Source organism: Streptomyces sp. NPDC107765, assembly GCF_055657085.1.
In genome coordinates this window covers 114139-171809 of record NZ_JBVKBL010000007.1, presented here as the reverse complement: position 1 = coordinate 171809, position 57671 = coordinate 114139, and the positions used below count along the sequence as shown (strand labels likewise).

The window sequence follows — 57671 nt, the reverse complement described above, 5'->3', positions numbered from 1 at the left end:
GCGGTGCGGTGCGGGCCGCTACCGGTCGTCGGGGGCCGGGCGCGGACCGTGGCGCGGCGCGGGTCCCATGGTGATCCGCCGCCCCCTCGCCCGCGGCCGCGCCCGCCGTCCGCACACCGTCACCCTGCCCGGCTCGATCCGTCACCCCGCCCGGCTCACGTCGTCAGCCCGCCCAGCAGCTCCGTGACCTCCTCCGCGGCCAACGGCAGTTCGGCCTCCTCGTACGCCGTCCGGGCCCGCTCCCAGTAACTGCGGGCCTCCGCCGCCCGGTTGGCGGCCGCGGCGAGGTGGCCGAGGTGCTGCAGGGTGCGGGCCCACCCGACCGTGTGGCCGAGCCGGTGGTAAAGGTCGAGTGCCGACCGGTAGTGGTCGTGGGCCGCCGCGTGGCTGCCTTGCAGGCGGGCCGTGAACGCCAGGTTGAAGAGGGTGTGGGCGGCGGCCCGGTGGTCGTCGAGGGCCCGGAAGAGCGGTAAGGCGGCGGCGTAATGGCCTTCCGCTTCCGCGTACCGGCCGAGGCGGCGGGCGACCGTACCCATGCTGTGCAGCGTACGGGCCTCGCCGGTACGGTCGCCGAGCGCGCGGTAGCGGTCGAGGGCCTCGGCGAAGAGGGGCAGCGCCTGGTCGAAGTCCTGCTTGTGCTTGAGGAAGTCGCCCTTGTCGTACAGGGCCAGGGCCTGCTGGGCGCGGTCGGCGACGGTGCCGGCGAACTCCACGGCCATGTCGCACACCTCCAGGCCGGCGTCCCAGTCCTGCTGACGGCGCAGGAACCAGCTGACGTCGTGCGCCAGCGGCAGCACCACGGCGGGCCGGCCGTGCCGCTGCGCCAGATGGAGGGCCGACCGCAGGTTCAGGCGCTCGGTGTCGAGCCAGTCCTCCGCGGCGTCGTCCCGGCCGCGCGCGCGGGCCGCCGCCACGATGCGCTCGGTGGCGTCCCGGGCGGCATCGCGGTAGTGGGCCAGCAGCCGGTCGACGGCGGCCTCGACGCCCGCCGGGTCCTCCTCCTCGTGGCGGCGCCGCTCGGCGAACAGCCGCAGCAGGTCGTGGAAGCGGACCCAGCCGCGGGGTTTGCCGGGCTCGACCATGTGGACGTCGCGGAGCGCGCGCAGCAGCTTCCTGGCCCGGGGGACGGGTTCCCCGGCGAGCGCGGCGGCCGCCTCGACGCTCACCTGCTGGCCCGGGTTGAGCGACAGCAGCCGGAACATCCGGGCCTCGTCGGTGGTGAGCCGGGCGTACGACAGGTCGAAGGCGGCGGTCACCGAAGGGCGGTCACCGTAGGAGAGCTCCTCCAGGCGGGTGGCGCGGTCGCGCAGGGCCAGGGTGAGTTCGCCGACGGACTGCTCCGGGTCACCGGCCAGTATCGAGGCCACGACGGCGAGCGCCAGGGGCAGGTGGCCGCACAGTGCGGCGAGGTCGCACACCGCCCCGGGTTCGTCCAGGGCGCGGGTGTCGTCGGGGCGGCGCATGCGAAGTGTGCGGCTGATCAGGGCGGCGGCCTCGGCCGGCGCCAGGACGCCGAGGTCGAGGATCCGGGAGCCGGGGAGGTCCCCGAGGGTGCGGCGGCTGGTGACGACGACCCGGTGGGCCGGGGAGCCGGGCAGCAGCGGGCCGACCTGGTCCGTCGAGGAGGCGTTGTCGAGCACGACGAGCGCGGCGCCGTGCCGGGCGGCGCGTTCGGCCAGCTTGGAGCGGTACAGCGACAGCCGGCCCTCGAAGGTGGGCGGGAAGAGTTCGTCGGGGACGCCGAGCGCGCTCAGGAAGACGGAGACCGCGATGTCCGGCCGGACGTAGCGGTTCTCGTCGTAGCCCTGGAGGTTGATGAAGAGCACCCCGCCGGGGAACCAGCCCGCCGCCACGGCGTCGTGCGCGGCGCGCAGGGCGAGTGCGGTCTTGCCGACGCCGGCGGTGCCGACGAGCGTGGACACGGCCAGGGGGGCCGCGACCTGCGGGGTCGGCGCGGCCTGCGGGGTGGGCGCCGTCGGCGCCGGGGAGCCGGGGCCGGGGCGCAGTGCGGCGGTCAGGGTGCGCAGCGCCTCCTCCCGGCCGGTGAACTCCGGCGGCGCCGGTGGCAGTCCCGCCAGGGCGGTGGGCACCGGGTGTGTGAGGTGCAACTGCCCCACGTGGCCCGCCTGGACGACCGGCCCGGTGACGTTCCCGCTCAAGTCGTTGGATGACTGGTTCACGGTCCCTTTTCTAGCCGACCGCCGCGTCGCCCAAGCGGGTTTTCCGGCGACGGCCGCCGACGGCCGGCCGTACTCCGGCGGTGTCCGTGCCGATCGGCCCGCGTGGCATGCGGTGACATCTCTTGGGACCGTGGTAGCACCGTTCCCCGTCCGTCCCGCGAGGTGCAAGGTGAGCGACAAGGTCAGGCGGTCCAGCCCTCCGGCCCGCCGCGGGGAGCCGTTGCAGCGGTTCCTGTTCGGCGGGGTCTACGGATCGGTCCTCGCCAGTGCGCTGGCGGCCGCCCTCGGGGGCGAGCACGGGCCCCTGGACCCCGGGTACGACGCGGCGTGGGTGCTGGTGGCCTGCATCGCGTCGGCCGCGGCCCACGGTTACGCGCACGCCATCGCCCACCGCACGGCCGACGCGGCCCCGGTCACCACGAGCGCGGTGCGGTCGATGCTCACCGAGTGGCCGCTGGTGGTCGCGGCGCTGCCGACGGTCGCCGCGCTGTTCGGCTCCTACCTGCAGTGGTGGGGCGAGGAGGGCGCGATCGACGTGGCCCTGACGATCAATACGGTGGCGCTGTTCGGCTGGGGCCTGTGGAGCGCCCGGGCGGCGGGGCGGAGTTGGCCGGCGTCGTGCCGGGTCGGGTGCGTGGACGCGCTGCTGGGGCTGTTCATCATCGCCGCGAACGTGCTGACCAAGTGACCCGCCGGGCCGCGGACCGGCCGGGGAGGAGACACGGGCGAGGATCCGCTGTGAGCCGGCAAAAGATGCGTGCCGGTCACCCGTTCGCGACACTGAAGAGGACGGAAGCGCCTTCGTGGACGGTGTGACGTCCCTGCCCGCGAAGCTTCCGTGCGCACGCTCCGACGTCTCGGAAGGCGCCTCCCATGACCGCCGAACCCTTCTCCCTGCTGCGGGTCGAGGACCTGCTGCAGCTCCGGGTCGAGGTGATCAACCTCCGGCGGGACGGGACCCACTTGGTGCGGGAGGACCCGGCCGCGGAGGCGCTGCTGATGTTCAGCCTGCCGGCGCAGCACATCAGCGAGACCGTGGTGCACCCGGCGCCGGGCAACTTCCCCGAGACCGTGCCCTCGTTCGTGTCCGGCGGCACGACGCTGGTGTTCCGGCTCCCCGACGGTGAGGACTCCGTCGAACTCTCCGCCGAGGCCCTCCTGGACTGGAACCACCTCCGGTCCACGACCGTGCCCGACGACCCTCCCGACCCGTCCACCGTCAACGTCTTCGGCGGTGTGCCGCGCACGGCCATCGAATTCCCCACCCGGGTGCTGCTCGGGCACGAAGGCGCCGTCGAGTGGGCGACGCCGCGTCAGGCCGTGACGCTCGACGGCCGGTGCGAGCTGTTCCACGCCGAGTTGCACGGGGAGAACGGCGGCGACGCGCTGCTGCGCGCCTTCGCGGCACCGGGCGACCGGCCGCCGCGCACCGATCTCCCGCTCACCGACGACAACCGCACCGATCTCGTCGCCTTCACCCATGACGTGGACCTGGTCGGCCCGGACGGTGCCCCGGTGCGCAGACCGCTGCGCGCCGAGCGGTTCGTCCTCACCCCGCTCGGTGCGTCGGTGCGGATGGCCGGTGCCTGGGAGCCGGTGCCGGGGACGGATCTGGCGTCCTATCACCATGTCGCCGAACTGGGCCGCGACCAGGTGGTGCAGGTCGCGCAGCGCGGTTACCTCAGCACCGGGCACCGGGCCCTGCTGATCCGTACCAGTGAGCGCAAGTTCTCGGACCCGGGTGACGGCAACTCCGTGGCCTATCTGCAGCAGGAGACGCGCATCAGCGTCAGCGAGCCCGAGGTCTTCTACGGGGACGTGGGATTTCCGCACGGGGGACGGGAGATGCCGTTCCGGTCGCTGCGCATCCTCGACACCACCACGCCGCCGGTCGTCGACCACGGCGAAGAGCAGTTCTGGGTGACTTTGGAAGGGAGCGAGGAGCCCTACCGGTTCACGGTCGTCGGGACCGACAGCGAGGGCCGGGCCCTCAGCTTCACGATGCCGTTGCTGTTCGTCGACGCGCGGGCGGTGGGCAGCCTGCGGATCTTCGACTACAACGACCCGCTGTTCGAGGACCGCCGGACGATCGCGCTGAACGGCCGGACGGCGGCCCTGGCCCGGCCGCCCGACGGTGCGCCCGGGACCACCGCGCTTCCGGTGAGTGCGCTCAAGCTGGTCATGTCGCACGCGCCGGGCCATCCGCTGGGCGCCCTGCCGATCCTGCAGACGGCGCAGGTACGGGTCCCCGCCGTGGAGCAGCTGACCGGGCTCGCCACCGAGTCCGAGGTCGCCCTCCACGACGCCTACCTGAACGACGGCATGGCCGGGCAGGCGACCGGCGCCTTCCTCACCCTGGCCGAGGAGGTGCCGGTCCGCTTCGGTGCGGGCAAGGGCGGCGGTGTCGCGAGCCCGGACTCCGCGGTCAGGGCGGTCACCGCGCGGGCGGGCCTGCTCCCGGCCGCTTTCGCCGAGGCCGGGGCGGCCGCGTCCGGGCTGGGCACGGACCAGCTCCGGCAGATCTTCGGCGGGGCCAGACTGCTCGGTGTCATCAACCTGTTCGACCTGCTCGGCCCGGTCGACGGCTCCGCCGTCCGGGAGCTGGCCGGGCTGGACGACGACGAGATCCGCCGCAGGCTGGCGGGCGGCGCCGACCAGCTGCTGCCCGTACCGATCATGCGGGCCCGCGAGTTGGCGGCGGGCCGGGAGGTCCGCTACCTCTGGAAGCCCCGTCTGCGGCGCGAGCAGGTGGACATCGTGGCCGGCGTCTTCTCCCTCGATCTCAGGGGTGCCGCGCTGGCCATGGAGGCCACCACCGTCTGCTCACCCCGGGCGCTGCAGCAGTCGACGGTGCAGGGCGAGCTCAAGGGTTTCGCGCTCGACTTCGCCCACATCGTGCGGGTCGACATCGGACGGCTCGCCTTCACCGCCCGGCCGGGAAGCCGTCCCGACCTGACCGCCGAGGGCCTGAAGGTCCATCTCGTCGACGCCCTGGAATTCGTCAACGCGCTCAAGGACCTGCTGCCGGCCGACGGATTCGGCAGGGGCGCCTTTGTGAAGCCCTCACCGACGGGCATCACCGCGGGCTACACGCTCGCCGTTCCGGCCGTTCAGCTCGGCGTCTTCTCGCTGAGCAACGTCACCCTCACCGCCGAGCTGACGGTCCCCTTCGACGACCGGCCGGTTTCGTTCCGCTTCGCCGTCTCCGAGCGGCACCAGCCGTTCAACCTGAGCGTCTCGCTCTTCGGCGGCGGCGGATTCTTCTCCATGATCGTCAGCACCCGCGGGGTGGAACTGGTCGAAGGATCACTGGAGTTCGGGGGCAACGCCTCCCTCGACCTCGGTGTCGCCAGCGGCGGCGTCCATCTCATGGGCGGGGTCTATTTCGCCCTCACCGGACAGTCCGTCACCCTCACCGGCTATCTGCGCTGCGGGGGCTACCTCTCCGTCCTCGGGGTGGTCAGCGTCTCCGTGGAGTTCTACCTGCAACTGACCTACGTCAAGGACAGCAACAAGCACACCACGGAGGTGTTCGGTGCGGGGAGTCTCTGCGTCAGTGTGCGGGTGGCCGTCTTCACCAAGTCCGTCACGCTCAGCCTCCAGCGCCGGTTCGGCGGTTCGCCCGCCGATCCCGGCTTCGCCGATTGCGTCGAGCCGGCCGACTGGGACCGGTACTGCCTGGCCTTCGCCCCGTGAGGCGGCCGGGCGGAAGCTGCGGAAGGGCGGGACCGGACCGTGACCATCGACCAGCGCATCCAGTGGGTCCTGCTGCCGGCCGGTCTGAGCCCGGACGGCAGCCAGGCCCGGTTCTCGCTCTTCGTGGCCCCCAGGCTGGCGGCCGACCGCGAGGTCACCCTCGCCGACTTCCCGGACTTCCAGGACTGGCCCGCACGGCTGGCCACCGCGAGCTTCTTCGTCGTCACCACCGATGGCAACGGTACGGCGTCCGACGGCGAGGCCGGCCCGCTCACCGTCTCCGGCCCGGCGGCCGACTCGGCCCTGTGGCAGCGCCTCTTCCCGCCGCACACCCCCGTGACGCCCTTCGAGTTCGACGACTTCCGCAAGCCGGTCAAGGTGTCGTACCCGGCCAAGGGCCTCGCGGACACCACGCGCGGGGCGTTCGCCGCCGCCGCGGCGGGCTCGCCGGAGGAGCTCCCCACGGCCGGCGGCATGAGCGAGTTCGCCGGCTTCGCCCCGGCCCAGGACATGCCGACCCGGCTGCAGGAGATCGCGGCCACCCTCACCGCCGCCGACCAGCTCGCCGCCGACCGGCCCGACGGACCGGCCGAGCCCGAACTCGGCCCGCAGGACGCCTTCCTCGCCTTCCACCAGCAGGAGAAGCAGCTCGCCACGTTCGCCGGGCCCCCGCCCCCCGAGGAACCGCCACCCGAGCCCCCGCCCCGCCCGGTGCCGCCGGCCATCGACTTCCACCAGATGCTCTCCGCCCTGGGCGACCATCCCGCGCTGCTGCGCAGGCTCGGCCTGGTCGTGGACCTCACCCTGCCGGTCGAGCGGCTGACGCCCGCCCGCGGGGAGCGGGGCCTGGCGATGGCCCCGCGGTTCGCGTCCCTGGTGCCCGACGCGGCCTCCCAGGACCTGACACCGGCGACGCGGTACGCGCTGGTCCCCGGCGAGGACTTCTGCGCCGCCGCCTCCGGCGGGGATCCGCTGGGGCCGCCGGCCCGCGGCCTGTTGGCGCTGCCCGATTCCGAGTACGCCATCGAGCAGGCCGACATCGACGGGGTGAACCTCAAGCTGCTCGCCGCATCCGCCGCCGCGTCGGTGCCGGACGACGTGTCACCGGACGGGCGGACGCCGGAACGCTCGGCGCCGCCGAGCCTGCGGACGGCCGGCCTCGCCGTCGTCCAGGGCGGGCGCGCCCAGGCCCTGCAGTCCGGGTTCCGGCGGGCCGCGGCGCACCAGGACACCCTCGGCAACGGCGGCTCCCCCGTCCTGACCGCCGAGGACCTGGTGCGCGGCCATCGGGTCGACGTCTTCGACGAGAGCCGGCAGCAGTGGTTCTCGCTCCACCAGCGCATCGTCCACTACAACCCGCCGGACGGGGACGGCGGCGGGCCGATCGCCACGGTGACGGACGAGGGCTTCTTCCAGCCCGGCATGACCCGGCCGGAGGGGGCCGCCGAGCGGCTCCACGTCCACGAACACCTCGTCTGCTGGGACGGCTGGGCACTGTCCGCGCCCCGCCCCGGCATGGCGCTGGTCGACGAGGGACCGGCCGGCGAGGACGGCGCGGACGAACCGCCCGGGCCGCGGCGCATCACCAACCGGGCCACCACGACCCTGCCGCTGCAGATCGAGGCGGAGGCCCAGCCGGGGACGCTGCCCCGGCTGCGGTTCGGCCGCTCCTACCGCCTGCGCATCCGCACGGTCGACCTCGCCGGCAACGGCCCCTCCCTGGACGAGGCCGAGCGGCTCATGGACCAGGACGTGCTGGCCCTGCCCTCCACCGGGGGTGAGGTCTTCCGCCGCTACGAGGCCGTGGCCGCGCCCACGCTGCTGCCGCGTGCGCCGTTCACCGAGGGCGATTCGGCACACCGGCTGGTGATCCGCAGCACCGCCGGGCAGTCCCCCCAGCAGTACGCGGACGACTTCAACGCCCGGCCGCCGGTCGCCGACGGCACGCATCCGCCGTACCGGGCGGTCGACGAACGGCACCTGGTCGCCCCCAAGGCCTCGCTGGAGGCCGTCGAGCGGCACGGTCTGCTCGACGCGGCGATCGGCTCCGCCGACCCCGCGGCCCGTCGGTCCGGGTACGAACTGGCCGTACGGGAGAGCGGCCGGCTGGACGACCCGTCGCTGGACGGCGTCGCATTCGTCGACTTCCCCGGTCCGGAGCCCAGCCCCTCGTCGGACGGCCCGCCGGAGGACGGCCCGCCGTCGGACGGCTCACCGGAAGGCGGCCCGCCGGACGAAGGCCCGCCGCAGCGGTACGTCGTGCACACCGGTGAGCAGATCCAGCTGCCGTACCTGCCCGATCCGCTGTCGCTCGGCGTGGTCTTCCGCGGTCTGCCGGGCATGCCGGACCAGGACCCCTTCGAGGTGCCCTGGGCCGGGCCGGACTGGTCCACGCCGAAGTCCCTGCGGCTGCGCCTCGTCGAGGGCACCGGCCCGCCCCAACTGGACGCGGCGGCCCGGGTCCTGACCGTCGCGCTTCCGAAGGCCGCGGTCCGCACCGTGCGGGTCTGCTCCAAGGCAGTGGCCAACGAGAAGATCCTGGGCATGCTCCACTGGTGCCGGGAGGCGCTCGGTGACGGCGAGCAGTTCGAGAAGGTGATGGGCGCCGCCCGGGCGAACCGGCACTGGATGACGACCCCCTGGCACGAACTGACCCTCACCCACGCCGTCCAGCGGCCGCTGCTCGCCCCGGCCCTGACCCTGTTCGACATCACCGGTCGCGGCCTGGGCGACACCGGTGAGCACCTGGCCGGGTTCTTCGAACTGGACGCGCCCAGCACCGAGCGGATCGACCTCGTCGCGGACTGGACGGAGGAGGTCGACGACCTCTCCGAGCCGGGGCCGAGGACGCGGGACCTCACCGCGCCGGTCTTCCGCCTGCCGCTGGCCCTGGCCGTTCCGTTCGGCCCGGACGTCGACGTCAACAACGTTCCCAGCACCCTGGACGGGAACCAGCTCTTCTTCAGCACCGGCGCCGCCGCGGCGGCGGTGAACGAGCCGGGAGGCGTCCCGCCCCCGCCGGAGATGCAGGAGTTCGGCGACACCAAGCACCGGCAGGTGACGTACCGGCCCGTCGCCACCACGCCGTTCGGTGACTGCTTCCCGCCCGAGTTCGCCGCCGACCCGGAGCAGAAACTGCTGGCGCAGTGGGGCGAGCCGGTGCCGCACACCGTCCTGAGCAGCAGCAAACCCGCCGCGCCCCAGGTCCTCGACTGCCTCCCCACCATGGCCTTCGAGACGTCCGGCAGTCTGCCCGGGACCCTCACCCGGCACCGCCGCGGGGGCGGGCTGCGCCTCTACCTCGCGCGGCCGTGGTTCACCTCCGGCAGCGGCGAACTGCTCGCGGTGCTCGTGCCGGAGGAGGGCGAGGAGCCGAGCGAGGGCGCGTACCCCTTCATCACGCTGATGGGCCGCGACCCCGCGCACCGGTCCGCGCCCGTCACCTTGCCCACCCCGGCCCACTTCCCCGGTGCCGAACAGGTCAGGTCCGGCCTGGTGCTGCCGGACCCGGCCGCCTTCTTCCCGGGCTTCACGGTCACGGCCGTGGGATTCCGCCCGCAGTTCGCCGAGGAGAGCGGCCGCTGGGTCTGCGACCTGGACGTCGCCATGGGGGACGCCTACCTCCCGTTCGTCCGGCTGGCCCTCGCCCGCTTCCAGCCGGACTCCCTGGAAGGCGAGCACCTGTCCCCGATCGTGCACACGCCAGTGCTGCGGACCCTGCCCGACCGGGTGCTGACCGTCGAGGGGACGGACCCGCTGACCGTCCGGCTCTCCGGGCCGAACTACCTCACCGACTTCACCCTCGGCGGAGGCGTCAGCCCCGAGGTGAGCGTGTCCCTGCTGCAGCGGGACCCGGAGATCCCGGACGACGCGGTCGCCTGGCGAAAGCTCGACGACACCGAGATCCTGCTCGACCCGGAGGACACCTCCCGCCCCGACCAGACCTATTCCGGCGAGTTCTCCCTGCCCTCACCGCTGCCCCCGGGCCCGCTGCGGCTGCTGGTGACCGAAAGTGCCGTCTCCGGTTCGGACTTCGCCGTGAGCGAGCTCTTCGGCCCGATCGGGACCCAGGTGATCTACGCCGACACGGTGCCGCTCTAGGGGACCGGCAAGCCCCTCGCCCGCGGCCGGTCCGCGGTCAGTGCCGCCGGTTCGCCCACGCGCCGGCGCCCTCCCCCGTCCGCCACTCCGACGCCAGCACCGACCAGATCTCCTCGTCGTGCCGCTGCCCCCGGTACCGGTAGCTCTCGCGCAGTACGCCGTCCCGTGTCATCCCCAGTCGCCGGGCCACGGCGATGCTGGGCGCGTTCGTCGACGAGACCCACCACTCCACACGGTGGATGCCGCGCTCCTCGACGGCCCAGTCGATGAGGACCCGCGCGGCCCGGGTCACCAACCCCTTGCCGGCCGCGGACGGTTCCAGCCAGCAGCCCGCCTCGGCGTTGCCCTGCGCGACGTCCATCGTCCGCAGGATGACCGCGCCGACCAGCGTGCCGTCCGTCCGGATGCCGTGGATCCGCCCGGTGTCGGCGGCGGCCTTCTCGGCGTACCCCTGGAGGAACGCCCGGCTCGACGCCAGGTCCGTCACGATGTCGGGCAGCCCGTTGTGCTGCCCGATGAACTCCCGGCCCCGGTCGATGTGGGCCAGGAACTCGTCGGCCCGCCACGGCTCCAGCGGGCACAGCTCGGCGCCGTCGTCTCCGAGGGATATCGCGTACATGGTCACCTTCCGTGGTCGGGAGCATCGGGGGTCCTGGGTGAGGTGGCGTTCCGCCGCAACGCATGGGTACGCAGGGCGAGTTGGGCCTCGGACCGGAAGTGCGGGTCGCCGAGCCGGTCGCCGAACCACCCCTCAAGATCATCAGGTACGGAACGACCCGTACGTACCTGAGATCCCCGGCCGGGCCCCGGACGCCCCTCTCAGCCGGTAGCCGGGTCGGCCGACTGCGCGGTGGCCCTCCGGCCCGGCAGGACGGCGAGGACGAGGACGGTGCCGACGGCCATGATGATGCCGCCGGTCAGGCTGGTCGTGGCGACGCCGTGGGCGAAGGCCCGGTGCACGGCGTCGACCAGGGCCTGGGCCCGAAGGGGGCCGCCGGACGGGTCGTGGGCGATCCGTTCGGCGACCGCCAGGCCGCCGCCCACCGAGTCCTTGGCGGCGTCCATGGCCGCGGCCGGGAGGCGGCCGCCGGCCAGGTCGGCCAGTTGGTCCCGGTAGGCCGTGCCCAGCAGCGAGCCCAGCACCGCGATGCCGAGCGAGCCACCGAGTTCCAGGGCGGTGTCGTTGGCGCCGCCGCCCACCCCCAGCTCGTCCTCCGGGAAGGAGCCCATGATGGTGTCCGTGGCCGGGGACACGCTCAGGCCGATCGCGAAGCCCAGCATCATCATCGGCGCCAGGAAGTCGGCGTAGGCCGAGCCCTGGTCGATCCGGGTGAGCAGGAAGACCCCCGCGGTCCCGATCGCCATACCGGCCACCACCATCGCCTTCATCCCCAGCCGCGGGGTCAGCCGGCCGGTCACCGCCGCGCCGGCGAACACCGCACCGGCCAGCGGCAGCAGCCGTACGCCGGTCTCCAGCGCGTCGTAGCCGAGGACGAACTGCAGGAACTGCGTGGAGTAGTAGAGCGCGCCGAAGGTGCCGAAGAAGAAGAACAGCACCGCGAGCAGGGAGCCGCTGAAGGGGCGCAGCGTGAACTTCCGTACGTTCAGCATGGGGTGCGGGTGCCGCAACTCCCAGGCCACGAAGGCCGGCAGGCCCAGGCCCGCGACCACGGCGGCGGTGATCGGGCCGGCACCCCAGCCGAAGTGCGGGCCCTCGATCGCCGCGTAGACCAGGCTGCCGACGGAGACGATCGACAGCAGGCCGCCCACGTAGTCGATCCGCCCCATGCCCTGCGCCTTCGACGACGGCACCAGGACCAGCGCGCCGATGACGGCTACGACCGCGACGGGGACGTTGATCAGGAAGGTGGAGCCCCAGGCGTGGTCCTCCAGCAGCCATCCGGCGACCAGCGGGCCGACGGCGATGGCGAGACCGGAGGTGGCGGTCCAGGCCGTGATGGCGCGGGCGCGCTCGGCCTTCGGGAAGACCGCGACGAGCAGGGAGAGCGTGGCCGGCATGACGACGGCGGCGCCGACGCCCATGATCGCCCGGGCCGCGATGACCAGTTCGGTCCGGTCGACCAGGCTGCCCATGACCGAACCGCCGGCGAAGACCACCAGACCCGTGAGAAGCGCGCCGCGGCGGCTGTATTTGTCGCCGATCGCGCCCAGCACCAGCATCAGCGCGGCGTACGGGACGGTGTAGCCGTCGACGACCCACTGCAGGTCGCTGCTGCTCAGCCCCAGGTCCCTGGTCATGTCCGGCGCGGCCACGATCAGCGAGGTGTTCGCCATGACCACGATCAGCAGGCTCAGACAGAGCACGAGCAGAGCCCACCACCTGCGCGGATACGGGGCTTCCCGAGGCTGACCGGGCGCGGGAGCGGCTGTGGACGCGCGGCGACCGGCTGCGGGTGCTGCCGGCGGGGATATGGATGCGGGATCGACGGGCGACACGGAACCTCCACGGCGAGGGGAACGGAAAGGGGACGGGAAGGGAGAGAGGGCGGGAACGGGAGCGGCAGCAGGACACGACGAAAGCCGAACTTGCACAGCCGTGTGCAACCATAAGAACATGCACAGCACTGTGCAAGTAATACGATGAGGGGGCATCGCCGACACAGGAGCCGCCCGCCCATGACCAGCCGCCCAGGGCCCGCCCCGCAGCGCAGCCACGCCCGCTCCAACCGCGCCCGCATCCTGGCCACCGCCCGCGAGGAGCTCAGCCGCAACCCGGAGGCGAACCTGGAGGAGATCGCCCGCGCGGCCGGTGTCGTCCGCCGCACGCTCTACGGCCACTTCCCCAACCGCCAGGCCCTGATCGCCGCACTCGCGGACGAGGCCGCACAGTCGTTGGAGGAGGCGTTCACCTCGGTGCGGCAGTCCGACGCCGAGCCCGCGACGGCCCTGGCCCGCAAGACCCTGGCCGTCTGGGCCGTCGGCGACCGCTACCGCATGCTCATCGCCCTCGGCCGCCGCGACCTGGGCGAGGAGGGCATCCGCGCCGCGCTCGCCCCGGTCCGCGCGGAGGCGACCTCGATCCTGGAACGCGGCCAGCGGGACGGCGTCTTCTCCGACCACCTCCCCGCCCCGGTCCTCGCCCAGGCCCTGGAATCCCTCACCCTGACCCTCATCGAGGCGCAGGACCCGTCCGCCTGGCACGACCCGGCCGGTGAGGCGACCGCCCTGGCCGTCCTCATCGCCGCCGGCCTCACCCCGGCCTCGGCGCGTACGTGCCTGCGGTCCGCCCGCGCGGAGCCGGGCCCCGGCCCTGCCGACTAGACCCGACCCGCCTTGCGGCTACAGCTGTTGCTGGATCCACCAGAAGGCGAGGCCGACCGCACCCGTGCCCAGGCCGTAGCAGGTGCCGCGGAGCAGATGGGCGGCCGCGTCGTGGCGGTGGCGACGCGCCCACCGCCTCAGGCGGACGGCCCGGGTCACCCGCACCGGATCCGGGTCCTGCGGCGGGCGCTTGCGTTTCCTCATGCGATGCCCTTCGTCTCAGCGGTGCTGCGCACAGTCCTGCAGGCGGCGGGCGATCTCGCGATCCGGCCGGCACACCAGCACGTCGTCCGTTTCCTCGCGGGTCGCCAGCCGCTCGACCTCGGCGGTGAGCCCGGGCTCCCGGACCCGTACCGGCGGGCAGTTGCGCCGCACGTACGTCGCGAAGAGGCCCATCCCCTCCATGAAGGCGTCGTCGGGGCCGTCCAGGCAGTTCTGCAGCAGGTCGATCCAGTGCTCGGCCTCGGCGACCTCGCCCCGGCCGAGGTGGTGCAGGTGCAGGCAGTAGGCCGCGGCTCTGTTACCGGCACCGGCGGCGAACTGCCACCAGAACTGGGCGCTTTCCGGATGGTCCGCGAGGGACAGCATGCAGGCGAAGACCTGTGCACCGTCGACGTCGAGGTCCTCCAGGTCGTCCTCGTCCACCAACAGCGCGGTGCAGTCCTCGGTGCCGCCGCCCGCGCCCTCCTCACCACCGCCCTTCCGGCCGATCGCCTCCGCCAACCGCTCGACGTGCACGGCGGCACCGGGCTGGTCGAGCACCCAGCGGACGACCACGGACAACTGCTGCCGGGCCAGCGAGACCGGCGGCACGTCACCGGCCGGCGGCACATAGCCGGCATCCTCCGCCAGCCGCCGCAGCCCCGCCCCGACATCGAAGGCGCGCCGCCTGACGTGCAGCCTTCCTCCGGCCTCCGCGAGGAGGCGTTCCACACTGCTCACTTCGGGTCCCCCTCTCCCCTGATGTACGACGCCATGGCCCGCTCCAGGCGCTCCTTCGCCTTGCGGCAGTGGTAGTCGACGGTGCTGTGGGTCACGCCCAGGTACCAGCCGATCTCGCAGGTCTCGCACCGCAGCACGTACCGCAGCACGATGACGTCGAACTGGCGCGGCGGCAGACTGCACAGCGCGCGGTACAACCCGGTCTCACCGCGCAGCAGCGCCAACTGCCTGCGGAAGCCGCCCAGTTGCTCCGATATGACGACCCGGCGCAGGATGGCCCAGGTCTGCTGCTGGAGGTTGCTCTCCTCCAGGAGCGCGTCCCAGTGGCGCAGAATCTCCAGGAACGCCCGGTGCACCGCCTCCTCGGCGGCGTCGTTGCCGTCGAGGTGGAGCAGCGCGTACCGGTGGAACGCGTCCTGGTTCGCCAGGTAGAGCGCCTCGAACTCCAGCGGGAGGGGGAGTACCGCCTCCGCCACCGGACTGCCGTCCTCCGCATAGACATCTTCGGTCATGGGTCCTCTTCATTGAGGCTGGAACGTAAGGGCGAACGTCAACTCCGGTCGCGCCACCTACTGATGACGCCCACTCAACCCGACCGACCGGCCGAACACGCATGCCTGCGCGGCCGAATATCACCCATTGATCACCCAGCGCTGCGCAGCGTGATGGCCTACCCGGTGGTAGCGGACCGTGAGCTGCCGCTTCACGACAGGCGCCCCGCAAGGGTCTACGCCCTTTCCCCTAACCCAGTGACACAACTCACAAGCCCACGCCGCCCTTCCGGCACTGTCCGCCCGCGCGCCACCACCTCACCCACCTGACGTGTCAGCACCTTCACCCGCTGTAGGCGAACGGTCCGAATAGTGGGCGTTCACGCCGTACGGGCAGGTCGGGCCCCCAGACTTTTCCGGCTCACCGACGTCTCACCCAATGAACAGGCACGACCATGAGCCGGACAAACACCCGGTCCCCCGAGGACCCCCCGCAGACCGCACCGGACGGCGAGTCCGTGTTGTCGCACGGCCTCAAGCAGCGTCATCTGTCGATGATCGCGCTCGGCGGCGTCATCGGCGCGGGGCTCTTCGTCGGCTCCGGGGCCGGGATCGCCGCGGCCGGGCCGGCCATCGTGCTGCTCTTCGTCGGGGCCGGCGCCCTGGTCATGCTGATCATGCGGATGCTCGGCGAGATGTCCGCCGCCCGGCCCTCCACCGGCTCGTTCTCGGTGCACGCGGAGCAGGAGCTCGGCTCGTGGGCCGGGGTCACCTCGGGCTGGATGTACTGGCTGATGCTCTGCGCCGGCGTGGCCGCCGAGGCCACCGCGGCCGGCACGATCATGCACACCTGGGTGCCGTTCCTCCCCGGCTACGGCTGGGTGGCGGTCTTCATGGCGTTCTTCTGCGCCAGCAATCTGACCGCCGTCAAGAACTTCGGGGAGTTCGAGTTCTGGTTCGCCGCGATCAAGGTCGCGACGATCGTGGCCTTCCTGGTGCTGGGTGTGCTGGGCATCCTCGGGGTCTTCGGCAACCCGCCCGGCACCCGCCACCTCACCGGCCACGGCGGCTTCTTCCCCACCGGCGCCGCCGGACTCGCCGCCGGGCTGCTCACCACCATCTCCGGCTTCGCCGGCCTGGAGACCGTCACCATCGCGGCGGCGGAGTCCGACCATCCGAGCCGGAACGTGGCCCGCGCCGTCAAAACCGCCGTCTGGCGCATCGCCGTCTTCTACATCGGCTCCATGGCCGTGGTCGTCACCCTGGTGCCGTGGAACGACCCGAAGGTCGCCACGGAGGGCCCGTACGTCACCGTGCTCGACCGCCTCGGCATCCCGGCCGCCGGCACGATCATGCAGATCGTGGTGCTGGTCGCGCTGCTCTCCGCGATGAACGCCAACATCTACGGCTCGTCGCGCATGGCGTACTCCCTCGTCAACCGCGGCCAGGGGCCGCGCTTCCTGAGCCGGGTCACCCGGGGCGTGCCGGCCGCGGCGGTGCTGGCGTCCTGCGCCTTCGGCTTCGCCGCCGTGATCGCCGGGATCGTCTGGCCGACCACCGTATTCGCCTGGCTGCTGAACATCGCGGGCTGCGCGGTGCTGGTCGTCTGGTCCATCGTCTGCCTCACCCAGCTGCGGATGCGCCGCCGCCTGGAGCACGAGGCACCCGAACTGCTCTCCGTGCGGATGTGGGGCTTCCCGTACCTGACCTGGCTGGCGTTCGCCGCCATCCTCGGCATCTTCGCCGTGATGGCCGCCTCGGCAGACGGCCGCCACCAGCTCGCCGGAACGGCCCTCGTGGTAGCAGCCCTGGCCGCCACCGGCCACCTCAAGCAGCGGCGCGATCGGCGGGAGACCAGCGGGGGGTGAGGCGGGGGGGCCGGGCCGGTCCCCCGGCGCTACCCACCCACCTCCGCGATCAGGGCGCGTACGCCCTCCGCCTCGGGCGAGCCCAGCTCGGTGTAGTGGTGCAGCGCCCGCTCCCAGTGGTGGAGGGCGAGCCGCGGCGCGCGGGCCCGGCAGACCGAGCCCAGACCGCGCCGCGCCCGGGCTTCCTCGTACCTGCTGCCGCAGGAGCGGCTCAGGCGCAGCGCCCGCAGCAGGTGCCGCCGGGCCGACGTCGGGTCACCGGCCTTGGCGTACGCCTCGCCCAGCCCGTTGAGCGTCATCGCGGCGTCGAGGTGCATGTTCCGTTCGTCGAAGATCCGCCCGGCCTCCTGGAGGTGGCCGATGGCATCCGTGGTGCGGCCGAGTTCCAGCTCCGCAAGCGACATCCCCCGCAGGGTGATGGCACGGTTCCGCTCGGCCCCCAGCCGTTCGTACTGCCGCAGGGCACGCAGGTGGTCGTCCAGCGCCCCGGCGAAGTCGCCGGAGTAGTGCCGCACCCAGGCGTGGTTCTCGACCGCGTTCGCGCTGCCGTGTGCGTCCCCCGCCGCCTCGAAATGACCGGCGGCGGCCGTGTAGTGGGCCGACGCACCGGGCAGGTCACGCTGTTCCAGCAGCGCCAGGCCGAGGCTGTTGTGCAGGATGCCCTGCTCGCGGCGGGCGCCGGCCCGCTCCGCGGCATTGAGCGCCACCTCATGCGTGGCTTGCCACGGCGTCCAGGTCTTGGCGAGGAAGAAGTAGCCTCGCAGCGCATCCGCGAGGAGCCAGCTGCGGGCCGGCGCGGCGGACTCCGCAGCGGCCCGGCAGATGTCCACCAGGTTGTCCAGTTCCGCGGCCAGCAAGGCCAGGGCGTCGGCACGGGAGGAGATGTCCGGGGCGGTGCCGGGCGGGTGCCCGTGTTCGTCCCGGAGGCGGTAGCGGTGCGGTGCCAGCACCCGGTCGGCGCGGTCGGCGGTGGCCAGGTAGTGATCGACCAGCCGGTCGACGGCGGCCTCCCGCACCGCCGCCGGAAGGTCCTCCTGCGCCCTCTCCCGGGCGTAGTCGTGGACCAGACCGTGCAGCCGATAGCGTCCCCGGTCCTCCTCCTGCACCATGTGGGCGGCGCACAGGCCCTCCAGCAGGCGACGGGTCCGGGAGAGCGGCAGATCGACGAGCGCGGCGGCGGCACGAACGCCCAGCCGCGGCCCGGGGTGGACACCGCACAGCGCGAACAGCCGCCGCTGGTCGTCGTCGAGATCGCGGTAGGAGACCGCCAGCACCGAGGTCATCCGCCGTTCTCCGTCGTCGAGTTCGTGCAGTCTGCTCTGCTCGTCCGCCAGCCACCCGGCCAGGTCGGCGAAGGCGGCCGGCGGCCTGCCGCGGACCCGGGCCGCCGCGATGCGCAGCGCAAGCGGAAGTCCTCCGCACCGCTCGGCGATCCGCGCCGCGTGGCGGGCCACCTCGTCGCCGGCCGGTCCGCCCGTCCCGGCGCCGGGGCGGGTGGCCACCTCCAGCAGCAGCCGGACGGCGGCGTCGTGCGGCAGCACGTCGAGGCCGATGCGATGGGCCTCGTCCACCGCGGGGAGCCGCCGTCTGCTGGAGACCAGCACCCTGCTCCCGCCGGGCGGGGGCAGCATCGTGTGCACCTGAGCGCTGTCGTGTGCGTTGTCCAGCACGACGAGCACGGGCCGCTCCGCCAGGTGCCGGCGGTAGACGGCGGCGCGGTCCTCGGCATGTACCGGAACTGCCGCTTCCGGGATGCCCAGTTGGTGCAACAGGCGTCCGAGTGCCTCCCCGGGTGTCAGCGGGGGCACGCCCGGCTCATGTCCCCGCAGATCGACGTAGAGCAGGCCGCCGGAGAACCGCCGTAGCCGTAGCGCGGCATGGGCGGCCTGGATCAGGAGCTCGCTCTTGCCCACGCCGCCCGGGCCCGTCACCAGGCAGACGGCCTGGCCTGCCGAGCCGTCCCCGGCCTCCAGCGCCGCCACCAAGGAGGCCAGTTCCGCCTCGTGGCCGATGTGGACCGACGACGGCGGCGGCAGCGCGCTGGACGGCGTGCCCACGGGCTGCTGCGCGACCCTGACGGTCACCTGCCCGCCCTGGATCACCGGACCGTGAAAGACGCCTCCCGAGACGGCGTTGTGCACTCCGCCCGGTGCCCGCGGGACATCGGGCGCGGCCCCCGGCCGTCCTCCGAGGACATCCCTTCCGGCACCGTCCGCCTCGCTCGCGCTCATCTGCCCGCCCCCTCCGGTCGCCCGCTCGCCGTGGAAAGGATCACAGGGTCCCGCCCAGCCACCGCACACAGGCCAGGGCGCCCCGGAGGAACTCGTCCGCCTCCGGCGATCCGGGCGCGGGCGGCGGCCGGTGCTCCCGGCCCACGGCGAAGGCGTGGCGGACAACCGATGCGTTCGGCAACCCGAACTCCGGCGCGCGGTCCAGGACTTCGCGGGCCGCTGTCACGCGCACACCCTCGGACAGCAGCCGGTAGCGCAGCGCGTCGAGGCAGAAGCGGGAGGCGAGCCAGGCATCCCGCACCGGGTCGGTGCGCTGTCGGTCGGCCGCCGTCAGCCGGGTCCACAGCACGCTCTCCGCGTTCTGCGCCCAGAACCGGGCCTCGGCCACCACCTCCCGGACGGCCGGCCAGGCGAGTCCGGCCTCCTCCAGCGTGCCCAGGATCGGGTGGCGTTCCGCCAGCAGACGGCAGGCGACCAGCGGGGCGCGGGCCGGCCCGGCCGCCTCGGTGACGTTCACCCGCAGGGTGGCCAGGTGCCGGTTCATGGCCGCGGCCAGCGCGTACCAGCGCTCCTGGCACGGGTCGTCGTCGATGACGACGGTGATGTCGATGTCGCTGAAGCGGCTGACGGCGGCCGGGTCGAGCGCCGACCCGGTGAGGACGGCGGCCAGGACACCCGGCCGGCCGTGCAGGACGTCGCGTGCCCAGGCCGCGATGTCCGCCGGAGGCAGGACCGCGGGGCGGACGGGGGCAGGATCGGCCATCGGCCGCGCGACGCCCGAGGCTGCGCCCTCCGCCCGGCGCAGCCGTACGGTCCGGCCGGCACCCAGCATCGAGCGCAACGCCGCGGCGATCGTGGTCCGTTGCAGGGGCGTGGCGGGACAGGGGTCATCGTGCTCCACAACGATCTCGTCCCCGTCCCGGGTGACCCGGGTGACGCCGAGGTCCAGTTGCCGGCAGAGCTTCGCCAGATCGATGCTCCGCACGCCGCGGCCGTCGGGCTCGGCCAGCAGCGCGTGCTGGGTACGCGCGGCGAGCAGCTGCAGTCGCGGGCCGGGCCGCCGGCACCCGCATGTGCCGTCCAGCCAGCGGCCTTTGTCGCCGTTCACATAGCGCAGCAGCGGCATGGCACGGTTGACCAGCGGCGTCACCGCGATGTCACCGGCCACACCGGGCGGCAGCGGGTCCCCCGCCGCTCCCACCACCTCCAGGAACGCCCCCGTCTCCTCGACGTGGTAGGTGCCGGTCTCCCCGCACTCGTGCGCGACGATGCCGGCCTCGGCGAGCGTGTAGAGGGCGGTGACCGGGCAGTCGAAGGTCTCCCGGATCCGCTCCCGCAGGCCCGGGGTGAACTGCTCACCGGACAGCACGACCAGCCGCGGTCCGGCCCCGCACGACGGGCCGAGGCGATCGCACAGCGCCGCCATCACACTCGGCATCACGGTGATCACCTGGCCGCGCAAGTCCTCGATCGCGGAGCGGAATTCCTCGTCCGGCAGCTGCCAGGCACGGCTGAGGTTCCACTTGACCAGCCGGGCACCGGGCGGGTCCGCCGCGACCGAGGCCCGGGAGGCCGACGCCAGGTGGAGGGTCAGATGCGTGATCGACGGCTCGGTGTGCGCGCCGAGATGGCGCCGTACGTGCCGGATCAGCGCGGCGAGTTCCGCTTGCTGCGCCGCCTCGTCGACGACGATCTCCAGGGGTGTTCCGGTCGTCCCGGTGGTGTGCACCCGCCGCCACCGGCGGGCGTCCCCCTCGGCCGACCACAGGCGCGGCCGCTCGGTCCTGACGTCCGTACGGCGCAGCAGCGGCAGGCGGCGCAGGGTGGCGACCGCGTTCTCGGCGGTGACCGGTTCCGGTGGGATCAGCGTCTGGTAGTGGGGAACGTGCCGGCGGGCGTGGTCGAGCAGTGCGGCGAGCGCCGTCGGCGCGGGTGGACGGGTCATCCCGGAAGCCAATCGGCGGCTTCCTGGTCGACCTCGGCCAGGAAGCCGGACAGTTCCTGGATGTCGTGGCCGCCGGCGGCCCAGAACTCGGCGAGCGCGGCGGGACCGCTCTCCTCCCCGGGTTCTCCGGCCACGGGCGCGTGCAGCGCGTGGGCCCGGTAGTTGACCATGTTGACCAGCCGCAGCAGGTCCGCGGTGTTCCCGCCCTCGGCGGCCCAGCGGCTGCGCAGTTCGGCGAAGCCCTCCGCGCCGTCCGGCACCGCTTCGGCCGACCGTGAGGCGTGCACCAGCAGGCGCAGATGGCCGCGCAGCAGCACCCCGGTCCGTTTGCTCATCCGGGCGGGGACGTTCTGGAGGAACGCCTCGTGCAGATAGTCCGGCAGTTCGGCGGCGCGCAGCGTCGACCGCATCACCCGTACCGGCGTCTTGCGTCGAATCACCGGGTCTCGCCCTCTGCCCGATGGACACCGCCGGAGAAGCGGGCGGCCTGCTGGAGGTTCTCCAGCCGCCAGAGCATCCGGTCGACCGCCTTGCGCACCGCGGGGTCCCGGGCCGGTTCCGAGGCGGCCTGCCGGGCCAGCTCCAGCGCCCGGGCCGGCAGGCGCAACCGCTCGTAGACGAGGGCGAGTCCGTGCAGGGCGCGGGGCAGGTCGATGGTCAGCGACAGGGCGCGCATCTCGCTCACCGTGCGCTCCAGGCTCCGCGCCGCAGCTTCGGGTGACCCGAGGCGTGCCTCGCACATCGCCAGGCTCGCCTCCGTGTCGAGCCGGTGCCGGGCATCGGCGCGCTCGCCGCCGGCCGCCAGCGCGGTGCGGTAGGCCGCGGCGGCCTCCTCGTACCGACCGCGCCGCAGATGGACATTGCCTTCCAGCTTGTGCGCGATCAGCAGGCCCGCGGCATCGCCCTCGCGGCCGCGCAGTGCGATGCAGATCCCCAGCTCGTGCAGCGTCGACCGGTCGTCCTCCTGCAGGTACGACAGGAACGCGCGCTGCCCCGCCAGTTCGGCGCGCAGGGCCGTTGCGTCGCCCGCTCCGGGGACCGCCTCGCATTCCCGCGCCAGTTGCCAGGCGGACCGGGTGTCGCCGAGCTGAGCGATCTTGCGGGACAGGCGGACCCGGAGGCGCACCCGGTCCGCGGTGTCCCCGAGGCGGTCGGACGCCTCGATCAGTGCCTTGGTGAGCAGGACGTACTCCTTCCAGAAGCCACGCGCGTTCAGCCGGTCCAGCAGCCGGTCCGGGACCGCCTCGCGCAGGGCCCGCCACTCGCCGGTTTCCAGGGAGACGAGGGCCACCGGGGCCAGCACCCCCGCGAGCGACGCCAGCGCGTCACGCTCCGCTTCGGCCGCCAGACCGGCCAGTTCGGCGAGGATCTCGTGCAGCGCGGTCCGGCGTGCCGTGGGCTCCACGTCGTCCAGGGCCTGGACGACGAGCTGGGGCACCTCGACCCCGCCAGCCACCTGGACGACGAGGCAGCGCGGCACCAGATCGGACAGGGCGAGGGTGAACCAGGGCGGCAGGGTCATCCCGGCCGAGAGCAGATCCGCCAGTGCCACCCGGTCGAGCACCGCGGCGTATGCGAGGGCCTTGCGGTGCACGGGCGGCAGCCGGACGACGGCCGTGGACACGAGCTTCCGGGCGGAGAGGACGTCCGGCGGGAGACCGGGGCGGACGAGCAGGGCCGCCGGAACGTAGGCGGTGTGCGCGAGGAAGGTGCGCAGGGCGAGCGGATGGGAGAGCACGTCGGCCGGCAGCTGTTCCGCCAACTCCTGGGGCTCGACGGGGAGGTTCATGCGCTCCGCCATGTGCGCGATGAAGTCGGTTCCTTCAGCTCGGGACATCGGCGGCACCAGGACGTGGCGGACTTCGGCGGTGTCGACCAGGTGCTCGGCGGCCGTGGCCAGGACCAGGCAGTCCGGATGGCCGGCGAAGGCGCGCAGCACGGTGCCCCCGGCGCGGTCCGTGCCGAGGTCGTCCAGCAGCACGAGGAGCGGTTCCTCCGCGACGCGGGCCAGCAGCGCGGCCAGCGCCTCCGGCCAGTCGTGGAGGTACAGCTCCTCGCCGGTCAGCCCGCGGCCGAACGTCCGGTCCAGCCAGGCGTTGACCTCCTCCACGAGGTAGCGCGGCTCGGCGGCCGTGGTGCCGCCCGCGGACAGGGCGAGCACGGTCCGGCCGGCCCGTAGGCCGTCCGCGGTGTCGCAGAGCACATGGGTCTTTCCGATGCCGGGGAGTCCGCACAGCACGACGGGTGCCCCGCCCGCGGTCACCGCGGCGCGGGCGGCCGCCACGGCGGAGCTCCGCTGCCAGCCGCCGGCCGGGGCGTGGAAGGCCGACCGGTAGTCCGCCGCGGGCGGTGGCTGTCCGGCCCGTAACGCCGACGCCGCGGGCTGCGGCGGCCCGGGCGCCTCACCGCGGATTCCGGCACACAGCCGGGTGAACGACCGGGGCTGGTCCAGTCCGCCCCGGAAGTCGCAGTAGGTGAACCGGTCCAGGAAGTCCAGATGTTCCAGTGCCGCGTCCGATGCGCCCGGGAGCAGTACGGGAATCACCCGCATCGAGCGGCCGCTGACCCGGGCCGCGACCGCGAGCCGTACCTCCTCGTTCTGCCACGGCCCGAGGCCGTGTGCGCCGCACATCGCCAGACAGCACGGGCTGTTGGCCAACGCCTCGTTCTGACGCTCCTGCCAGGGCTCGCCCGCCACCAGGCGCCAGTCGTCGAGGAAGACGTGGAAGCCCTCCGCATCCAGCATCTCGGCGAGTCGGTGCACGACCGCCCGATCCTTGCTGGCGTTGTAGCTGATGAACGCGTCATAGGCCGGCCCCGCCGGACGGGCTTCGCTCCCCACCACTCCCCCATCGCACCGCGCAGCTCCCACTACCGGCTTCCGGGACACCACGCATACGAACAGCGGCGCCCGGCACGGTGACCCGATTATGCCCGGCGGCGGCGAGGCGGGTCATCGGTCACGGCGCGGACACGGGCGCGGAGCGAGCGCCGGGCCCACCCCGCCGGCCAGCAAACCCCTCACACACCCCAAATCTTCCGGTACGCCTGCCGGTACCCCTCCGAGTCCCAGGACAGGGCGCCGCCGCTGTTGGTGGCGGTGGCGATGTGGACGGGGGCGACGTACCCGCTGTCCGGGGCGCCGGCGAAGGCGCGGTTGAACTCGTCGATGATCTGCCAGCCCTGTTCGGAGAGCGGCTCGGGGACGGTGGCGGCCTGGAACTGCTTGCCGTTGACGCGCTGGAAGGCCGACGGGTCGCCGTCGCCGGCACCGATGTTGTAGGGAGCGCCGGCGCCGTCCTTGCCCGCGGCGCGCAGGGCGGGGGCGGCGTGCTGGAAGTACAGGTCGTTGATGGCCGCGGAATACGTCCACCTGCGGCCGAAACGGGACAGCAGCGAGCGGACTTCCCCGATGGAGCGGCTACTGGCCTGCGGGATGGGGAGGTTGGTGTAGCTCAGCAGCTGCACGCCGGAGCAGGTGGCGAGTTCCTTCTTGATCAGGTCGGACTTGTGCTTCGCGAACGGCACCGTGGCGTCGGTGAACAGGACGACCCCGGCACGGCCGTGGGAGCGGTCGATGATCCAGTCGGCGCTGATCTTCGCGACGTCCTCGACCCGGGAGGTGATGTTGCTGAAGAGCTGCAGGTCCTTGCTGGGGCCGGGGGCCGCGGTCGCGTGCCAGCCGATCAGCGAAATCCCCGCCTTCCGGGCCTTTTTGACGTCCTCCGGGGCGATGCCGGGGTCGAACCCGCTGAGCACGATGCCGTCCGGCTTGAGGTCGAGGGCCTGCCGGAAGGCGGCCCGCTGGCCGTCGGGCGTGCCCTGGCCGTTGAGCGTGCGGGCGTGCCAGCCGAGGATCTTGGCGGCTTCCTGGAAGCCCTGGGCGACTCCGGCGACGCCCGGGTTGGTCAGGGTCTGGGCTATGTAGACGACGGTCTTGCCGTGCACGGCCTTGGGTCCGGTGGTGGGGCCCTTCCAGGGGGCGTTGACCTCCTCGGCCTTCTTGACGGCCTGCTCGGCCCGGGAGCGGACGGTGGGACAGCCGGGCTTGGCGGAGCTCTTGTGGGAGGCGGCACCGGCGCCGGCATCGCAGCCGGCGGTGGCCATGACCAGGAGTGCGGCGGCGGTCACGACCGCCTTGCGGGTGGGGTGCACGGGTGTCCTCGCAGCGCAGGATGGGGGTACGGGTGGGGAAGTGGGGGGAGACAGGTTACGGGTGGCGGTGGTCCGTCGGGCAGCCGCCTGCGGGAGATGCCCCCACCGTCGGAGATGCCGTGTATGCCGCCCGTGCCGGACCCGGTGGAATCGCGCCAGTTCGTGCTCGCTTTCTCTCCCCCTTCGCACGGTTTCCCTCCCCTTCCCTCCTCTTCGTTCCGCTTCCCGGCGGTCATCGGAGCGTGGGCGACCAGGCATATCGGAGGGCCTTAACAGACCAAAAGTGACGAAGAGTTGAATAGTGCGGGGCCTCAACGAGCCATGTGTTGCATGCCCGTGCACAAGCGGTAGTGTTCACGGCCGGTTGACCGTGTGGCGGAAACCTTTCGCTCGCATTGAGGTGCAAACCTCGCAATCTTCATGTTTCGCCGTCGTCACATTGCCCGTCGTCGGCGGTCGGCACCACCACCTCGGTCACCGCTCAGCAGCACGTCGTAAGGAGGCCCGGGTGTCCGTGGACGCAGTGGACCCGCCGCAACACGAACCCGGTCCGGCCCGGCGTTCACCGTTGCGACCGCGGTTCCGTCAGCAGGCGGACGCCCTCCTCGACCGCTGGCCGTTCCGGCGGAAGCTCAACGTCCTGGTGATCGCGCCCGTCGCGGTCGTCGGCGTGCTGCTGGGCGTCGGCGTCACCACGCAGGTGCAGAAGGCCCAGGACGCCGGCCGCAGCGCGGAGCTGGTGCGGGACAGCGAGCAGGTCACCAGGCTGATCAACGACGTGCAGGCCGAACACAGGCAGGCGCTCCTGCTGTCCGTGAAGCAGGAGTCGGTCCGGCCCGGCGCCGCACTGCCGTCCACCGCCGCCTACCGCCGGACCCAGCAGGACACCGACGAGCAGGTCACCGCCGTGCATTCCGCGTTCGGCCCGGGCCTGCCGAAGGACGAGGCCCGCGCCCTGGAGTACATCCGCGGTCTGGCCGTACTGCGCGACAAGGTCGAACGCGGATCGGTGCCGGCCGCCACCATCGACCCCGCCTACGCGGCCGCCGTCGGCTACCTGATCGACGGCATCGGCCTGGACCGCTACGCCGGCACCTCGTCGTCCTCGGTCACCAACCTCCTCGACACGGTGCTGCGTGCCGACGCCGCCCACGCGGCCTTCGAGAGCGGGGTGTTCTCCGCCCAGACCCGGGACGCCAACGCGCTCACCGAATACACCCGCGCGGTCGGCGCCCACAAGCTCTACGAGGAGCAGACCGCACGGTTCGGCCGGATCGCCGACCCGCAGCAGGTCCTGGCGCTCGGCGCGATCGAGCGGGACGCCGAACAGAACGGCATCGAGGCGCAGTTCGCGGAGCTCCAGATCGACCCCGGCTCCCTGCAGGGCCAGACACCGCACCAGCTGCGCAAGGCGATGGCCGCCGGAACCCGGCAGGCCGAGGCCCGCCTTTCCGTCACCCGGTCCCTGATCGAGCAGATCGCCGCCCGGGCCGACGGGCTCTCGCACAGCGCCCTCGACAACGCGCTGGCGATGCTCGGCCTCGCCCTGCTCGGCTTCGCCGCCTGGCTGACCTTCTCCGTCCTGGTCCGGCGCTCGGTCGTCCGTCCCCTGGCGGCCCTCACCGGCGCCGCCCAGGAGGTCGTCGACGTCGCCGGCGAGGAACTGGCCAGGGTCGAGGACGACGACGCAACGGACCGCACCCCGCTGCGGCCGCACCCGATCCCCGTTCCGGTCCGCGACGAGATCGGCCACCTGGCCGAGGCGTTCAACCAGGTACAGGTCACCGCCGCGGCGCTGCTGGAGCGGCAGGTGCTCAGCCGCCGCAACGTCGCGGAGATGTTCGGCAACGTCGGACGCCGGGTCAGCAACCTCACCTCGCGCCAGCTCATGCTGATCGACGCGGTGGAACGCGAGGAGACCGACCCCGACGTCCTGGAGCGGATGTACCGCATCGACCACATCGCCGTCCGCCTCCAGCGCAACGCCGACAGCCTGATGCTGCTCGCCGGCATCCGGGACCCCGAGGTGGAGGCCCGGCCGACCGGTCTGGCCAACGTCATCCGGGCGGGGCTCGGCCAGATCGAGGGCTACCAGCGGGTGTCGCTGCGGGCCGAGACGGAGGTCGTGGTCGCGCCCGACATCGTCGACGACCTGACGCTGATGCTCGCCGAACTGCTGGAGAACGCGGTCTCGTTCTCCCCGTCCGACACGCCCGTCGAGGTGGTCGTCCGGCCCGGCACCGACGTCACCTCGGACGGCGGGGCCCTGATCGAGGTCATCGACCACGGCCTCGGCATGAGCGCGGAACGCCTGGCCGAGGAGAACTCCCGCCTGGTCCGCCGGGAACGGCTCGACCTCGTACCGACCAAGGTGCTCGGCCTGTTCGTGGTCGGCAACCTCGCCCGGCGCTCCGGCATCCGGGTCACCCTGAGCCGCACCCCGGGCGGCGGGGTCACCGGCACCGTCTGGCTCCCCTCCGCGCTGCTGCTGGCCGTGCACCCCGCCCCGACACCGTCACCGGCCACCCCGCCGCCGGCTTCGGAACCGGCCGGAGCGGCGGAAACGGCGCAGCCCGAGCCCTCGCCCACGAACGAGCCCGAGACCGCACCCGAGCCCGCACCCGAGCCCGAGTTCGCGCCGAAGGCAGCCGAGCCCCCGTCCGCCTCCGCCGCCGCTTCCGCCGCCACGCCCCTGCCCGTACGGGCCCTCGCCACCGCGCCCGAACGGCAGCCGGACGGGCCCTCCCGGGAGGGCGAGCTCCCTCGGCGCCTGCCGCGCCGCGGCACGGACGACGCGGAGCAGAACACCGCGGCGTCCGCACCCCGGACGGACCGGTCCGTCCGGCCGCTGCGACGGCGGGTACGGGGCGCGACGCTCGACATGACCACCCCGACGGCCGACCGAGCGGCCCAGGCCGTGCGCCGGCCCGTCGACGCCGACGCGGTCCGATCGGAACTCGACGAATTCGAGGCCGCCGTACGCAGGGCGGAGCAAGAGAGTGCGCCCGCCACGAGCGAACCGGCGCCCTCGCCACACCAGCAACCCCGGAAGGAGTCGGGCAGTGAGCACGCCGACAGGTAACAGCGGTTCCGAGCGGGAGGAACCCACCGATCTGACAGCCGCCGCGGCTGACTTCACCTGGCTGCTGGACCGGTTCGCCACCCAGACCGCCGGCGTCGTCGACGCCATCGCGGTGTCGTCGGACGGCCTGCTGATCGCCGTCTCCCAACTGCGCGAACAGGCCGACTCCGAGCGCCTCGCGGCGATCGTGTCCGGCGTCACGAGCCTGGCCGCCGGCGCCTCCGGCAACTACGGCCTGGGCGGCCTCAACAAGGTCATCATCGACCTGGAGGGCGGCCATGTGCTGGTCTCGGCCATCGGCTGCGGTGCCGTCCTCGGCGTGGTCACCTCGAAGGAGGCGAAGCTCGGCAACATCGCCTACGAGATGACCCTCTTCGCCAACCGTGCCGGGAGCGCGCTCACCCCCCAACTGGTCCTGGAACTCAAGAAGACGGCCGGCGCGGCCCCGGCCCGCTGACCCGTCCGCCGCCCACGGCCACGGAAGGCGCGGGGGCGGGCGCCGAGCAGCAGGGCAGTGCCGGCACCGAACAGCGGGTCGGGGCGGGTGCTGAACAGCAGGCCACGGCCGGCACTGAGAACAGAATCATTGCCGGCACGGGAAGAGAATCTTTGCGGGCGCCGAGAAGAGGATCATGATGGTGGCCGGTGAACCAGAACCGAACGCGTCACCGAACGAGTCAGCCGGCGAGCGAACGGGCGAGCCGACGGACGAGCACGCGGCCGAGTCGGCGGACGAGCGAGCGGGCGAGCGTACGGACAAGTCCGCGGACACGTCAGCGGGCGAGGCCGCGGGCGACGCCCCGGGCCCGTCGGTACCGGTCGGCCGCGCTCCCGCGATCCGGCCCTTCCTGCTGACGGCCGGCCGGGTGGCGGGGGGCGGCACCGGCCCACCGCTCCCGGTCGAGACCCAGATCGTCGCGACCTCGTCCGGGCTCTCCGTCCTGGATTCCCTCGCCTTCGAACAACACGACATCGTCGCCGCCTGCCGACAGCCGCAGTCGGTGGCCGAACTGGCCGCGCGGCTGCGCCTCCACCTCAACGTGGTCCGGGTGCTGGCGGAGGACCTGCGCACCGCCGGGCATCTGGCGGTCCACGTCCCGCACGCCGGCACCACCCAGGACATCTCCGTACTGCGAAGGGTTATCGATGGTCTCCGTGCCGTCCCCGACTCACGGGACACACTCCGTGACAGCGGTTGAACCGCCGCCGGTTCCGGTCAAGTTGGTCATCGCCGGCGGCTTCGGCGTCGGCAAGACCACGGCCGTGGGCGCCATCTCCGAGATCCGGCCGCTGACCACGGAGGCAGCCATCACCGAGGTCGCTGCGGGGGTGGACGACCTCTCCCACACCCCCGGCAAAACGACGACCACCGTCGCCATGGACTTCGGCTGCCTCACCATCGACCCGACGCTGAAGCTCTACCTGTTCGGCACCCCGGGCCAGGACCGGTTCGGCTTCATGTGGGACGACGTGGTCGAGGGCGCCCTCGGCGGCCTGGTGATCGTGGACACCCGCCGGCTCGACGACTGCTACGCCGCGGTCGACTACTTCGAGCACAAGAACATCCCGTTCGCCGTCGCCGTCAACGCCTTCGACGGCGAGATCCACCACGACCTCGACGAGGTGCGCTGGGCCCTGGACGTCTCCGACCACGTCCCCCTCACTGTCTTCGACGCCCGCAAAACAGGCTCGGTCCGCGACGCCCTCCTGGTCGTCCTCCAGGTCGCCCTGTCGCGGGCGGAGGGCGCTACGGGAGAGGAAAGCCCAGCAGCAACGGGGCTGTGACCGCGCCCGACAGTGCAGGAGACCCTTCGCGCCGCGACCGCAATAAGCCGTAAGAGACCGTAATAGGCCGTCCGGGTGATGCCGGTCGACTGTCGTCTCGCATGACGGCCGGCAGCTTGGCGGCCGTCGGTACGCGCGGCGCCCTCGCGTCGCTCGCCCGCACCGTGCTCACCGTCGACGCACCGGCGAGCAAGCGGGCAGCCTCGCATCCGGCCGTACGGGTCGTCAGGCGCGCGGGCCGGTCATGTCGTGCCGCGGACGACGGTGACGGAGCAGTGCGCGTGGTGCAGCAGCGCCTGGCTCACCGATCCCAGGAGCAACCCGGCGAAGCCACCGCGCCCCCTGGCTCCGACGACCAGGAGCTGGGCGGTCCGGCTCGCCTCGATCAGCACCTCGCGGGTTTCGCCGCTCAGCACTTCACGTCTGACCGTGACGTCCGGATAGTGCTCCGCGCGGCCGGCGATCGCCTGGGCCAGCAGACGCTCCGCGCTTTCGACGCCCGTACCGGGCGGGGCATAATCCGGCAACCACGCATGCGCGGCGACGACCTCGGCTCCGCGCAGCGCTGCCTCCGCGAAGGCGAACTCGACCGCTTCCTCACCGACCTGCGAGCCGTCGACGCCCAGCACGATCGGCCCGGCTCCCGCCGGCTCCTCGCGGGCCACCATCACCGGACACCGGGCATGGGCGGCCAGCGACGCCGCCGTTGATCCCAGCAGCAAGCCGATGAAGCCACCCGTACCCCGGGGACCGACGACCACCAGGTCCGCGGCGCGCGACTCGGCCTCCAGCACCGCCACCGGTTCACCCGTCACCACGGCCGCGGTGACCTGCAGCCCAGGCGCCACGCTCCGGGCCCGGTCCGCGGCGTCGTTCACCAAACGATCGAGCGGCGACGCGTCCAACGGCGTGTGCATGGGCCTGACCGGCCAGCTCAGGGCGTTCACCACCCGCAGATCCGCACGACGCCGCTGAGCTTCCCGGGCAGCCTGCTCCACCGCGGCAAGGCTCGACGACGAGCCATCCGCTCCCACGACGACCAGGTTGCCCACCGCTCCTCCATCGCTCGGTTCAGCTTCCCAGCCTCACCCCGGTCACGCCTTGCTGCAATCCGGCCGAACGACTGGCGTCGGCGGCGCGTGTGGGCACTGACAGGCGCAGCTGCGCCCCGCGGGTTCGACGCCCCCTCGGAGGCGCACGGCTCGCTCCTCTCGCGGGCGGGACTGAGCCGTCCGGAACGTGAGGACGGGGCCCTCGGTACTGCTGGCCTGCTCCTCCGGCTCGGATCCATAGCTGTAGTGATCACGGCGACGAATGGTGTGCAACGGCGAGTCCTACGATCATGCGACCTGCGTGAGCACTCCCCGGCACACCTTCGGCTCCTGCTCCGACTCCTCAGCCGCCCTCGCCGTACTGCACACCCGGGTCCCGCAAAGATCTCGTGGCTGGGGTCATCCAGTGAGGCCCACATGCCGGTGCAGGGAACCGGCACGCCACGGCCTTCCCCGCCGCATCGCCCCCCTTCTGCACGGAGTTGCCTCAACAGGTCGCCCGAACCCGAACCTGGTACGGCTCCTGATTTCCGGCTCCAGTCCCCTTGGCATCGATCACCTAGGAACACCAGAAGAGGAAGCAGGTCCGCGACCGTGTGGCGCGTGGTGCGGGCGTCCGGTTCGCCCCCGCGTTGGTGGGTGACGGCTTTGGTTGAGGCGGTTCCTTGGCAGTGGGTCGGGTAGCGACGGGCGGTGCCGTGGTCGCGGATGCGGGAACCGCAGACCGGGAGACGGCGATGTCCGATGCCGATGCCGACGGCTTCGCGGCGTGCGACGGACGAGCCGGCTCTCCCGCAGTCCGGCTTGGTGCTGGCTCCGCGGTGGCGGACGTGGCGGCGGGTGTGGGCGACGCCTGCGATTCCGTGTGCCTTCCGTGTGTCGGACCAGTGGGCAGTAGTTCCCCCGACAGGCCTGTCGCGACGACGCCGACCAGTACGACCCCACCCGCGACGCCGAGGGCCATCTTGGTCTTGCCGCCCTTGCGGCGTCGTGCCCGGCGTGGGCCCCTGCCGCGGCGGCGCATCGCCGACGACCGGTGGGAGGCATACGCCTCGTTGCCGTCACCGGGACCGGCAGCCGCAGCCGCAACCGCAACCGCAACCGCGTCAACGCCGGTGGCCGTGCCGGGGTCGAAGTCGCCGTCGGCCAGGCCGGGTCCGTTGGGCGCGCAGCCCTGTTCGGGAACGGGCCCCGGCTCGTACGACTCCGGGGGCTCGTACGCCTGCGTCTGCTCATAGGTGCGCAGGGCCTCGACGCCCCCGTCGTACCCGTACGTTCCCGTGGGCTCGTAGACCGGTGGCTCGGGCATCAGCGGGACGCCGCTCCGGTAGAGGGGGTGCGGCCGTGATGGCGGGTACCCGGTGGCTACGCCACCGTGGGCATGGCCACACGCCGGGCACGGCTCCGCCCCATCGAGATCGCTCCCGCATCCAACGCAGTAGGCCATGCGGTTGTCCGTTTCCTCCGGTCGCCGCCCCCAGATGGCGGCACCCTACTGGCGTGGCGATGTCCGGCCCATCCCGCCCCCTCGCCAGGTCCGAGGTATACCGATGCGCCGCTGGTGCGGCACTACGCCCTGCCGACCACCGGCTTGCCCGATTGGTCAACAGGGAACGCGTCCCTTCGTGGCGGCGGGCCGGTCGATCGGAGAGCAGGGCTTGATCAAGTTCCGTAGGTGTCCGGGTTGTTGGTGATGCCCAGGATGGGGAGTGCTCGTTCGGGTTCATCGCGGATCGCGCGGGTGGTCTTGGCGATGTTGTCGGCTCCGAGGGTTTTCAGCACGCCGATGGCGAGGTTGCGGAGGGTCGCCATGGCCCGTGGTGCGGTCCCGGTGTGAACGGTGGAGGCGTCCTCGGCGAAGGTGACGTCCCTGATGTGGTGCGAGGAGTTCTCCACTCCCCAGTGCCCGCGAACCGCGGAGGCCGGATCGGCCGGACCGGTCTGGTGGGCGTCGAGGCTGGTGACGGCGTAGACGCTCTCGCGGGTCTCGCGTTCGCCGGTGGGCTTGCGGCGGCGGTGGACACGGATGGCCAGGCGAGCGTGGGGGAAGGCGATTCCGCCGAGTTGGTCCGCGATCCCGCAGGTCTTGATCGAGCGGGACTCCCGCCTGCCGCGCCCGGACGCGGAGGGCGACGGCGCCTGGGCGGGTTCGGTGACGGTGCGGTGCCGGTCGGCCAGGTAGGCGCCCACCGCCCGGTCCAGGGCGTCACCGTCAACAGCCCCCAGTACGCGGCCGATCGTGGTCGGCGCCGGAGTGCGCCGCCATCTGAGCAGGTGGCGGCGGATCCCGATCACTGCCAGGAGTGCGTTCGGGGCACGCTGGCCCCACTCGGCGAGTTCGTCGATGCTCCTCGCTCCCGAGACGACCGCGCAGGCACACACCAGCAGGATCGCTGTCAGCGAGTACCACCGGCCCCTCCGTGCGCGCGGGTCGGGCACCGAGTCGAAGTAGGGGCGCAGATCAGCGACCCGGTCAGCGTCCAGCGACCGAGCTTCACCAGCACAGCGTGATCATTGGGCTTTCAGTCACCACAATGATCACGAAGCCCGTGCCTGCTCTGCTATGCACCCCAACCGGTCGCTACCCGACCAGCCGCACGACCCCGGGAATTGCCACCGCCCTGTCGACAAGCCACACGATCAAGGAAGCCATGCCCGCCCACCCGCGAAGGACGACCTACGCTACGACGTTTCCGGAGCCTCGGGCAGCACGTCGGGGATCTCCCACAGCTGGCCGGACATATTGCTGACGTAGATCTTGCCGGTGCGGCTGTGCAGCCCGACGCCGCAAGCATCGCCAAGCCCGGTGGCGACCACGCGCTGCAGGCCCTTAGTCTTCTCATTCAGGTCGACCTCGTGCAGGCAATCGCCCGCATGGTCGGAGACGTATGCGTGACCCTTGCCGTCCAGCGCGATGCGGGTGCTTGCGGAGAAGGTGGCGGCTTCGCTCTTGGTGGCGCCGGAAGGGGGATTGAGGTCGACCTCGTACAGAGGGCCGCTGCCGTACCGGCCGACGTACGCCCTCCTGCCGTCCCTGTCCAGCGCTACTCCGGAGGCATACGCCATGCCCCCGATGACCGGCTTCGTCCTTGCCTCTCCGCTCTCCAGTTCGTCCTTCAGATTGACCGCGATCAACTGCCCGTTGTTGTAGTCGGCGACATAGGCCCTGTCCGACCCGTCCAGCGCGAGGCCGTACGCGTAGGGGACCTTGACGACCTCGACGACTTCGACGGCCTTGGAGTCATCGAACAGGTTCTTCACCTTGCACAGGCGGCCACCTGAGTAGTCGGTGACGTACGCGACCTTCTTCGACAGGTCCAACGCCACATCCACGATGTCGCCCAGGCCGCTCGCGACCTCACGCCAGTTACCGGAGCGGAGATCCGAGGTGAGATCCACCTCGTACAACCTGCCGTTCCGGTCGGCGACGTACGCCTTGTTGTTCGGCTCGTCCAGCGCGAGGCCGTACGACCTGCCCAGCCCGGTGGCGCGCACCGAGGGAGCCTTTTTCGGGCGCTCCTGCTCCTTGCCCTTTCCCTTGTGAAGGGGGTGCTTCTCCACATCGAAATTGAGTTTTTCAAGCTCGAAGATCTCGTGCACCCCGGCAAGGGTGGAAACGACCTCAGCCTCCCCTTTTTGCAGGAACGGCTTGCCTTCATCGGTCAAGTCGAAAGCATCCGCGGCCGTGCCGGTCTCGCCGAGTTTCCATGCAAGCACCCTGGAATATTCCGGCTCCTTGGCCTGTGGGCCGCTCGGGCGGGTCTCTTTGACCTCCACTGGCTCGGGGTAATACAGAGCGACCCACCCACCGAAGGAGATGGGGTATTCGTAGTCGAACCTCCGCACCTGACGTCGCTGCGTGGCCAGGACGTCCACGCGGCTGCCGACTTTGCCGCTCAGCGTGGAAGAAGTCTTGAACGAAGTGGTCAGCGAACCACTGACAGAACCCGTGATGCCGAGCATCAGCTGTGCCGACAATTCGCCAGTACCCGTCGCGGTGCTCGTGGCCGTTGACGTGCTCGTCGTCTGCGACTGAGACTCCGTGTCAACGCCTTGATTGTCTTTGCTGTTCTTCAGGGTGGTCTTCTGAGATTGATTCAAAGCCATGCTCTTCTGCAGCTGTTGCTGCAGTGACGCAGTGACTTTTGCCCCGAACGTGAGCTGCACCTGTCCCTGGAGCGACCAGCTGATCGTGTTCGAGATCGAGAATTCGACCGTGTGCGACCAGTCGGTGGGGGTGGGGTCGGTCCGATTGACGTACGTCTGCTTGGCAATCACGTCGGGAGGGGGCTGCGCAATGTCGCCTCGCTCTTCGACGAGCGGCACACCCACCGTCATGTAGGCGAGCCACCCGAGGTCGTGCGCAGTGTCCTCCTCGGGAAAGTCGAATCGCCCCTTGTTCAAAGAAAATCCGGTAGGGGAGACATACCGGTCACTCCCATCCTTCGCCTTCTTCTCGGCCTTCCGCTTCAGCTTTTCCTTGTCCCGCTCCAGGATGGCAGCGGCCCTTCCGGCGATGCCGAGTTCCTCCAGGTTTCGCTTTGTCAGCGGGTGGCGCACAAATCGTTCGCCGAGATGAGTCGTGCTCACATTGTTCTTGGTGGGACCGCCCATGGCCTTCAGCCTCCTTGCATACCAGAACTGAACGATTTGTCAGGGATTACTTGTGAGCTGCTGCCGGCCCGGCGCGCCCCAGTGCGGAGTCGTCAGGCTGCCGAGCGGGGACGTTGCTGCTGCTCAAGGGCGGTGGACTCATAAAGCTGAGGCCTTCGATCAGCCCTCGCACCCCTCGAGCCGGCTCCGAGCTCAACCTCACCCATTGGTTGACCCGTCGTCGGTCCTTTTAATATCTTTGGCTGATTGGCGGTTATCCTTCCTCGATTCTTCCAGCTGCTCGTCGCTGATCTTTGGACGGTCTTCCTCCCCGATCTTCGGCCGATCTTCTTCCTTGATCTCCACTTTCACCTTCTTGAATGCCTCATTATTGGCCGAAGACGCCATACCGGATGTGGACCCGGGGTTCTCACTGGCTTCTTTCTGCTTTGCCGCTGCCCTCTGGGTGTTCTCGAACAGGGGGGTGATGAAGTTTTCCATGATGCTGAGCGCCTCAGGCGACGTGTCGCGCACAATCTTCGGGTCGCGCACAGTTTCAGGAATGCCGTCGTAGAGCTCGGGATCGACCCCTTCCCTTTCGGGCCGAGCCCCGGGAATCTTTTCATGGACCTTCCGAGCGGACTCTTCGGCGGACTTGGCTTCACTTCCGCCACTGTCGAAGATGTTCTTAAAAGTCACGCGACTTTCCTCCGAATTCTCTCGATGGACACGAAACCAACCCTTGCGAAGAGGCTGTTTCCCCTCGCCGCGACGCCGCGATGCCGGGATCAAAACCTTGATATTCAAGAGGCAAGATCTCGCACACCCCGACGGGGGCCGCTGACAAATGGGCTCACAAAGACAGTGGCACATTTCGCCGACGCAGGCTGTGCACGCGTCGCTCTTGCTGTCCGTACCTTTCTGCCCTTGCGTCATTCTCCGCGTACATCAGGATCTTCGTGCTGCTGCCTACCCCCTCATTGATCAACCTACGCGGCGCGGCCCTGCGGCTTCTCGCCCATCACCTGGCCGCAGGCTGACTGCGACGTTCTTATCCGGCCCCCACGACGGCTGGAACTGCTCCCCCAGTTGTTTTTCCATTGAACGACACTCTGAAATGCCCCGCCTGCGACCTGCAACGACCAGCTCGGAGGGGCCGCTTCACGACGTCATCGAACTGCAGATTGCGTTGATTCCTGGCCACCCCAATGTCCCCCGATATGGGGCCGAAACTGATCGGCATTCTGCCTTTTGGCCGGGGGTGAGCCTCGAAAGCAGGGGAAGGCATCGTCTGTGTGTCCGAGCCGTCGACGGCCGTCAGGTGGCGGCCCTTCGCGAGACCCGCGAGAGCGTCTACGCCGTCACCAGCCTCGACGCCCACCAGACCGGTCCGGCCGATCCGGCCTCCGCGGTTAGCGGGCACTGGGGAGTGGAGAACTCCTCGCACCACATCAGGGACGTCACCTTCGCCGAGGACGCCTCCACCGTTCACACCGGGACCGCACCACGGGCCATGGCGACCCTCCGCAACCTCGCCATCGGCGTGCTGAAAACCCTCGGAGCCGACAACATCGCCAAGACCACCCGCGCGATCCGCGATGAACCCGAACGAGCACTCCCCATCCTGGGCATCACCAACAACCCGGAGACCTGCGGAACTTGATCAAGCCCTGATCGGAGAGGGGGCGCCGGCCGGTCTCAGGCGCACAGCCCGCATGTGATATTCCGCCAGGGGCTGGCAGCGCCCGGCGTGAACGCACCTGGCCGGACCATCGCGGCGCCGGGAAAGCGCACTCGTCACGCCGCAATCGCCGCTACCTTCGGCGTCGCCGGATCAAGCGATGAGGAGGTATGCGCAGAATTCCCGAACAAGGAAACAGCAGTCAGAAGAATCGTCAGAGGCCGGGCGAAGGGGCGGAAAGCCAGTCAGCGTGCCGGTCGCGGAACCAGTCCCGTTTCCCGTTCTTAACCATCCGACTTAGGAGTCCGCCTCGGACGTACTCAGCCAGTCCCGTGCACTCCTGGCCGTAGCGCGCAACTGCGGGTGGTCACGCACGACGTCTCGTTGGCGTTCGGCCGGCAACCCGAGTTCGTTCAGCAGATTCAGAATGACCACCGCAGTCGTTACCTCCACAATGGCGATCAGCTCCTCGGGCTTGTGGTGGGGGGTTCGCCCCTCGTGGGCCAGGTCGTTTCGCGCTCGGGTCGTCCGCCTGGCCCACCGGTCCACGTCAGGCACGAGCGTGGACAGCGCCTCCTGGTCGGGGCGGGCCGCGAGTGCGTACAACCGATCCCGAAGTGTTGGGTCATTGCGTAGTGAGCCGCGGATCCGCTTCCTATGCTCCTCGGGTACCTGAGCCAGCATCGCTTCGCGCATCGGTTTGAAAACCTCCGACGGGATCGGCGGTTCGTCGATGTCAAAGCCACGGTGCAGCACCTCAGCCGCTCCCACCGCCGTCAGAAGATTGTTCTCGACGTACCGTGCCGGCGCGTACCGAAGCCCCAGAACCATGTTCGTCGCGGACTGCAACCGCTCGTGCATATCGCACCAGCGGGGGATGATCTCTTCGAAGGGCAGAGCCTCGCACGTGAAGAACACACGATGATGAGCGGCTGCCTTCGCATCGTGCTTCCCCACCACAGAGGGCGAGTAGAGCACGTCGACATTCCGCTCCGGCCGCAGCCCGCCGGACTCCGACACGGCGTCGCCCGGGGCCAGTTTCAGGCGTAGCCAGATCATGCCTGAAGCACGGTGGGTGGCAAGGGCGATCAGGTCTTGTATCAACCGGGCATGGTTCATCGCATCACGCAATGAGGACGCCTCGCGCCGGGTGATCCGTATATACGCGGTATCCCGCATACGACCAACTGTTCCGCCCCGACGCTGATCGAAGAACGGCAGCGTGTGGCGGTGCGCGAGCACGAACTCCGTCCCGTCGACTTCGACCGACTGCACCTCCACGGGCTTGACGGAGATGGTGCCACTCCCATCAGGACGCCCGCCGGACGTACCCAGGAACCTTTCGAACACTGACGACGCCGCCCAATGCCCGAGGTCCTCCACCGACACCTCTGTTGTGGAGAACGCCGCCTCGTCTTCACCGCCGACGTGCGCCCCGATGAGTGCCGTCGTTGCCGCGACGGTCTGATTGTCGGGGGTCTTTACCCGCGCACCGAAGGTCCGCCGGCCGTCGACCGGAAAACAGCCGAGGAGGCTGATCTCGCGCTGATCGGCGGCGCCATGGATCACATCCCACGTTCGACGGCCTTCATGGACCATCAACACACCGGGAGCAGGCGTCGTCGTGACCCGGTCCTCGAACGCACCGATCAGAGAGAGTGTCAAGCCGCACTCGGGCTCGTAGCGGAGCACGCCTGGCACCCGGCACCCAGGGTCCTCCGGCAGCCACCACAAGCCCGCCCACTCGCCCGACGCGTCGAGATTCAGCGGCTCACTGCCCATCAGGTTCACCTTTCCCGTCGTACGGGGCGTTCGCAGGTTCACGCACGGCACTCTGCCGAATTATTCGTGCGTTGGGTCGCGGGGAAGAAATCAACCGGGCCGGCGACAAGGCGCGGCTCCAGGCGCTGTTGGAACCGCTCCGGGGCTGATGGAGGCCTTGATATGCCCCGGTACGCCACGGCGGGGGCTCAAGGACTCGCCCATACCTGCCGGTGCGGGTTGTCGACGTTCGTGACCGCCGAACCCCACTGGGAGAACCACAGCATGTCCCACCCGCGCTGCCTGAGCGATACAGGGCCCGCAAGGGTACGGCGGCAGCGCAGCCCCAGGTTCCGACTTGGAGCAGATTCATTGCCGCTTCAGATACGGCGCCAGGTGGTGCAGACGCGTGTAATAGTCGGGGTGTGAGGACAGGAGCTTGCCTGAAAGGCTTCGCCTACTGCCGCGAGCGGCGGTTCCCGGGGCAATCGCAGCCGTCTTGCCGCACCCGGACAGAGCGGAAGCTGCCGCATGCCCGCCCTCCCGTTCCGCCGCCTGCATCATGTGCAACACTTCGGCGAGCATCGGCCCGAAACCAGCCGCTACGGCATGGTGATCCGCCCTCAGTTCGGTCCGACGGGTCACGGCGGCGAGCAGATACGGAGCGGTCACCAGCGTCAGGGTGAGGTACCAGTACTCCCACGCGATCGCCAGCACGATGGCACCCACCGCAAGAAGCAGCGCTGCCGCCCAGAAGCTCATGCGTCCACGGCCCACGACGGTGACGAGCCGGATCAGCCTCCGCACAGCGGCCCACATAAACCGCCCCGGGACCGCATACCACTGCCCCAGGATCAAGGACCACGCGTGACCGCGGACGTGGTGACCCAGCTCATGAGCGAGGACGGCGGCCAGCTGACCATCAGACAGACGCTCCAGTGAAAAGCGGGTGACGCCCACGATGTGACCCGCCGCGGCCAGGGCGTTGAGGTGATCGCTGTCCTCGATCCACAGCTCGTAGGCGCGGCCCTCTACACCCGTCCGAGCCGTCACTTCCCGCCACAGCGGTTCCAGCCGGTCCAATTCCCCCGGGGTGGGGTGACGGAGGTTCAGCAGATGACGGGCCAGGGCTCTCTCGGTGGGCCGGTGAAACGCCATGGCACCTGAAGCGAGCCAGAGCAGGACCCCCAACCAGCCTATGCCGGGGAACAGGAGGTTGGAGAGTGTCGCCACGATCACCAGTCCGGCGAGGAACGGGGGCAATTGCAGCACCAGTTGGCCCACAGCCGTGGCGTCGATGCCCCGCTGCCGCTTGGCGAGGTGCACACGCCCACGCCGGCCGAGCCCCTCTTGCGGCGCGCGCTTCTCGGAAGCGGACTGCTGCTCCGGCTTCCCGGCGGGGTGAGTGGCCTCGGACGGCGTCGCGCTGCCCGGGTAGGGCGGTGGAGGCGGAATCGTCTCGTCCGGACAGCGCTGGGATGGAAAGGGAACATCGGCCGGATAAGCCGGAGCTTCGGGCAGGGAAATGCGGCCGGGGTGGGCGGAGTCGAAGGGAGTGGTCATGAAAGGTTCCTGTCTCGGCACAACGGGCGGATCGTGACGACGCGGTAAAAGGGAGGCCAGCGCGGTGCGTTCAGCCGACCAGCCGCGCGATGGGCAGAATCACCACGCCCGCGCAGTAGGCAGCCAGACCGGTGCGGATCCACCGGTGTTTGGCACCGACGATGCGGCTGTTCTGAGCCAGCGCCTCCCGTACTCCGTCGGCCTGGTGGGCCTCGGTGACGGTAAGGGCCTCGGCGAGCCAGCCGCAGTCCGCGGCACGGCGGATGTCGTCGAAGTACGTCAACGGCCGCCCCGGGGACCACCGGCTGGTGCTGTACCGGGGCAGGACGGCGAGAAGCAGACATACCAGTGCGCCGGCGAGAGCGACCATGGCCACCCACAACAGCACGCTCCCGGGGGCGGAGAGCCCGGATAAGGACCATCCCCGAGCCGCGAGCAGGCCACCGAGCAGGCTCACCGTCATGCTCATGGCCCCCAGAAGCAGCGATGCCTTGTTGTCCGCACGAGCCGTCTCGGAGCGCAGCTCCGTGAGCAGACGGGCTCCCACCGTCGGAATTTGCACACCACCACCGCTCATCGACCCTCCTCGGTGCTGTCGACGGACGACCCGCCCCGCTGCTTGTGGAAATACACCGGAGCTCCGGGGGGCGCGGCCCCGGGCAGGGAGTCCGGTGGGGGAGGAGAAGAAGCGAAACCGGGCAAGTTACGTGCGAGGAGCCCCTCCAGGATCTCCACGGCCTGCTTGTTCAGTCCCGCACGCTGATAGTCCTCCGGATTCCCTTCCTTCAGTACCTGCAGGGCGACCTCCGACTGGCTCCGGATCAGCTGCAGTTGGTCCTTCTGCAGGTTCTCCATGACCAACCGGGAGTCCTCCGGGTGCTGTGCCAGGTGCAGGGCCCACATCGCCACACCGCCGTGCTGGAGGTAGTACTCGTAATAGCGGACCTTCTCCTTCTCCAGCTCCCTGGCTTCCTCATCCTGACGGCCCTGCAGCATGACCAGTTCGTGATCGTGCCGGGCCTGCTCCACATTCCGCTCCGCCCTGAGCCGGTCCTCCCGCATCGCCACGTCGTGCGACAGTCCCAGCTGTTCGTCGCTGTACCGGATCCGGCGGAGCTCCCGCTGGTGGCCGATCGCCGCATCGTCCGGCCTGAGCCGCACGGCGCACGACGTGCGCAGCCCCGCCTCCTCCCCCAAATCGCCCGACCTGGCGAGAACGTGGTACACGGCGCGTTCGGCATCCGCGCTCCGGTCGAGCGGGAACCCGCGGCTGACCGGGTACATCAGCCTTTCCAGCCGCCGCCTCAGGAGAGCGGGCACGTCCCGTTCTCCACTGGCCACGAACCGTTGCGGCCGGGATACCTGCCAGGTCAGCTCCACCTCAGCGGTGAAGTCGAAAGCGTCGTTGTCGCTGGGCAGTAGCAGGGACAGGGTGCAGGCGTGCACCCCCATGTCGACTTCGTAGACCGCGGTGTACCGCGTCGGGGCGAACAGGGAGCGGGTCGGCCGGTGGGGCGGCAGGTAGACCTCGAACCCCCCTTTGTCCGTGGTGAATACCAGCGCGTTGTCGATCCGGCTGTAACCCCTGCGGTGGTCGAACCGCGACAACTGACGCACGGTCAATACCGGGTCGATCAGCTCGCTGTGCCGGTCTGCGCCCTGGTCCCAGTCGGGTTCGCGACGGAGGTCCGCCATGGTTCCTCTCTCCTCAATCAGTGGTGTTCCGAAACTTCGCGGCCCGTGGCCGCAGACGGGAGGCGGTACCTCACAGCACGCCCCGCAGGCGGTTGGCCACCGCGAGTGGGGTATCCGCACTCCCATGGCGACCGCGCAGCGTCAAGAGCATGTGATCGAGGCGCTTGCGGTCCTCGTCGGAGCCGACCAGCGTCGGAAGCAGCATCGCCAGTTCCCGCTCGGCCTCCGGATCGCCGTCCGCCTCACGAGCCCAGCCGGCCAGCGCCTTCAACGCATCGGCGGTGTACTCCAGATCGCCCAGGGCGGTCCGCCACAGCAGAGACAGCTGCTGCGCGTCCTCGACCGGGCCCTCCGAGGCAGCGGCCGCGTACCACCGCAGCATCAGCCGATTGTCGCCGCGCCTGCAGGCCAGGACGAATGCGTGCAGCGCGAGTCGGCGGCCGGAAGGCCCGTCCCGAAGGATTGCGAGCAGGCCCCGCAGCAGCCGGCTGCGCACCGGTGCCGATTCGTCGCTCAGCAGCAGCGCGGTGGACTCGGCGATGTGCTGCGCCTCCTGCTCGTCGTCCCCGGTGCGAGCGGCTTCCGCCAACGCCGTCAGCGCTTCGTCGGGCATCCTGGCGCCCACCAGGGCGTAGGCCCGGATGGCTGTCCAGCGAAGCCGTGGTCCGGCTTCCTCGTTGCACCAGGAGCGGAGGATCTGCGGGATGTTCGGCGCACCGATGGCATGCGCCGCCGCGAGGGCGTTGGCGGCGACGAGGCAGTCGCGATACACCTTCGACTTCGCCCAGCCCTCGATGAGCAGTGCCATCGCCGACGGCAGGTCGGACTTGGCGAGCACCGCGGCCGTCACTGCCGCGCGGGTACGTACCAGCGGCCGGCCGTCCTGTGCGAGCTTCCGGAGCCACGCGAGCAGGGCAGGCCGCGCGGAGGGGTGACTCGTCCAGACCTCGCGGAGGACCTCCACAGAGGTTCTGGGCTCCTGGAATCGGGCCATGCGCTGGAACACGGGTCCCCACTCGGTGTGCTCCTCCTTCCGGTACTCGACGGCTCGGGCCAGGCGCAGGCGTTTGGTGATGGACGTCCCGAAGATGCCGACCCGGGGCTCCCTCCCGGCGTCCTCGGTTCTCTGGAACTCTGCCCACAGGGTGTCGCTGAGCTCCGCGGTCAGGGCATAGGCGGCTTCATCGAACGCCGCCAGGGAAATGAGGAAAGCCCTGTCCCGGAGAAGGGTCTCGTCGTCCCCGAACCATTCCCTGACCTGCTCGCGCACCAGCTCCGGGCCGACGCCCGCCAGCTTCTCCCGGGTGATCGTGCCGTCCGCGTGCCCGGCCAGGGCCTTCGCGAACTGCGCCGCCTCCCGCAGCTGGTGGTCGTCCCGGTCGAGGAACTCCCGGGAGACGTCCAGCGCCAGCAGCTCGCGCTCCCTCCGCGGATCATCCACCAGGGCGTGCAGATGTGACCGGAGCACCGCCTGAGGAGACGGCGGTTGCCACGAGACGGCGTCGACGCCCCGCAGGATCGCGTGCAGGTCGACGGTGATGACCAGATAGGCACCCTTCTTCCGGAGAACATCCCGCACGGCCCACAGGTCGATGTCGCGCAGCGGGTTCTCCCTGCTCGTCACCAGATCGCTGATGAGGTAGCCGTGCTGATCGCCGTTGACCTCATCCATCAGTGCGGTCGGCCGGGTGTTGGGGTCGATGGCGCGTACGGGCACGGCATCCAGGGAGCGCAGCAGCATCAGGGCGGCGCTGCGACGGCCGGTGAAGGGCGCGCCGTACAGCACAAGGATCCGCTCCTCCCGCAGCCGGTCGCGCAGGGGGTGCACAAGTTCCTCGTATCCTGCGAACTCCAGGGCCAGTCCGTCGAGTTCGGCAGGGGGAATGTTTCCGGAGATGTGGGTGGCGGCGCCGAAGCGGTAGTGGTGCTCCACCTTCGTGCCGAGGACAACGTCGCCTCCTACGCTGCCCCCACTGACCCCGGTCTGATCGCCGCCGACGAGGCTGCCGCCGACGGCGGCCGGGACGTGTTCGTACAGATCACGCCGGGCCGCCCAGGGGTCCTGCGGGCGGTCATCCTCCGTTTCAGTGTGCTCGCCGTCCGTCTGCTCCTGTTTTTTGCCGTCCGCCGGGTCGGTGTCGTCCTGAGGACGGTCCGATGGCTTGTCACCGGGCTGCCCGCTCATGCCTGCTCGCTCCGGCCCTCACGCTGGACGGTGCCCATGATCACGTCGCCTGTGACGTGGCCGCCGCTGACCCCGGTTTGACTGCCGTTGACCTGGCTGCCGCCGACCGACACCGTTCCGCCGTTGAAGGCGAATGCCGCCCCACTGCTCGCAGGCGCCCCGGCATGAGCCGCCGGAGCCTGCCCGGCGTCACCCTCGTGCGCACCCCCGCTGCCGCGCCCGGCGGACGCCGGCTCCGGTACACGGGTGGTGATGCCGTCCGGCAGCGACCCGTGCAACCACAGGTCGAGCCGGTCCTTCTTCACGGACACAGCGGTGTGGTGGAACTCCTCCGGGCGCAGTCCACGGTGTCCGTGGCGAACCACGCCTTCGTAGACGGGGGACGACACCCCCAGCACACAGTCCACTTCCCGCTGCGCGAGCGCTTCGCGCAGGGCGTCGGCATCGAGCAGCCGGCAGGACTGGTTGAGGTCGTGGCCGACGAGCCCGCCCACCGTGCCCTGCTTCGGATCGAAGGCGACCTCTCCTGCGGCCAGTACCATCCGCAGCCGCATCCGCGCGCTGCTCGATGCCAGCCGGTTGTACTGGCACAACGCATCCGGGACGGCCGTCAACAGGCCCCGGAGCAGCACCGTTTTGGGGATGTCAGCACTGACCAGCACGATCAGGCCGTCCCCGCGGTCCTCTCGGTACTGCATGTTCCGCTCGACACCCGCCGCGGCCAGAGTGTCTTCCACCACGTTGTGCAGTTCCCGGCGCAGGCAGGTCTGCACCACATCGTCCCGGCGGCTGAAGTCCTCGATGTCCAGCAGCAGAATGGTGCGGTTGACGGGTTCCGTCAGGGCCAGGGTCATGGGTGCCTCTCGGACGGTCGGGCTCGGTCCGGAGCACTATCTCGTGGGGGTCTGACAATGGAGAAGGAACACCTGCACACAGCGTCTGTAACCGATGGCACACAACTCGCCCCGGCTGCACGGCCGTCGGCTATTCGCCGCCCGCTATCCGGCGCAGCTGGTCCGGGCGGACGATGACCAGTCCCCTGCGGCTGGTCCGGACGACGTCGCGTTCCCTCAGTTCCTTCAGGAGCCTGGCCACCGCCTCGCGAGAGGCTCCGACCGCGCCTGCCAGTTCCTGCTGGCTGAGGCCGCTGGTCAGGCGCACTCCCTCCGCGTCCTGCACCCCGTGTGTGCGCGACAGCTCCAGGAGCAGGAGCGACAACCGCTGACGTACTCCGAGTGCGCCTTGCTCCACGCGTCGCCGGTCGCTGGCCTGTGACCGGTCTCCGATAAGGCTGAGCAGTTGGAGGGACGAGGCCGGGAATTCCGCGAGATGGCCCAGGAATCGGTCACGCTCGATCGTGACGGCCTCGACCTTCCCGAGCGCGGTAACCGTCGCCGAGCGCGGGCGGCCGCTGACTGCGGAGGCCTCCCCTACGACGTCGCCCGGACCCCGCAGGGCAAGCAGCGCTTCGTAACCGTTGGCTGTGGAGCGGGTGACCTTGGTCCAGCCGGCGAGGATGACCACCACGTGGGCGGACGGTTCGTCCTGATGCACCAGTACGGACCGCGGGCTGTACTTCATGGGCCGGCCCAGCTCCAGCAGCGCGACACGTTCCTGGTGTTCCAACCGGACCAGAAACGGAACTTGGTCGTCGAGTCTGCCGGTTCGTGAGGGCGCCATGGGCCCGCACGGCGCGGAAACGGCTGCTGGCCCCTGCTGCCCCGGCAGGGGGTCGGCCACGCCGTCGGTTTCCACCCGCACTCCCTCAAGTCCCGTTCGCTCCATGCAATTTCAGCGAAGCTTTCCCCTCACGCTGTGCGTCCAGCCTAAGACACACGGATCAGAGCACCCCCAAGTTGCGCGCTTCCTCCGGGTGCCGCCACAGACCTCCATCTGGGAAGGCGTGACACCCTCGACGTCGGCCCCACCGAACGAACCGGCGGGACGGGCACCCGGCCCTGCAGCCCTGTGTCCCGGGAGCACGCGAGAGCCGGCAACCGGACCAGGTCTGGCAGGCACGACCGGCTCAAGCTCACCCCAGAAAACTCAGCCGCACCTGACGGTTGGCATTGTCCTTATTGGTGTCGACCAGGCAGACGGACTGCCAGGTGCCGAGGGCCAGGCGGCCGGCGATGACCGGGAGGGTGGCGTGTGGGGGGACCAGGGCCGGCAGGACGTGGTCGCGGCCGTGGCCGGGGCTGCCGTGGCGGTGGCGCCAGCGGTCGTCGGCGGGGAGCAGGTCGTGCAGGGCGGCGAGGAGGTCCTCGTCGCTGCCGGCTCCGGTTTCGAGTACGGCGATGCCGGCCGTCGCGTGCGGGACGAAGACGTTGAGCAGGCCGTCACGGCCGTCCGCGGCGTCCCGGAGGAAGGCGGCGCACTCGGCGGTGAGGTCGGCGACGGTCTCCGTCGAGCCGGTGGTGAGGTCCAGGGTGCGGCTGGTGAATGCAGAGCTCATGCGTTCATCTTCGTACGGGCCGGGAAGAGAATGCCCCCTCCCCCAGTTGGTAGAAACATGAACTACACCGGGGTGGGCACGGCCCCCGAACCGACACCGGACGCGTCCGGCGCCCTTGCCGAGCACAGCGCCGGCGGCATACCCGGCGCCCTCGCCGGCAGGGCCGCGGTCGAGACGGACGTCGTCGTGATCGGCGGCGGCCAGGCCGGCCTGGCCGCCGCCTTCCATCTGCAGCGGGTGGGCTACCGGCCCGACCAGGACTTCGTCGTCCTGGACCACTCCCCCCGCCCCGGGGGCGCCTGGCAGTTCCGGTGGCCGTCGCTGACGTACGGCAAGGTGCACGGGATGCATGCGCTGCCCGGGATGGAGCTGAGCGGCGCCGACCCGGGGCGGCCGTCCTCCGAGGTGATCGGCGCGTACTTCGAGAGCTACGAGCGGGCCTTCGGGCTACCGGTGCACCGTCCGGTGAGCGTCCTGGCGGTCCGCGAGGGGGCGGCCGGGCGACTGCTGGTCGAGTCGTCGGAGGGGCGGTACGCGACCCGGTCCCTGATCAATGCGACCGGTACCTGGGACCGGCCGTTCTGGCCGCGTTTCCCCGGGCAGGAGACGTTCGGCGGCCGGCAGCTGCACAGTTCCCGGTACGAGGGGCCGGAGCAGTTCCGTGGCGCGCGGGTCGTGGTGGTGGGCGGCGGGACCTCGGCCGTGCAGCAACTGCTGGAGATCGCGCCGGTCGCGGCCGCCACGACCTGGGTGACGCGGCGGCCGCCGGTCTTCCGCGAGGGCCCGTTCGGCGCGGAGGAGGGCCGGGCGGCGGTGGCACTCGTCGAGGAGCGGGTCCGGCGGGGCCTGCCGCCGCAGAGCGTGGTGAGCGTGACCGGGCTGCCGATGACGGACGCGATCCGGCGGGGCCGCGAGAGCGGCGTACTGGAGCGGCTCCCGCTGTTCGAACGGATCACGGCGACCGGTGTGAGCTGGGCGGACGGCCGGCGGGTGGAAGCGGACGTGATCCTCTACGCGACCGGTTTCCGCGCGGCCATCGACCACCTCGCCCCACTGAAGCTGCGCGAGCCGGGCGGCGGCATACGGATGGAAGGCACCCGCACGCTCCGCGACCCCCGGGTCCACCTCGTGGGCTACGGCCCCTCGGCCAGCACCATCGGCGCCAACCGCGCGGGCCGTGCCGCCGTACACGACATCCGCCAACTGCTGACCTCGGCGCCCGGCCCCGCGCCCTACCGCTCCAACTTCTCCCGCGAGGTCTCCGGAAGCGTGAGGTAGACGACGAACGAGACCAGGCAGAGCGCGGACACGTACCAGGGGAAAAGATCCGCGTGGCCGGCCTGCTTGAACCAGGTGCCGACGTACGGGGCGGTACCGCCGAAGAGCGCGACCGTCAGGGAGTACGGGAAGCCGATGCCGGCGGCACGCACCCGCGCGGGGAAGACCTCGGCGTTCACGGCCGCGGCGATCGCGGTGTAGCCGGTGAGCAGCACCATGCCGGCGCACTGCACCAGCAGCAGGGAGACGAACGCGTCGGTGACGAAGTGGAGCAGCGGCACCGCGAGGATCGCGAAGCCCAGCGAGAAGCCGAGCAGCAGGGGCTTGCGGCCGATGCGGTCCGAGAGCAGGCCGCCGAGCGGCTGGAGCAGGGCGAAGAAGGCGAGCGAGAGGGTGCCGACGACGAGTGAATCGCCCTTGTCGAAGCCCGCGTTGACCTGGGCGTAGGTGGGGAGGTAGGTCGTCCAGGTGTAGTAGGCGATGGTGCCGCCGGCGGTGATGCCGCAGATCAGCAGGGACTGGCGGGGGTGGCGGCGGAGCGCCTCGAAGAGGCCGGGGCGGTCGGCGGCCTGCTGCTCGGCGCTGCGGGTCTCCTCGGCGCCGCGGCGGATCCACAGGCCCAGCAGGCTCAGCAGCGCACCTCCGAGGAAGGCCACCCGCCAGCCCCACTGGCCCATCTGCCGTTCGGTGAGCAGCCCGGCGAGGAGTGCCGCCGTACCGGAGGCCAGGAGCTGGCCGAGGGTCGTGGAGACGTACTGGAAGCTGGAGAACAGGCCGCGGCGGCCGGGGCCGGCGGACTCGACGAGGAAGGTCGTGGAGGCCGCGAATTCGCCGCCGACGGACAGGCCCTGGACGAGACGGGCGAGGACCAGCACGACCGGTGCGAGCAGGCCGGTGGACGCGTAGGTGGGGGTGAGGGCGACGAGCAGGCTGCCGCCGCCCATGAGCAGGATGGTCACGGTCAGTGCGGTGCGCCGGCCGCGGCGGTCGGCGACCGCGCCCATCAGCAGGCCGCCCACCGGCCGCATGAAGAAGCCGACCGCGAAGACGGCGAAGGTGGAGAGCAGCGGCACCAGGGAGTTGCCGGCGCCCTTGGGGAAGACCTGGTCGGCGAAGTAGACGGCCAGGAAGGAGTAGGCGTACCAGTCGTACCACTCGACGGCGTTGCCTATGGAGGCGGCGGCCAGCTGGCGCAGCCGGGACGCCGGGCGCCCGCCGTCCGGCGCCCGTTCCGCGGTCAGGGTTTCGGCGTTCGACATGGTCCTCCGCTCCGGTTCTTCTCCTCGGCCGGCTGCTGGGGCAGGATGAGCCGACAGGTGATCATGTACCGCGGAAGCGGATGGCCGCCAGAGGCCGGAGCGGCCGAAAGGAGATGGCAACGTGCGCGTAGCACTGTTCGTCACCTGTATCAACGATCTGCTGCAGCCGCGGACGGGCCGGGCGGTGGTGGCGTTGCTGGAGCGGCTGGGGGTGGAGGTCGGCTTCCCCGAGGAGCAGAGCTGCTGTGGCCAGCCGCAGTTCAACACCGGCTACCGGCACGCGACCGAACCGCTCGTACGGCGCTTCCACCGGGCGTTCCGGGAGTACGACTACGTGGTCACGCCGTCCGGTTCGTGTGCGGCGATGGTGCGGGACAACTACCGGCGGATCGGGGCGAAGGCGGCCGCCGAGGGGCGCGGCCGGGAGCTCGCGGAGGCCGCGGCGCTGGCGGTGCCGAAGACGTACGAGCTGACGGAGTTCCTGGTGGACGTGCTGAAGGTGGAGGACGTCGGCGCGTACTACCCGCATACGGTGACGTATCACCCCACCTGTCACGGGCTGCGGATGCTGGGCCTGGGCGACCGTCCGTTGCGGCTGCTGCGGCACGTGAAGGGGCTGGAGCTGCGGGAGCTGCCGGGCGCCGAGGAGTGCTGCGGTTTCGGCGGCACGTTCGCGGTGAAGAACCCGGCGGTTTCGGCGGCGATGGGGGCCGACAAGGTCCGGCATGTGCGGGGCACCGGGGCGGAGGCGGTGTGCACGGTCGACAACTCGTGTCTGCTGCACATCGGCGGCATGCTGACGCGGCAGGGCGCGGCGGTCCGGCCGGTGCACATCGCGGAGATCCTCGCCGCTACGGAGGAGAGCCCCCCTGCGGACCGTACCGAGGACGGCCCTCCTGTGGCCCGTCCGGAGGAGGGTGCCGGTACCGGAGGCAGTGGGCGCGGGACGGAAGGTGGCGGGCGATGAGTGGAACGTACCTGGGCATGCCGGCCTTTCCGCGGGCCGCGGAGGTCTCCACGCGGGACGGGCAGCTGCGCGCGAACCTCACGCACGCCACGCACACCATCCGCGACAAGCGGGCCAGGGCCGTGGCGGAGCTGGACGACTGGGCGCAGTTGCGGGCCGCGGGGGCCGCGGTGAAGGACCGGACGCTGCAGCATCTCGACCGCCATCTGGAGCAGTTGGAGGCGGCGGTCGTCGCGGCGGGCGGCCGGGTGCACTGGGCGGCCGATGCGGCGGAGGCCAATCGGATCGTCACGGAGCTGGTGCGGGAGACCGGTGAGCGGGAGGTCGTCAAGGTCAAGTCGATGGCGACGCAGGAGATCGGGCTCAACGAGGCGTTGGAGAAGGCCGGGATCCGGGCGTACGAGACGGATCTGGCGGAGTTGATCGTGCAGCTCGGGGAGGATCTGCCGTCGCACATCCTGGTGCCGGCGATCCATCGCAACCGTGCGGAGATCCGTGACATCTTCCGGCGCGAGATGGGGCGTTGGGGCCGTCCGGCGCCGGAGGGGCTGTCCGATGCGCCCGCGGAGCTGGCGGAGGCGGCGCGGCTGCATCTGCGGGAGAAGTTCCTGACCGCGAAGGTCGGGATCTCCGGGGCGAACTTCATGGTCGCCGAGACCGGCACGCTGGTGGTGGTGGAGTCGGAGGGCAACGGGCGGATGTGCCTGACCCTGCCGGAGACCCTCATCTCGGTCGTGGGCATCGAGAAGGTGGTGCCGACCTGGCAGGACCTGGAGATCTTCCTGCAGTTGCTGCCGCGCTCGTCCACCGCGGAGCGGATGAATCCGTACACCTCGACGTGGACGGGGACGGTGGACGGGGACGGGCCGCGGACGTTCCATCTGGTGCTGCTGGACAACGGGCGGACGGACACGCTGGCCGATCCGGTCGGGCGCCAGGCGCTGCGCTGTATCCGTTGTTCGGCGTGTCTCAATGTGTGCCCGGTGTACGAGCGGGCCGGCGGGCATGCCTACGGGTCGCCGTATCCGGGTCCGATCGGCGCGATTCTCACTCCGCAACTGCGCGGTTTGGCCGGCCCCTTGGAGGAGTCGCTGCCGTATGCGTCGTCGCTGTGCGGGGCCTGCTACGAGGTGTGTCCGGTCGCCATCGACATCCCGGAGGTGCTGGTGCACCTGCGCGAGCGGGTGGTGGAGGGCGGTCCGGGCGTCCGGGGCGGGGCGCGGGTGGTACTGAAACCGGCCAAAGGACATGCCGCGGAGCGGGCGGCGATGCGGGCGGCGGCCTGGGCGTTCGATCACCCGGGGGTACTGCGCCGCGGGATGCGGCTGGCGGCGCGGACACGGGGGCTGCATCCACGGCGGTTGCCGGGGCCGGGGCGGGCGTGGTCGCAGGCCCGTGATCTTCCGGCGGTGCCGCCGGAGTCGTTCCGTGACTGGTGGCGGCGTACCCGGGGCGGGTCGTCCGGGCAGCCGTCCCGTGGAGAGGGAGACGCCGAGTGAGCAGCAGGGACGTGGTGTTGGCGCGGGTGCGTCGGGCGCTGGCGGAGGTGCCGCGGGAGGGCGCGGCGGGTGGCGCGGGGGCGGGTGAGCCGCCGTTGGTGCGGGACTACCGGCGGGTGCACGGGGCCCGTACGGCGGCGGAGACGGTGGAGCTGCTGGCCGAGAACCTGGCGGATTACCGGGCGTTGGTGCACCGCAGTGATGAGGGCGGGCTGCCGGCGCTGATCGGCCGGCTGCTGGCGGAGCGGGGGGCGCGGCGGGTGGTGGTGCCACGGGGGCTGGAGCCGGGGTGGCTGGCCGAGGTGGGGGCGGAGGTGGTCGAGGACCGTGCGGAGCAGACGGCGCGGGAGCTGGACGCGGTGGACAGTGTGGTGACGGGGTGCGCGGTGGCGATCGCGGAGACCGGCACGCTCGTTCTGGATGCCGGGCCTGACCAGGGGAGACGGCGGATCACGCTGGTGCCCGACCACCACATCTGCGTGGTCCGGGTGCCCGGGCAGGTGGTCGGGTCGGTGCCCGAGGCGCTGCCGCGGCTGGTCCCCGGGCGTCCGCTGACGTGGATTTCCGGGCCTTCGGCCACCAGCGACATCGAGTTGGACCGGGTGGAGGGGGTGCACGGTCCGCGGACGCTGGAGGTGGTCCTGGTGGAGGCGGCCGGGGGCGGTGGCGCGGGCGGGGGCTGAGGGGCGGGTCCGGCGGGTGGCCGGAGGGCGACCGCGACAGGTGTGCGGACCCGTTGTCAGTGGGGATTCCTACACTGATCGGGATGTCTTTCGCACGCTCGGTGCGGGGGCCGGCGCCCGGGGGGAGGGAGCGGACCATGCTGCGTCAGGAGGTCGGCGCACGGCGTTCCGGAGTGGCCGGGGGCGGCGGGCCGGCGCCGGTTCCGGGGCCGCCGTCTTCGTCCGCCGGGCCGCCGTCGGCTCCGTCCCGGTTGCTGACCTGGCTGGCGCGGCTGGGGGTGCCGGCGGCGGCTTTCGCGGTGTTCCAGACGTTGGTGGGGCTGCTGCCGCAGAATCTGGCCGGTGAGGCGGCGCGGTACTGCCTGGCGGCGACGGCCGGGGTGGGTGTGGGGGCGGTGGTGTGGCTGTCGGCGGCGCTGGTGCGGGCCCGGGCCGCGGTCGCGGCGGGTGGCGGGGTGCCGGCGCCGGGGCCGGTGGCGTCATCGGCGGGTTCGCTGCCGGAGTTGATGGACGGTGCGTACGAGGCGTTGCGGCGCGGGCTGTCGGTGGTCGAGGTGCCCGGGCACGGGCCGTTGACGGGCTGGCCGCATTCCCTGGCGGAGAGCGAACCGCCGGTGCATCCGACGGCGTTCGGCACGGCGTACGGGCTGCATCTGCTGCTGGACATCGCGCCGTACGACGGGCGGATACGCGCGGGCGAGGTGGCCGAGACGTTGTGGCGGCTGCGGCTTCCGGGTGGTGGCTGGGCGGCGCGTTCGCAGGGCAGCGGGGCGCGTCCGGAGGTGACCGCGGTGGTGCTGGGGGCGCTGGCCCGGGCGGGTGCGGACCCCCGGCTGCTGGAGGCCGAGATCCATTCGTGCGAGGCGCTGCTGGATCCGGATCATGATGCCTTCGGTCTGGCGAACACCTACGTGGTGACGAATGTGCTGCGGGGGCTGTTACGGGCGGCGCCGGGTTCGGCGTCGCTGGGCGGGCTGCGGGCGGTGCTGGTCAACGGCGCCACGGGCGATCCTGGGCGGGGTCATCACCGTTGCTGGGGTGCGGCGTTGGCGACGGGTCGGGGCAATCCGGCGCCGTCGGCGGTGCACACGGCGCGGGCGGTGGTGACGCTGGACCGGGCGGCGCGGGTGCTGGGTGAGGACGCCCGGCAGCGTGCGGTGCGGGAGGAGGGGCTGCGCTGGCTGCTGGCGGGGGCGGCGCTGCCGGGGGCGGGCGCCGGCGACCTGGCGAACTGCCAGGAGGAGGTGCGGCGACCGGGCCAGGACGATCCGTTGCATCAGGAGCTGTTGTCGGTGCGGCATTTCGGGGCGGCGTGGGTGGCGCGGGCGCTGATGACGGACGGGGCGCGGCAGATCGCGGCGGAGGGGGTGGGGCTGCCGGTGTGGGAGGCCCAGCTGGCCGCCGCGGTGGCGCGGGTGCGGGCCATGCAGCGGGGCGGGGTGTGGCGTTGGGACGACGGTCCGATGGGCAATCCGGTGTGGATGGCGTATCAGGGGCTGTCGGTGCTGCGGCGGTATGCACTGATGTCCTACCGGCCGTGAAGCCGGTGGGCTGCGGGCCGGGGTGCGGCGTGGAGTGCGGGATGTGGTGCGCCGGCGGACGGTGCCGACGCCGGTGAGGTGCGGGGCGTGTGTCGACGGGTGGTGCCGGTGAGGCGTGGCGGGCTGCCGGGCGGTGCCGGTGGACGGGAGGCGGAGATGCAGGTCGAGGAGGTTCGGCGGCTGCTGGTGGACCGGCTGGGTGGTGGGCAGCGGCCGCCGTCGCCCGAGTCGGCGCGTGCGGTGGTGGCCGAGCTGGCGCGGCCGGAGGTGCTGGGTCCGCTGGTGCGCCGATTATCCGCCGGTGCGGTGGACCTTCCGGAGTGCACCCGGCTGTCGTACCGGCATGTGCTGGGCTTCGACAAGCTGGTGTTGTTGTCGGGTGCGCCGCGGTTCATGTTGCGGGTCCATTTCTGGCCCGGCCCGGTGGGCGCGGAGCCGGAGGACATCCACAATCACCGTTGTGCGATCGCGTCGGCGGTGGTGCGGGGCCGGGTGCGGATGGAGTGTTACGAGCCGGCGGAGGAGGGGGTGCCGGCGGTGGTGTACCGGGAGACGATCGACGGGCCGGGCGGGGCCTGGCGGTTGCGGCGGGTCGGTGAGGCCCGGCTCCGGCTGGTGTGTGCGAAGCGGTACGGGGCGGGTCGGAGTTACGGGCTGGACGCCCGTACGCTGCACCGGGTGGTGAGCGAGGAGCCGACGGTGACGCTGTTCCTGGAGACCGCCCCGCAGCGCTCGGTGACCGATGTGTACGTCAGGGTGCCGGGCCGGGCCGGCGGGGTCAGCGGCGGCCGCGCCGGGCGGGCCGGTCCGCCGCCCAAGACTCCCCTCGCACCGGCCGTGTATCTTGCCGAACTCGACGCGCTGGCACGGTCTTTGGGCTGGTGAAGGGGGTGGGGGCGAGGCCCTGGTAGCCGTAGCGGGCGGTCATGGTGCGCAGTCCGGAGGCGTCCAGCCGGCCGCCGAAGACCTGGCGGATGACGCCGAGGTTGTAGGCGTCGACGCCGGCATCGGCGAGTTCGGCGGGCCGGGCCCAGCGGTGTGCCTGGTCGGGGCTGGGCAGGACGACGTCGAGGGTCAGCGGCCGGACCAGGAAGTTCTCCTGGTGGTTGCGGACCCGCCGGCCCTGGTAGTCGCTGAGGAAGCTGGCCGATCCGGTGTGGGCGACGATGGCGCCGAGGAGCCCGGTCTCTTCCTTGAGCTCCCTCAGGGCGCCGGCTTCGGGGGTCTCCCCCGGTTCCAGCTTGCCGCAGGGGACGCCCCATGCGCCGGGCAGGAAGCGCTCGCGGTAGCTGCGGCGGACGATCAGCACGCGGCCGTTGTGCACCACCACCGCCGCGGCGAGACGGGGGTGGGTCGTTGTCTGGTTCATCGCACTTCTCGCTTTCCGAGAGGACGGGCGGCCCGGACTTCTCGTCAACGAGAGGACGGGCGGCAGGCCCGTGGCGGACGTCCACCGTACCGGCCGGTGCTGCGGGGCGGACCGGGCACGGCGGCGTGGCGAACGGTGAACTGGCGTGCGCAGGGCTTGTATGGGCGGCGCACGTGGTGCGGGCCCCGCCGCTTCCTGTCCTACGTCCTTCTCGGTGGGTCCGAAGCGGTGCGTTGGGCCCGAACCGGTGCGGCGGTTCATCGCCCTGCCGCCACGCGGCCGGCTCGGACGCTCAGCTCAGCTCAGTTGCTCTTCCCGCTCGGACAGGGGCAACAGACTGCCGCTCCAGCGCTCTTCGCCGTCCCGGGCCGGGGTGACGCGCAGCCCGAAGGCGTTCTCCGCGAGGGCCAGGACGCTGTGCGGCGGTGCCGGCTGCCCGGGGAGGAGACCGAGTGGACGCATGAACTCATCGAGCCGCTCGGGGTCCAGGCCGGTCGGGCCGATCGGCTCAAGGGTGTGGAAATCGACGATGATGTCGCCCTCCACCGCGTACTTGAACCAGTGCATCGGCTTCTCGTTGTAGTACAGGACGACAGCCTCCGTGCCGTCGGAGACCGCGCGCAGGATCCGCTCGTCCAGCCCGTGGCTGCCGCCCTGCTCCCAGGCCCAGGACCACTCGCCGTCGGTGCCGGTCGTCACCGCCGGCTCGTCCTCGTCGAGCAGGGTGTCGCCGAACTCCTCGTCGAGGCCCACGGAATCGCGCAGGGCCAGGGTGTCCGGATCGATCCCCATGCGGGCCAGCAGGTCCGTGGCGGACAAGCCCTTGCCGAAGGTCAGCGTGTAGAAGGGCATGTCTGCACGGAAGTGGTCCAGCCCGCGGCCTACGCCTGCACTCGTCATGCCCGGCATGCTGCCACGCCCCACCGACACACCCAGGTCCAGCCGACCCACCTCAACGTCGGGTACCCGTGGACCGGCTGCGAAACCCCCCAACCGCCGCATCTCCCGGCCTCCTTCGAGCAGGGCGCCGGACGCCGCTTCCGCAGACTGACCCCGGCATGCGTAGGCATGCCGTACGTACGCAGACCAGAGGGCTGGGTGGGCTGCGCGGCCGCCAGCAGACTCGCTGTCATCGCCACCGGGCGACCGACAGAGAGAGGCGACGGACCATGCAGCAGATCGTGGACGGCCACGGCAACAGCAACGGGAACGGATACCGGAACGAGCACGGGAACGGCAACAGCAACGACGACGCGGGCGGCGGAGGTGGCAGCGATCGTGCCCGCAACGCGCCGTACTGGCAGGCGGGTTGGGCGGCTTCCGTGCAGCGTCCCAGTGAAGGGTTCCACGAGAACTGGGCGCTGGAGGGGTTCGCGGAGCAGACCGTGCGCCAGGTGGTGCGGGTCACCGGTTCCGGTACGGCGGCGCGGATCGTGCTGTCGAACCGGTACGGGACCGGGCCGCTGGAGGTGGCCGGCGCGTCCCTGGCCCGTGCCGGGGAGGGTGCCGGGGTGCAGGAGGGGACGGTGCGGCGGCTCACGTTCGGCGGGGCGGCCGGGGTCCGGATCCCGGCGGGCGGGGAGGTGCGCAGTGACGCCGTCGAGGTGGCGGTGGCGCCGTTCGAGTCGCTGACGGTGTCGCTGTACTTCGCCCGGCCGACGGGGCCGGCGACCTTCCACGCCCAGGCGTACGCCACGGCGTACCGCGCGGCCGGGGAGCGGCTGACGGCCACGGACCCTGCGGTGTTCGGGGAGACGACGGTGTCGTGGTACTTCCTCGCGGCGGTGGAGCTGGCGGACGGCGGGCCGGCGCGGCGGGACACGGTGGTGGTCTTCGGTGACTCGCTCACCGACGGGTTCGGTTCGACGGTCGACGGCAACGGGCGCTATGCGGACGCGCTGGCCGAGCGGCTCGCGGGGCAGGGCGGGGTGCGGCCGGTGCTCAACCAGGGCATCGGCGGGAATCTGCTGCTGAGCGATTCGGCGTGGTTCGGGGAGCGGGCGGTGGGGCGCTTCCGGCGGGATGTGCTGGACCGGCCGGGGGTGCGTTCGGTGGTGGTGCTGGTGGGGCTGAACGACATCGGGTTCAGCGAGGTCGACCTGCCGACGTACAAGCCGGCCCCGGACCGGTCGGTGGACGAACTGATCTCCGGTTACCGCGAGTTGATCGCGGCTGCGCGGGCGGCGGGGGTGCGGATCGTCGGGGGGACGATCATGCCGTTCAAGGGGGCGGAGTACCACACGCCGGGCGCGGAGGCGAAGCGGCGGAAGGTGAACGACTGGATACGGGCCTCGGGCGAGTTCGACGCGGTCGCAGACTTCGCGGCGGCACT

Annotated in this window: 43 protein-coding genes and 1 pseudogene (1 of these 44 running past the window's edge); 18 read left to right on the top strand and 26 right to left on the bottom strand. The window is 71.4% G+C overall.

Translation table 11 applies throughout. The features are described from left to right. Window positions 1-155: 155 nt before the first annotated feature. Complete coding sequence (locus ACZ7MX_RS19005; protein WP_472133532.1) at window positions 156-2180, bottom strand: ATP-binding protein; 2025 nt, start codon at window positions 2178-2180, stop codon at window positions 156-158. Window positions 2181-2349: 169 nt separating this feature from the next. On the opposite strand from ACZ7MX_RS19005, the gene ACZ7MX_RS19000 reads away from it, so the two are divergent. The 3 genes from ACZ7MX_RS19000 (at window position 2350) to ACZ7MX_RS18990 (ending at window position 9977) form a co-directional block, all read left to right on the top strand. Beyond that, a complete protein-coding gene (locus tag ACZ7MX_RS19000; RefSeq protein WP_472133530.1) occupies window positions 2350-2868 on the top strand; it encodes a hypothetical protein in 519 nt (172 codons plus the stop codon). A 185-nt stretch (window positions 2869-3053) separates the two neighbouring features. Then, the gene (locus ACZ7MX_RS18995; protein ID WP_472133528.1) at window positions 3054-5876 is read left to right on the top strand and encodes a hypothetical protein; all 2823 of its coding nucleotides are present in this window, start codon (window positions 3054-3056) and stop codon (window positions 5874-5876) included. A 39-nt stretch (window positions 5877-5915) separates the two neighbouring features. Continuing rightward, complete coding sequence (locus ACZ7MX_RS18990) at window positions 5916-9977, top strand: hypothetical protein (RefSeq protein WP_472133526.1); 4062 nt, start codon at window positions 5916-5918, stop codon at window positions 9975-9977. 37 nt (window positions 9978-10014) lie between these two features. On the opposite strand, the gene ACZ7MX_RS18985 is transcribed toward ACZ7MX_RS18990, so the two are convergent. Together ACZ7MX_RS18985 and ACZ7MX_RS18980 are read right to left on the bottom strand one after the other, a co-directional pair. Next, window positions 10015-10596, bottom strand: a complete 582-nt coding sequence (locus tag ACZ7MX_RS18985; RefSeq protein WP_472133524.1) for a GNAT family N-acetyltransferase — start codon at window positions 10594-10596, stop codon at window positions 10015-10017. 200 nt (window positions 10597-10796) lie between these two features. Beyond that, complete coding sequence (locus ACZ7MX_RS18980) at window positions 10797-12302, bottom strand: MFS transporter (protein WP_472133522.1); 1506 nt, start codon at window positions 12300-12302, stop codon at window positions 10797-10799. A gap of 312 nt (window positions 12303-12614) precedes the next feature. Here ACZ7MX_RS18980 and ACZ7MX_RS18975 point away from each other — a divergent pair, with 312 nt between their 5' ends. Further along, complete coding sequence (locus ACZ7MX_RS18975) at window positions 12615-13259, top strand: TetR/AcrR family transcriptional regulator (protein ID WP_472133520.1); 645 nt, start codon at window positions 12615-12617, stop codon at window positions 13257-13259. Between the two features lie 18 nt (window positions 13260-13277). Here ACZ7MX_RS18975 and ACZ7MX_RS18970 read toward each other — a convergent pair whose 3' ends face one another. From ACZ7MX_RS18970 to ACZ7MX_RS18960, 3 genes are read right to left on the bottom strand one after another with little or no spacing between them, the layout of a single operon-like run. Then, the gene (locus ACZ7MX_RS18970) at window positions 13278-13463 is read right to left on the bottom strand and encodes a hypothetical protein (protein ID WP_472133518.1); all 186 of its coding nucleotides are present in this window, start codon (window positions 13461-13463) and stop codon (window positions 13278-13280) included. A 15-nt stretch (window positions 13464-13478) separates the two neighbouring features. Continuing rightward, window positions 13479-14201, bottom strand: a complete 723-nt coding sequence (locus ACZ7MX_RS18965; protein ID WP_467698939.1) for a hypothetical protein — start codon at window positions 14199-14201, stop codon at window positions 13479-13481. Then, on the bottom strand, window positions 14198-14713 hold the full coding sequence (locus tag ACZ7MX_RS18960) for an RNA polymerase sigma factor (RefSeq protein WP_472133516.1): 516 nt from the start codon (window positions 14711-14713) through the stop codon (window positions 14198-14200). Before ACZ7MX_RS18960 ends, ACZ7MX_RS18965 begins: the two co-directional genes overlap by 4 nt. 434 nt (window positions 14714-15147) lie before the next feature. Between ACZ7MX_RS18960 and ACZ7MX_RS18955 the strand changes: the two genes are divergently transcribed. Further along, a complete protein-coding gene (locus ACZ7MX_RS18955) occupies window positions 15148-16560 on the top strand; it encodes an amino acid permease (protein ID WP_472133514.1) in 1413 nt (470 codons plus the stop codon). A 29-nt stretch (window positions 16561-16589) separates the two neighbouring features. On the opposite strand, the gene ACZ7MX_RS18950 is transcribed toward ACZ7MX_RS18955, so the two are convergent. From ACZ7MX_RS18950 to ACZ7MX_RS18930, 5 genes are all read right to left on the bottom strand, one after another. Next, window positions 16590-18791, bottom strand: a complete 2202-nt coding sequence (locus ACZ7MX_RS18950) for an ATP-binding protein (RefSeq protein WP_472133512.1) — start codon at window positions 18789-18791, stop codon at window positions 16590-16592. A gap of 40 nt (window positions 18792-18831) precedes the next feature. Then, complete coding sequence (locus tag ACZ7MX_RS18945) at window positions 18832-20736, bottom strand: AMP-binding protein (RefSeq protein ID WP_472133510.1); 1905 nt, start codon at window positions 20734-20736, stop codon at window positions 18832-18834. Further along, entirely contained in the window at window positions 20733-21176 is a 444-nt protein-coding gene (locus ACZ7MX_RS18940) for a hypothetical protein (RefSeq protein ID WP_472133508.1), read from the bottom strand. Before ACZ7MX_RS18940 ends, ACZ7MX_RS18945 begins: the two co-directional genes overlap by 4 nt. Next, a complete protein-coding gene (locus ACZ7MX_RS18935; protein WP_472133507.1) occupies window positions 21173-23578 on the bottom strand; it encodes a toll/interleukin-1 receptor domain-containing protein in 2406 nt (801 codons plus the stop codon). The genes ACZ7MX_RS18940 and ACZ7MX_RS18935 overlap by 4 nt, the downstream gene beginning before the upstream one ends. Before the next feature lie 179 nt (window positions 23579-23757). Then, window positions 23758-24891, bottom strand: a complete 1134-nt coding sequence (locus ACZ7MX_RS18930) for a substrate-binding domain-containing protein (RefSeq protein WP_472133505.1) — start codon at window positions 24889-24891, stop codon at window positions 23758-23760. 508 nt (window positions 24892-25399) lie between these two features. Between ACZ7MX_RS18930 and ACZ7MX_RS18925 the strand changes: the two genes are divergently transcribed. The 4 genes from ACZ7MX_RS18925 to ACZ7MX_RS18910 all read left to right on the top strand — a co-directional run bounded on the left by ACZ7MX_RS18925 (window position 25400) and on the right by ACZ7MX_RS18910 (window position 29758). Continuing rightward, window positions 25400-27973, top strand: coding sequence for an ATP-binding protein (locus ACZ7MX_RS18925; RefSeq protein ID WP_472133503.1), 2574 nt, complete (start codon window positions 25400-25402; stop codon window positions 27971-27973). Then, window positions 27954-28430, top strand: coding sequence for a roadblock/LC7 domain-containing protein (locus tag ACZ7MX_RS18920; RefSeq protein ID WP_030804461.1), 477 nt, complete (start codon window positions 27954-27956; stop codon window positions 28428-28430). Before ACZ7MX_RS18925 ends, ACZ7MX_RS18920 begins: the two co-directional genes overlap by 20 nt. Before the next feature lie 379 nt (window positions 28431-28809). After that, window positions 28810-29172 (top strand): DUF742 domain-containing protein, encoded by a 363-nt coding sequence (locus ACZ7MX_RS18915; RefSeq protein WP_472133972.1) that lies wholly within the window; start codon window positions 28810-28812, stop codon window positions 29170-29172. Next, on the top strand, window positions 29120-29758 hold the full coding sequence (locus ACZ7MX_RS18910) for a GTP-binding protein (protein WP_472133501.1): 639 nt from the start codon (window positions 29120-29122) through the stop codon (window positions 29756-29758). The genes ACZ7MX_RS18915 and ACZ7MX_RS18910 overlap by 53 nt, the downstream gene beginning before the upstream one ends. A gap of 242 nt (window positions 29759-30000) precedes the next feature. On the opposite strand, the gene ACZ7MX_RS18905 is transcribed toward ACZ7MX_RS18910, so the two are convergent. From ACZ7MX_RS18905 to ACZ7MX_RS18890, 4 genes are all read right to left on the bottom strand, one after another. Next, window positions 30001-30810, bottom strand: coding sequence for a universal stress protein (locus ACZ7MX_RS18905; RefSeq protein WP_472133499.1), 810 nt, complete (start codon window positions 30808-30810; stop codon window positions 30001-30003). A 1662-nt stretch (window positions 30811-32472) separates the two neighbouring features. After that, complete coding sequence (locus ACZ7MX_RS18900; RefSeq protein WP_472133497.1) at window positions 32473-33249, bottom strand: transposase family protein; 777 nt, start codon at window positions 33247-33249, stop codon at window positions 32473-32475. A gap of 243 nt (window positions 33250-33492) precedes the next feature. Further along, window positions 33493-35424, bottom strand: coding sequence for an NHL repeat-containing protein (locus ACZ7MX_RS18895; protein ID WP_472133495.1), 1932 nt, complete (start codon window positions 35422-35424; stop codon window positions 33493-33495). A gap of 198 nt (window positions 35425-35622) precedes the next feature. Then, window positions 35623-36102, bottom strand: coding sequence for a hypothetical protein (locus ACZ7MX_RS18890; protein ID WP_472133493.1), 480 nt, complete (start codon window positions 36100-36102; stop codon window positions 35623-35625). Between the two features lie 622 nt (window positions 36103-36724). Here ACZ7MX_RS18890 and ACZ7MX_RS18885 point away from each other — a divergent pair. Both ACZ7MX_RS18885 and ACZ7MX_RS18880 read left to right on the top strand, forming a co-directional pair. After that, window positions 36725-37066: a transposase gene (locus tag ACZ7MX_RS18885; RefSeq protein WP_472133491.1), complete on the top strand. Its 342-nt coding sequence runs from the start codon at window positions 36725-36727 to the stop codon at window positions 37064-37066. An 86-nt stretch (window positions 37067-37152) separates the two neighbouring features. Further along, a pseudogene (locus tag ACZ7MX_RS18880) lies at window positions 37153-37242 on the top strand (IS5/IS1182 family transposase); the annotation flags it as partial. A 139-nt stretch (window positions 37243-37381) separates the two neighbouring features. On the opposite strand, the gene ACZ7MX_RS18875 reads toward ACZ7MX_RS18880, so the two are convergent. The 8 genes from ACZ7MX_RS18875 to ACZ7MX_RS18840 form a co-directional block, all read right to left on the bottom strand. Beyond that, window positions 37382-38866 (bottom strand): ApeA N-terminal domain 1-containing protein, encoded by a 1485-nt coding sequence (locus tag ACZ7MX_RS18875; RefSeq protein ID WP_472133970.1) that lies wholly within the window; start codon window positions 38864-38866, stop codon window positions 37382-37384. Window positions 38867-39214: 348 nt separating this feature from the next. Further along, a complete protein-coding gene (locus tag ACZ7MX_RS18870; RefSeq protein WP_472133489.1) occupies window positions 39215-40408 on the bottom strand; it encodes a M48 family metalloprotease in 1194 nt (397 codons plus the stop codon). Between the two features lie 70 nt (window positions 40409-40478). After that, window positions 40479-40955, bottom strand: a complete 477-nt coding sequence (locus ACZ7MX_RS18865) for a Pycsar system effector family protein (RefSeq protein ID WP_472133488.1) — start codon at window positions 40953-40955, stop codon at window positions 40479-40481. Between the two features lie 26 nt (window positions 40956-40981). Next, on the bottom strand, window positions 40982-42103 hold the full coding sequence (locus ACZ7MX_RS18860; RefSeq protein WP_472133486.1) for a PE-PGRS family protein: 1122 nt from the start codon (window positions 42101-42103) through the stop codon (window positions 40982-40984). 70 nt (window positions 42104-42173) lie between these two features. Next, window positions 42174-44288: a hypothetical protein gene (locus ACZ7MX_RS18855; protein WP_472133484.1), complete on the bottom strand. Its 2115-nt coding sequence runs from the start codon at window positions 44286-44288 to the stop codon at window positions 42174-42176. Beyond that, window positions 44285-45142, bottom strand: a complete 858-nt coding sequence (locus ACZ7MX_RS18850) for a hypothetical protein (RefSeq protein WP_472133482.1) — start codon at window positions 45140-45142, stop codon at window positions 44285-44287. Before ACZ7MX_RS18850 ends, ACZ7MX_RS18855 begins: the two co-directional genes overlap by 4 nt. A 130-nt stretch (window positions 45143-45272) precedes the next feature. After that, window positions 45273-45968: a Crp/Fnr family transcriptional regulator gene (locus ACZ7MX_RS18845; RefSeq protein ID WP_472133480.1), complete on the bottom strand. Its 696-nt coding sequence runs from the start codon at window positions 45966-45968 to the stop codon at window positions 45273-45275. A 352-nt stretch (window positions 45969-46320) separates the two neighbouring features. Further along, the gene (locus tag ACZ7MX_RS18840) at window positions 46321-46743 is read right to left on the bottom strand and encodes a secondary thiamine-phosphate synthase enzyme YjbQ (RefSeq protein WP_472133478.1); all 423 of its coding nucleotides are present in this window, start codon (window positions 46741-46743) and stop codon (window positions 46321-46323) included. 57 nt (window positions 46744-46800) lie between these two features. On the opposite strand from ACZ7MX_RS18840, the gene ACZ7MX_RS18835 reads away from it, so the two are divergent. Beyond that, window positions 46801-48021: an NAD(P)-binding domain-containing protein gene (locus tag ACZ7MX_RS18835; RefSeq protein ID WP_472133476.1), complete on the top strand. Its 1221-nt coding sequence runs from the start codon at window positions 46801-46803 to the stop codon at window positions 48019-48021. On the opposite strand, the gene ACZ7MX_RS18830 is transcribed toward ACZ7MX_RS18835, so the two are convergent. Then, complete coding sequence (locus ACZ7MX_RS18830; RefSeq protein WP_472133474.1) at window positions 47976-49280, bottom strand: MFS transporter; 1305 nt, start codon at window positions 49278-49280, stop codon at window positions 47976-47978. The two genes, ACZ7MX_RS18835 and ACZ7MX_RS18830, sit on opposite strands and share 46 nt — an antisense overlap. 121 nt (window positions 49281-49401) lie before the next feature. Here ACZ7MX_RS18830 and ACZ7MX_RS18825 point away from each other — a divergent pair, with 121 nt between their 5' ends. The 5 genes from ACZ7MX_RS18825 to ACZ7MX_RS18805 all read left to right on the top strand — a co-directional run bounded on the left by ACZ7MX_RS18825 (window position 49402) and on the right by ACZ7MX_RS18805 (window position 54855). Next, the gene (locus ACZ7MX_RS18825; protein WP_472133472.1) at window positions 49402-50247 is read left to right on the top strand and encodes a (Fe-S)-binding protein; all 846 of its coding nucleotides are present in this window, start codon (window positions 49402-49404) and stop codon (window positions 50245-50247) included. Then, window positions 50244-51746, top strand: coding sequence for a lactate utilization protein B (locus tag ACZ7MX_RS18820; RefSeq protein ID WP_472133470.1), 1503 nt, complete (start codon window positions 50244-50246; stop codon window positions 51744-51746). Before ACZ7MX_RS18825 ends, ACZ7MX_RS18820 begins: the two co-directional genes overlap by 4 nt. Continuing rightward, window positions 51743-52429 carry a LutC/YkgG family protein gene (locus ACZ7MX_RS18815; RefSeq protein WP_472133468.1) on the top strand — a complete coding sequence of 229 codons (687 nt, stop codon included), beginning with the start codon at window positions 51743-51745 and terminating at the stop codon, window positions 52427-52429. The genes ACZ7MX_RS18820 and ACZ7MX_RS18815 overlap by 4 nt, the downstream gene beginning before the upstream one ends. 137 nt (window positions 52430-52566) lie before the next feature. After that, on the top strand, window positions 52567-53970 hold the full coding sequence (locus ACZ7MX_RS18810; protein ID WP_472133466.1) for a hypothetical protein: 1404 nt from the start codon (window positions 52567-52569) through the stop codon (window positions 53968-53970). Window positions 53971-54126: 156 nt separating this feature from the next. Beyond that, window positions 54127-54855 carry a hypothetical protein gene (locus ACZ7MX_RS18805; RefSeq protein WP_472133464.1) on the top strand — a complete coding sequence of 243 codons (729 nt, stop codon included), beginning with the start codon at window positions 54127-54129 and terminating at the stop codon, window positions 54853-54855. Here ACZ7MX_RS18805 and ACZ7MX_RS18800 read toward each other — a convergent pair. Continuing rightward, window positions 54749-55339, bottom strand: coding sequence for an NUDIX hydrolase (locus ACZ7MX_RS18800; protein WP_467698960.1), 591 nt, complete (start codon window positions 55337-55339; stop codon window positions 54749-54751). The two genes, ACZ7MX_RS18805 and ACZ7MX_RS18800, sit on opposite strands and share 107 nt — an antisense overlap. A gap of 297 nt (window positions 55340-55636) precedes the next feature. Beyond that, on the bottom strand, window positions 55637-56239 hold the full coding sequence (locus ACZ7MX_RS18795; RefSeq protein WP_472133462.1) for a DUF6461 domain-containing protein: 603 nt from the start codon (window positions 56237-56239) through the stop codon (window positions 55637-55639). A gap of 269 nt (window positions 56240-56508) precedes the next feature. Between ACZ7MX_RS18795 and ACZ7MX_RS18790 the strand changes: the two genes are divergently transcribed. Beyond that, on the top strand, window positions 56509-57671 hold the 5' portion of the coding sequence (locus ACZ7MX_RS18790) for an SGNH/GDSL hydrolase family protein (protein ID WP_472133460.1). 118 nt of this gene lie beyond the right edge of the window; the window shows 1163 of its 1281 coding nt (coding positions 1-1163); its start codon is at window positions 56509-56511; its stop codon lies beyond the right edge, outside the window.

Excerpts from the sequence above, each read along its gene's own strand:
- ACZ7MX_RS18995 (WP_472133528.1), top strand. The coding sequence starts at position 3,054 with ATGACCGCCGAACCCTTCTCCCTGCTGCGGGTCGAGGACCTGCTGCAG.
- ACZ7MX_RS18985 (WP_472133524.1), bottom strand. The coding sequence starts at position 10,596 with ATGTACGCGATATCCCTCGGAGACGACGGCGCCGAGCTGTGCCCGCTG.
- ACZ7MX_RS18975 (WP_472133520.1), top strand. The coding sequence starts at position 12,615 with ATGACCAGCCGCCCAGGGCCCGCCCCGCAGCGCAGCCACGCCCGCTCC.
- ACZ7MX_RS18970 (WP_472133518.1), bottom strand. The coding sequence starts at position 13,463 with ATGAGGAAACGCAAGCGCCCGCCGCAGGACCCGGATCCGGTGCGGGTG.
- ACZ7MX_RS18960 (WP_472133516.1), bottom strand. The coding sequence starts at position 14,713 with ATGACCGAAGATGTCTATGCGGAGGACGGCAGTCCGGTGGCGGAGGCG.
- ACZ7MX_RS18955 (WP_472133514.1), top strand. The coding sequence starts at position 15,148 with ATGAGCCGGACAAACACCCGGTCCCCCGAGGACCCCCCGCAGACCGCA.
- ACZ7MX_RS18950 (WP_472133512.1), bottom strand. The coding sequence starts at position 18,791 with ATGAGCGCGAGCGAGGCGGACGGTGCCGGAAGGGATGTCCTCGGAGGA.
- ACZ7MX_RS18945 (WP_472133510.1), bottom strand. The coding sequence starts at position 20,736 with ATGACCCGTCCACCCGCGCCGACGGCGCTCGCCGCACTGCTCGACCAC.
- ACZ7MX_RS18910 (WP_472133501.1), top strand. The coding sequence starts at position 29,120 with ATGGTCTCCGTGCCGTCCCCGACTCACGGGACACACTCCGTGACAGCG.
- ACZ7MX_RS18895 (WP_472133495.1), bottom strand. The coding sequence starts at position 35,424 with ATGGGCGGTCCCACCAAGAACAATGTGAGCACGACTCATCTCGGCGAA.
- ACZ7MX_RS18875 (WP_472133970.1), bottom strand. The coding sequence starts at position 38,866 with ATGGGCAGTGAGCCGCTGAATCTCGACGCGTCGGGCGAGTGGGCGGGC.
- ACZ7MX_RS18870 (WP_472133489.1), bottom strand. The coding sequence starts at position 40,408 with ATGACCACTCCCTTCGACTCCGCCCACCCCGGCCGCATTTCCCTGCCC.
- ACZ7MX_RS18860 (WP_472133486.1), bottom strand. The coding sequence starts at position 42,103 with ATGGCGGACCTCCGTCGCGAACCCGACTGGGACCAGGGCGCAGACCGG.
- ACZ7MX_RS18855 (WP_472133484.1), bottom strand. The coding sequence starts at position 44,288 with ATGAGCGGGCAGCCCGGTGACAAGCCATCGGACCGTCCTCAGGACGAC.
- ACZ7MX_RS18850 (WP_472133482.1), bottom strand. The coding sequence starts at position 45,142 with ATGACCCTGGCCCTGACGGAACCCGTCAACCGCACCATTCTGCTGCTG.
- ACZ7MX_RS18845 (WP_472133480.1), bottom strand. The coding sequence starts at position 45,968 with ATGGCGCCCTCACGAACCGGCAGACTCGACGACCAAGTTCCGTTTCTG.
- ACZ7MX_RS18840 (WP_472133478.1), bottom strand. The coding sequence starts at position 46,743 with ATGAGCTCTGCATTCACCAGCCGCACCCTGGACCTCACCACCGGCTCG.
- ACZ7MX_RS18835 (WP_472133476.1), top strand. The coding sequence starts at position 46,801 with ATGAACTACACCGGGGTGGGCACGGCCCCCGAACCGACACCGGACGCG.
- ACZ7MX_RS18830 (WP_472133474.1), bottom strand. The coding sequence starts at position 49,280 with ATGTCGAACGCCGAAACCCTGACCGCGGAACGGGCGCCGGACGGCGGG.
- ACZ7MX_RS18820 (WP_472133470.1), top strand. The coding sequence starts at position 50,244 with ATGAGTGGAACGTACCTGGGCATGCCGGCCTTTCCGCGGGCCGCGGAG.
- ACZ7MX_RS18810 (WP_472133466.1), top strand. The coding sequence starts at position 52,567 with ATGCTGCGTCAGGAGGTCGGCGCACGGCGTTCCGGAGTGGCCGGGGGC.
- ACZ7MX_RS18805 (WP_472133464.1), top strand. The coding sequence starts at position 54,127 with ATGCAGGTCGAGGAGGTTCGGCGGCTGCTGGTGGACCGGCTGGGTGGT.
- ACZ7MX_RS18800 (WP_467698960.1), bottom strand. The coding sequence starts at position 55,339 with ATGAACCAGACAACGACCCACCCCCGTCTCGCCGCGGCGGTGGTGGTG.
- ACZ7MX_RS18795 (WP_472133462.1), bottom strand. The coding sequence starts at position 56,239 with ATGACGAGTGCAGGCGTAGGCCGCGGGCTGGACCACTTCCGTGCAGAC.